Source organism: Streptomyces sp., assembly GCF_035645055.1.
In the GTDB taxonomy this organism is placed as follows: domain Bacteria; phylum Actinomycetota; class Actinomycetes; order Streptomycetales; family Streptomycetaceae; genus Streptomyces.
Map to the genome: position 1 here is coordinate 56,139 of NZ_DASQNH010000033.1, position 41,019 is coordinate 97,157.

The 41,019-nt window shown below is 70.6% G+C and carries 42 protein-coding genes (1 of these 42 cut by a window edge); 22 read left to right on the forward strand and 20 right to left on the reverse strand.

Features of this window, described 5'->3' with window-relative positions; genetic code table 11:
* Nucleotides 1-109: the 3' portion of a hypothetical protein gene (locus tag VE614_RS11070; RefSeq protein WP_324935238.1), read on the forward strand. It extends 701 nt beyond the left edge of the window; 109 of the gene's 810 nt are visible here — the last part of the coding sequence; its start codon lies beyond the left edge, outside the window; the stop codon is at nt 107-109.
* Nucleotides 96-1,265: an XRE family transcriptional regulator gene (locus VE614_RS11075; RefSeq protein WP_324935240.1), complete on the forward strand. Its 1,170-nt coding sequence runs from the start codon at nt 96-98 to the stop codon at nt 1,263-1,265. Before VE614_RS11070 ends, VE614_RS11075 begins: the two co-directional genes overlap by 14 nt.
* A gap of 21 nt (nt 1,266-1,286) precedes the next feature.
* On the opposite strand, the gene VE614_RS11080 is transcribed toward VE614_RS11075, so the two are convergent.
* From VE614_RS11080 to VE614_RS11090, 3 genes are read right to left on the reverse strand one after another with little or no spacing between them, the layout of a single operon-like run.
* Complete coding sequence (locus VE614_RS11080) at nt 1,287-2,000, reverse strand: WbqC family protein (RefSeq protein ID WP_324935242.1); 714 nt, start codon at nt 1,998-2,000, stop codon at nt 1,287-1,289.
* 28 nt (nt 2,001-2,028) lie between these two features.
* A complete protein-coding gene (locus VE614_RS11085; RefSeq protein WP_324935244.1) occupies nt 2,029-2,718 on the reverse strand; it encodes a YdcF family protein in 690 nt (229 codons plus the stop codon).
* A complete protein-coding gene (locus VE614_RS11090) occupies nt 2,715-3,758 on the reverse strand; it encodes a hypothetical protein (protein WP_324935245.1) in 1,044 nt (347 codons plus the stop codon). Before VE614_RS11090 ends, VE614_RS11085 begins: the two co-directional genes overlap by 4 nt.
* Before the next feature lie 119 nt (nt 3,759-3,877).
* Here VE614_RS11090 and VE614_RS11095 point away from each other — a divergent pair, with 119 nt between their 5' ends.
* The 6 genes from VE614_RS11095 (at nt 3,878) to VE614_RS11120 (ending at nt 7,472) form a co-directional block, all read left to right on the forward strand.
* Nucleotides 3,878-4,294: a hypothetical protein gene (locus VE614_RS11095; protein WP_324935247.1), complete on the forward strand. Its 417-nt coding sequence runs from the start codon at nt 3,878-3,880 to the stop codon at nt 4,292-4,294.
* Nucleotides 4,294-4,707 (forward strand): hypothetical protein, encoded by a 414-nt coding sequence (locus VE614_RS11100; protein WP_324935249.1) that lies wholly within the window; start codon nt 4,294-4,296, stop codon nt 4,705-4,707. The genes VE614_RS11095 and VE614_RS11100 overlap by 1 nt, the downstream gene beginning before the upstream one ends.
* Nucleotides 4,704-4,940 (forward strand): hypothetical protein, encoded by a 237-nt coding sequence (locus tag VE614_RS11105; RefSeq protein ID WP_324935251.1) that lies wholly within the window; start codon nt 4,704-4,706, stop codon nt 4,938-4,940. Before VE614_RS11100 ends, VE614_RS11105 begins: the two co-directional genes overlap by 4 nt.
* A gap of 231 nt (nt 4,941-5,171) precedes the next feature.
* Nucleotides 5,172-6,332: a radical SAM protein gene (locus VE614_RS11110; protein ID WP_324935253.1), complete on the forward strand. Its 1,161-nt coding sequence runs from the start codon at nt 5,172-5,174 to the stop codon at nt 6,330-6,332.
* On the forward strand, nt 6,329-6,541 hold the full coding sequence (locus VE614_RS11115; protein WP_324935255.1) for a hypothetical protein: 213 nt from the start codon (nt 6,329-6,331) through the stop codon (nt 6,539-6,541). The genes VE614_RS11110 and VE614_RS11115 overlap by 4 nt, the downstream gene beginning before the upstream one ends.
* Nucleotides 6,542-6,662: 121 nt before the next feature.
* Nucleotides 6,663-7,472, forward strand: a complete 810-nt coding sequence (locus tag VE614_RS11120; RefSeq protein ID WP_324935322.1) for an aminoglycoside phosphotransferase — start codon at nt 6,663-6,665, stop codon at nt 7,470-7,472.
* Nucleotides 7,473-7,591: 119 nt separating this feature from the next.
* Here the strand turns inward: VE614_RS11120 and VE614_RS11125 are convergent, their stop codons facing one another.
* The 5 genes from VE614_RS11125 to VE614_RS11145 form a co-directional block, all read right to left on the reverse strand.
* On the reverse strand, nt 7,592-8,551 hold the full coding sequence (locus VE614_RS11125) for a hypothetical protein (RefSeq protein ID WP_324935257.1): 960 nt from the start codon (nt 8,549-8,551) through the stop codon (nt 7,592-7,594).
* Between the two features lies 1 nt (nt 8,552).
* Nucleotides 8,553-13,055, reverse strand: coding sequence for an AAA domain-containing protein (locus VE614_RS11130; RefSeq protein ID WP_324935259.1), 4,503 nt, complete (start codon nt 13,053-13,055; stop codon nt 8,553-8,555).
* 206 nt (nt 13,056-13,261) lie between these two features.
* A complete protein-coding gene (locus VE614_RS11135) occupies nt 13,262-14,080 on the reverse strand; it encodes a nuclease-related domain-containing protein (protein ID WP_324935261.1) in 819 nt (272 codons plus the stop codon).
* Between the two features lie 440 nt (nt 14,081-14,520).
* Nucleotides 14,521-15,168, reverse strand: coding sequence for an NAD(P)-dependent oxidoreductase (locus VE614_RS11140; RefSeq protein WP_324935324.1), 648 nt, complete (start codon nt 15,166-15,168; stop codon nt 14,521-14,523).
* A 134-nt stretch (nt 15,169-15,302) separates the two neighbouring features.
* Nucleotides 15,303-16,208, reverse strand: coding sequence for an EamA family transporter (locus tag VE614_RS11145; protein ID WP_324935263.1), 906 nt, complete (start codon nt 16,206-16,208; stop codon nt 15,303-15,305).
* Between the two features lie 79 nt (nt 16,209-16,287).
* Between VE614_RS11145 and VE614_RS11150 the strand changes: the two genes are divergently transcribed.
* Genes VE614_RS11150 through VE614_RS11160 form a run of 3 tightly spaced genes read left to right on the forward strand, consistent with a single transcriptional unit; the run spans nt 16,288 to nt 18,175 of the window.
* Nucleotides 16,288-17,217 (forward strand): LysR family transcriptional regulator, encoded by a 930-nt coding sequence (locus tag VE614_RS11150; RefSeq protein WP_324935326.1) that lies wholly within the window; start codon nt 16,288-16,290, stop codon nt 17,215-17,217.
* 36 nt (nt 17,218-17,253) lie between these two features.
* On the forward strand, nt 17,254-17,631 hold the full coding sequence (locus tag VE614_RS11155; RefSeq protein WP_324935265.1) for a metalloregulator ArsR/SmtB family transcription factor: 378 nt from the start codon (nt 17,254-17,256) through the stop codon (nt 17,629-17,631).
* Nucleotides 17,632-17,677: 46 nt separating this feature from the next.
* Nucleotides 17,678-18,175 carry a GNAT family N-acetyltransferase gene (locus tag VE614_RS11160; protein WP_324935267.1) on the forward strand — a complete coding sequence of 166 codons (498 nt, stop codon included), beginning with the start codon at nt 17,678-17,680 and terminating at the stop codon, nt 18,173-18,175.
* A 10-nt stretch (nt 18,176-18,185) separates the two neighbouring features.
* Here VE614_RS11160 and VE614_RS11165 read toward each other — a convergent pair whose 3' ends face one another.
* The 5 genes from VE614_RS11165 to VE614_RS11185 all read right to left on the reverse strand — a co-directional run bounded on the left by VE614_RS11165 (nt 18,186) and on the right by VE614_RS11185 (nt 23,149).
* A complete protein-coding gene (locus tag VE614_RS11165; RefSeq protein ID WP_324935270.1) occupies nt 18,186-19,613 on the reverse strand; it encodes a HAMP domain-containing sensor histidine kinase in 1,428 nt (475 codons plus the stop codon).
* Nucleotides 19,614-20,339 carry a response regulator transcription factor gene (locus tag VE614_RS11170; protein WP_324935272.1) on the reverse strand — a complete coding sequence of 242 codons (726 nt, stop codon included), beginning with the start codon at nt 20,337-20,339 and terminating at the stop codon, nt 19,614-19,616.
* Between the two features lie 74 nt (nt 20,340-20,413).
* Nucleotides 20,414-21,004, reverse strand: coding sequence for an FMN reductase (locus VE614_RS11175; protein ID WP_324935275.1), 591 nt, complete (start codon nt 21,002-21,004; stop codon nt 20,414-20,416).
* A complete protein-coding gene (locus VE614_RS11180; RefSeq protein ID WP_324935277.1) occupies nt 21,001-22,089 on the reverse strand; it encodes an LLM class flavin-dependent oxidoreductase in 1,089 nt (362 codons plus the stop codon). The genes VE614_RS11175 and VE614_RS11180 overlap by 4 nt, the downstream gene beginning before the upstream one ends.
* A 172-nt stretch (nt 22,090-22,261) precedes the next feature.
* Entirely contained in the window at nt 22,262-23,149 is an 888-nt protein-coding gene (locus tag VE614_RS11185) for an NADP-dependent oxidoreductase (protein ID WP_324935280.1), read from the reverse strand.
* A gap of 126 nt (nt 23,150-23,275) precedes the next feature.
* Here VE614_RS11185 and VE614_RS11190 point away from each other — a divergent pair, with 126 nt between their 5' ends.
* Together VE614_RS11190 and VE614_RS11195 are read left to right on the forward strand one after the other, a co-directional pair.
* Nucleotides 23,276-23,683 carry a helix-turn-helix domain-containing protein gene (locus VE614_RS11190; RefSeq protein ID WP_324935282.1) on the forward strand — a complete coding sequence of 136 codons (408 nt, stop codon included), beginning with the start codon at nt 23,276-23,278 and terminating at the stop codon, nt 23,681-23,683.
* Nucleotides 23,684-23,924: 241 nt separating this feature from the next.
* On the forward strand, nt 23,925-24,260 hold the full coding sequence (locus VE614_RS11195) for a YnfA family protein (RefSeq protein ID WP_324935284.1): 336 nt from the start codon (nt 23,925-23,927) through the stop codon (nt 24,258-24,260).
* Nucleotides 24,261-24,288: 28 nt separating this feature from the next.
* Here VE614_RS11195 and VE614_RS11200 read toward each other — a convergent pair whose 3' ends face one another.
* Nucleotides 24,289-24,717 (reverse strand): nuclear transport factor 2 family protein, encoded by a 429-nt coding sequence (locus VE614_RS11200; RefSeq protein ID WP_324935286.1) that lies wholly within the window; start codon nt 24,715-24,717, stop codon nt 24,289-24,291.
* A 144-nt stretch (nt 24,718-24,861) separates the two neighbouring features.
* Between VE614_RS11200 and VE614_RS11205 the strand changes: the two genes are divergently transcribed.
* On the forward strand, nt 24,862-25,632 hold the full coding sequence (locus VE614_RS11205; RefSeq protein ID WP_324935288.1) for an SDR family oxidoreductase: 771 nt from the start codon (nt 24,862-24,864) through the stop codon (nt 25,630-25,632).
* Nucleotides 25,633-25,662: 30 nt separating this feature from the next.
* A complete protein-coding gene (locus VE614_RS11210; protein ID WP_324935290.1) occupies nt 25,663-26,967 on the forward strand; it encodes a GNAT family N-acetyltransferase in 1,305 nt (434 codons plus the stop codon).
* Here the strand turns inward: VE614_RS11210 and VE614_RS11215 are convergent.
* Nucleotides 26,964-28,157 (reverse strand): RtcB family protein, encoded by a 1,194-nt coding sequence (locus VE614_RS11215; protein WP_324935292.1) that lies wholly within the window; start codon nt 28,155-28,157, stop codon nt 26,964-26,966. The genes VE614_RS11210 and VE614_RS11215 overlap by 4 nt on opposite strands.
* Before the next feature lie 171 nt (nt 28,158-28,328).
* On the opposite strand from VE614_RS11215, the gene VE614_RS11220 reads away from it, so the two are divergent.
* The 3 genes from VE614_RS11220 to VE614_RS11230 all read left to right on the forward strand — a co-directional run bounded on the left by VE614_RS11220 (nt 28,329) and on the right by VE614_RS11230 (nt 31,642).
* Complete coding sequence (locus VE614_RS11220; protein ID WP_324935294.1) at nt 28,329-29,288, forward strand: DUF3558 domain-containing protein; 960 nt, start codon at nt 28,329-28,331, stop codon at nt 29,286-29,288.
* Between the two features lie 106 nt (nt 29,289-29,394).
* Nucleotides 29,395-30,294 carry a DUF3558 family protein gene (locus tag VE614_RS11225; protein WP_324935296.1) on the forward strand — a complete coding sequence of 300 codons (900 nt, stop codon included), beginning with the start codon at nt 29,395-29,397 and terminating at the stop codon, nt 30,292-30,294.
* Between the two features lie 106 nt (nt 30,295-30,400).
* A complete protein-coding gene (locus VE614_RS11230) occupies nt 30,401-31,642 on the forward strand; it encodes a DUF2637 domain-containing protein (RefSeq protein WP_324935298.1) in 1,242 nt (413 codons plus the stop codon).
* A gap of 68 nt (nt 31,643-31,710) precedes the next feature.
* Here VE614_RS11230 and lysS read toward each other — a convergent pair whose 3' ends face one another.
* Nucleotides 31,711-33,456, reverse strand: a complete 1,746-nt coding sequence (gene lysS, locus VE614_RS11235; RefSeq protein WP_324935300.1) for a lysine--tRNA ligase — start codon at nt 33,454-33,456, stop codon at nt 31,711-31,713.
* 227 nt (nt 33,457-33,683) lie between these two features.
* Here lysS and argS point away from each other — a divergent pair, with 227 nt between their 5' ends.
* Both argS and VE614_RS11245 read left to right on the forward strand, forming a co-directional pair.
* Nucleotides 33,684-35,447, forward strand: coding sequence for an arginine--tRNA ligase (gene argS, locus VE614_RS11240; protein ID WP_324935302.1), 1,764 nt, complete (start codon nt 33,684-33,686; stop codon nt 35,445-35,447).
* Nucleotides 35,448-35,497: 50 nt separating this feature from the next.
* Nucleotides 35,498-36,310, forward strand: a complete 813-nt coding sequence (locus VE614_RS11245) for a DUF4253 domain-containing protein (protein ID WP_324935304.1) — start codon at nt 35,498-35,500, stop codon at nt 36,308-36,310.
* Between the two features lie 84 nt (nt 36,311-36,394).
* Here VE614_RS11245 and VE614_RS11250 read toward each other — a convergent pair whose 3' ends face one another.
* Together VE614_RS11250 and VE614_RS11255 are read right to left on the reverse strand one after the other, a co-directional pair.
* Nucleotides 36,395-36,532 (reverse strand): hypothetical protein, encoded by a 138-nt coding sequence (locus VE614_RS11250; protein WP_324935306.1) that lies wholly within the window; start codon nt 36,530-36,532, stop codon nt 36,395-36,397.
* A gap of 204 nt (nt 36,533-36,736) precedes the next feature.
* Complete coding sequence (locus VE614_RS11255) at nt 36,737-38,107, reverse strand: helix-turn-helix domain-containing protein (protein ID WP_324935308.1); 1,371 nt, start codon at nt 38,105-38,107, stop codon at nt 36,737-36,739.
* A gap of 214 nt (nt 38,108-38,321) precedes the next feature.
* Here VE614_RS11255 and VE614_RS11260 point away from each other — a divergent pair, with 214 nt between their 5' ends.
* Nucleotides 38,322-39,035, forward strand: a complete 714-nt coding sequence (locus VE614_RS11260) for a DUF4232 domain-containing protein (protein WP_324935310.1) — start codon at nt 38,322-38,324, stop codon at nt 39,033-39,035.
* On the opposite strand, the gene hemB is transcribed toward VE614_RS11260, so the two are convergent.
* Both hemB and VE614_RS11270 read right to left on the reverse strand, forming a co-directional pair.
* Nucleotides 39,032-40,033, reverse strand: a complete 1,002-nt coding sequence (hemB, locus tag VE614_RS11265) for a porphobilinogen synthase (RefSeq protein WP_324935312.1) — start codon at nt 40,031-40,033, stop codon at nt 39,032-39,034. The genes VE614_RS11260 and hemB overlap by 4 nt on opposite strands.
* Before the next feature lie 217 nt (nt 40,034-40,250).
* Nucleotides 40,251-40,697, reverse strand: a complete 447-nt coding sequence (locus VE614_RS11270) for an ATP-binding protein (protein ID WP_324935314.1) — start codon at nt 40,695-40,697, stop codon at nt 40,251-40,253.
* A 146-nt stretch (nt 40,698-40,843) separates the two neighbouring features.
* On the opposite strand from VE614_RS11270, the gene VE614_RS11275 reads away from it, so the two are divergent.
* Nucleotides 40,844-41,019: helix-turn-helix transcriptional regulator (locus VE614_RS11275; RefSeq protein WP_324935329.1), on the forward strand; the 176-nt coding region annotated here is incomplete at its 3' end.

The window sequence follows — 41,019 nt, forward strand, 5'->3', positions numbered from 1 at the left end:
CCTTACGCTGTCGTCGCGTGCGAACGTGGACCAGCAGCCTGACGTTCCGCCACTGACCGAAGCAGAGCCGGCCTACGACCAGACCAGCGAAGACGATGCGAACCATTAAGCAAGACCTCATCCCGGGCTTGGAGGTGCGCGGCACCACGCCCCGCGCCATCTCCGACGGCTTCGATCCCGCTCGGCTGACACAGGCACGTCGGCTGGCCGAGATGACGAAGAAGGACGTCGCCCATGCCCTTGGGGTGACCCCCGCAGCCGTGGGCCAGTACGAGACCGGCGTATCGCGCCCTCGTCCCGACCTGATCCCCCGCCTCGCCGAAGTCCTCGGCGTCCCTGCCACTTTCTTTCTGGTCGGGCGTCCGGCCAACCGGCTTGACTCCTCCATGGCCCACTTCCGCAGCTTGCGCAGCACCCCGAAGTCCCAAAGAGAACGGGCGCTGGCCTTCGCCGAACAGGTATGGGAACTCACCTACGCCCTCGAACGGCGAATCCAGCTCCCTCTCGTCAATCTGCCCGGCTTCGCCGGCGGTGAAGTCCACCCCGGAGCAGAACTGCCCACGGACCCTGCCGCAGCAGCACGCGAGCTGCGGCGGCTCTGGGACATGGGAGACGGCCCCGTCACCCACCTGGTCCGACGCATGGAATCCCACGGCATCGTGGTCGTGATGCCTCCCGCATCCGACCCCTCGGCCGCCACCGTCGACGCATTCTCCACGCGTGCAGCGAGGCCGCTTGTGGTCCTCACCGCCAACCGCGCTGACGACGTCTACCGCCACCGTTTCACGGCCGCCCATGAACTGGGGCACCTCGTACTCCACGGGGACGCCACCGGTGACAGCCGTCAGGAGAAGGAGGCCGACGCCTTCGCCGCCGAGTTCCTCACTCCGCAGGACAGCATCCTGCCCCTCTTGCCTAAGCGAATGGACCTCGCCCGCCTGGCCGAACTCAGGCAGGTTTGGGGCGTCTCCATCCACTCACTCGTCTACCGGTGTCGTGAACTCGGGCTCATCTCCGATGCCACGACAAGCCGTACTTACCAACGCCTCCGAGCGCTGGACGGCCAGCCTGGCTTCATTCCGGAGTCGGTTGCGAACTACTCCGGCGAGCAGCCGTCACTGCTGCGCCAAGCCTTCGAGCTTGCCTGCAAGGAAGCTGATCTGTCAGTGGCTGCGCTGGCGCACGAGCTGGCCTGGACGACCAAGCGCGTCCGAGAACTGCTCGACGTCCAGGAACAGCGCCCCGTTCTACGTCTCGTACAGTAGCGGCTCAGTCACGCCCAGGCTTCAGGGAAGCGCGGCTCCTAGTCGGGCAGCCAGTCGGTTCGCCAGCGCCCCGGGCCCGATCTTGCTCAGGGCCCAGAGGCTGCTGGTCCATCGGCTCCACTGCCAGAGCGGGTCATCGGCATCCACAGGGGTGTGGAAAGGCAGCACGGGGATGCCGTGGGCATCGAAGGGACCCACATTGAGGTAACGCAAGCCACCGGGGCCGCACAGATAGTGGGTGCTGCCGGTGGCGGCGGCGAGGTCGGCAAGGCGCTCGGACCGGTTTTGGCGGGTCGGGATCTCGCTGCTGTCCAGCACTTCCCCCGACCAGCCAAGAGCCGTGAGCAGGGCAATCGTCGATGTTTTCGCGACGCCTGCCACGCATTCTGAGGTGTCGAGTGTGTCCAGGACCGCCTCCAGGACTTCACGCACGGCACCCCAGTGGCGGCTACGGCCGTAATACTGGCGCACGAGCAGTTCGACCGTCCGGCGCGAGCGGCAGGGATCAACAAGCCGCGCCTGGCCGATCAGCGTCGGGCGTCCATGTGGAAGGTGCGTCGGGAGCGTGAGCCACTGCTGCCGACCAGGATCGTCCAAGGCGGCCAATCGGGCGCGGTGCTGGAAATCGCGCCGGGCGAACTGCACGTCGGTCAGGACGATCCACCGGTCGGCGGCGAAGAGCTTCGCCAACGTGGACAGCCGTGGGAACAGGTTCGGCTGGTGGATCGCGCACACCCCGCCCGACGAGCTGACATGGGGTGGCTCAGGTGCTGATGAGGCGGCTGTCGAAGCCGGCGCCCAGGAGGCGCTCGTACGCGTCATATACATCCCCCGGTACGTGCTGCTCGACGGCGAAGCCGAGCTTCGGGTACTCGATCACCCGTTGCAGGTCGCCGACAAGCATGTCGACGACGAGCCTCTCGTCGCCGATGGACTTGATGTAGTCGTCCAGTTCCAGCGGCTCTGAGGCACAGACGACCTCTGCCTCGGGCCACAGCTTGCGGCAGGTCGCGTACGAACGGCGCTCCATGTACGGCTTGGAGATCAGCAGCAGCGACTCGACCGCGATGCCGGCCTCGGCCAGCAGCTCACGGGAGAAGGTGATGTTCTGGCCGGTGTTGGCCGCCTTCGACTCGACCAGGATCGCTTCGTCCGGAACGCCCAGGCTCAGGGCATGCTCGCGATAGTGGACGGCCTCGCCGCGCGGGAAGCGGGCGCGGGTGGTGGGGCTGTTGCCGCCGCTGAAGACCACGACCGGGAAGAGGCCCGCACGGTAGAGGTCGGCGGCTGTGGCGGCCACGCCCAGGTCGTGGCTGCCCAGGCCGATCGCCGCCGAGCAGGGCCGCTGCTCGTGGCCCATCTGGTGGTAGTTCCAGATCAGCGTCGCGTCGTGGAATTGCTCGTCGGTGATCTGGCGCTGCTCGTGCTGCGGCACTTGCACTCCCTGACTCATCCCTGCTGGCCTCTTCGGATGCCCTCGATGCTGCGCAGCTGGTGGCTCAGCCCGTACTGCTGGGCCACCTGCGCCGCCTGATCGAGGACGGACAGCCCATCATTCCGGGTCGCCGCGTCCGACAGAAGGATGTGCCCGTAGGCGGTGTCCAGCCGCACCCGCTGCATCGGGGAGTCGACCGTGCCGTTGGTGCGCGCGATTTCGATGTAGTGCAGGGCCTGCTTGAGGTCGCCTGCGCCGCGATGGGCCAGGGCCAGCTTCTGGTGGGCGACCGACCAGTCCTCCGGCTCGCCCAGGTCCTCGAAGGCACGAGTGGCAGCCGTCATCACATTGGTGGCGTACTCGTTGTTGCCCTCCTTGCTCAGGGCCGTGCCCACCCAGAGCCGAGCCCTGGCTCGGTCGCGGAGGCTCAAGCGCTCGTCCCCGGCGAGGAGGTCGTACTGACGGGCGGAGGCTTCCAGCTCGCCAGACATCTCCTGGACAACAGCGAGAGAGAGCTCGATCTGGGCCACTCGGCGCGGGATGGCGAGCTCGGTGAACATGCCGCGAGCAGTCAGGTAGGAGTGCCGGGCGGCGAGCGGGCCGAGGATCGCACCCTGGTCCCGTTGCAGGTCGCCGAGAAGCACGAGGGAACGGCCGTAGAGATAGAGGCCCTTGTCATCCAGGTCATGCGGCTCGTGTCGAGTCAGCCAGCGGTTCAACAGCGAGGTGGCAAAGGAGAAGTTCTGGCGGCTGACACAGACCACAGCCCGCTCGATGTCCTCGGTCCAGGTCTCGTAGTCCGCCGGCCGCGCGCTCTTCCTGTGGGGGGAGAGCAGTGCCTCGAACCTGGCCTGAGCAGCGGAGTTCGCGCGGGCCAGTGCCGTGTCGAGGATGGCCTGGGTATCCGGGCGGGGCTGGGTTGCGATACCGAGGCTCTCCCACTTGGCGACCGTGCGCAGCGCGACACCGAGGTGCTCGGCGAAGGCGCGCGTGCTCATACGCAGCGCGGCGCGCAGGGCGCTCGCTTCCCGGCCTGTCCATTGCTGCACGCTGACCACGGATGACCCCCCTCCGTCACGTACGGAAGCACTGTCGGTGACGACGTGGGGCGGGAAGTGCAACGGAAGTACAACAGCAGGTCATTTCGAGGCCGTTCACGACGGCCGACGCTGTGGGCATGGACGACGACCTCATCACCGAACGCCGCTCCGTCGCCTGCCCCCAGGTCTTCGGCTACCTGCGTCATGTCACCGGCGGCCCGGCCCGCCACTCGGCGCTCGTCGACTGCCTCACCGAGTACTGCCGACTGCATGAGCTGACTCTGTGCGGCGTGTTCACCGACCGCGAGGCGACCGTGGCCGTCCGCTCTCCCGCCTTCGTCGGCCTCCTGGACGCACTCGAATTGCCCGATACGTACGGCGCCGTAGTCCCTGCCCTCAGCCACCTCGGCCCAAAGCGCGTCGTATCCGAGCGACAGCGTCAGATAACAGCAACAAACACCCGTCTGATCATGATTCGCCCCATCAGGCCGACGACGGAACGTGCGCCTCGGTTCGGTGTGAGCCCCGGCCTCCAGCGCCAAGGGGATACGTGATGTCCGTCCGTGAAGCGCTGCGTAGCGCACCCATGGTCAACGACGTGCCCGGACTCCGCCTGCTCCGAGTCGGCGACGGCTGGGACCTCGTACGTGCCCCCGCAGCGGTCGGCTTCCTGGCCCTGGCCCACCTGCGGGCCACGGGCACGGCAATCGGCCCGGTGCTGTACGACGGGCCCAACGAACGCCTCTACTACGCCATCGACACCGGTACCGCCGGGAGTTGGAGCGACTTACCAGTCCGGCATCTCACCACCAACTCATGGCTCGTCGCGCCAGGAATGGAACGGATCGACGACTGGTTCGGCGGCTGGTGCGAGCTGCCCGACGACGACACCCTTACCGACGCCCACGCCCTCCGTGCCGCACTCCAGCACCCATACGTCGCCACCGCCCTGGAGACGGTTCGATGACCAGCCGCGCGATCGTCTGCCACAAGGAGTGGACCCTCCAGCCCGACCGGGAACCCGACGCCGAGCCCACCACGTACGCGATGCAGTGCGCGGTCTGTGGCGAGACCTCACTGCCCGGTACCGACTTCGCCGAACCGCAGAGCTGGGTGTTCACGCACGGTGGCCGCAATCCCTCGCACCATACGTACCGGGAGATCATCACCCGCCCATGGAGGGCCTGGTGGAAGCTGTGAACCGCCGTGTCGCTGCCCAGGTTGCCCGGGCCGCCCGTTACGCCGGACCACTGCTGATCGTGCTCGTGTCCGCCTCGTGCGGCTTCGTGATCGACGTGGCCGCCTCAGCCGCACGGATCACGCCCTGACCCGCGATTCGCGAAGGGATCCACCGGCCGAGTTGGCGGCCCACCTGATCGCCGCCCACCACCAGGCCCGACTAACCCCTCATATCCAACCCGTGGAGGTTCCATGATCGAGACGAACGCCGGCGCCCAGAGGCTGACGATCAAATCAGCTCCGCGGCTCGTGGCCAGCCCGTTTCTCGCCCAGTACCTCCTCGTCCAGCCCGGCCGGGCGGCCGGCGTGCGCATCCCGGAGGTCCGCTACGAGGAGCTGCGGGCCGCAGGTGCGGATGGCCGATCCGTCCCGGACTGGCTGGCCGACGCGGCGCGGGAAGCGTGGGGGACCAAACTGCCCGCGTCGCCGGTAGGCGACATCGTCCTCGTCCGCGAGCGGTCCCAATACGGGTACAGCAAGGCGTCATGGGAGATCAACCTCGGCTGTGACTACGACTGCGAGTTCTGCTACCTCGGGGAGAAGCGGTTCAAGGGCCTGGACTGGGCCGGTAAGCAGGCACTGCTGCAGACACTGAGGGACGCCGGTGTCTTGTGGTTGCAGATCACCGGCGGTGAGGCGCTGATCGACCGCGAGTTCGGCGCGGCGTACGAGTACGCCCACCAGCTCGGGATGATGGTCCAGGTCTCGTCCAACGGCTCCTCGCTGCGGAAGCAGCCGATCCGGGACCTGTTCGCCCGCCACCCGCCGTACCGACTGACCCTGAGCGTCTACGGAGCCACCGCCGAGACGTACGACAAGGTGACGCGGAACCGCGGGGCGTTCGGCCGGTTCCTGATGGGCCTGGATGCCGCCCGCGAGGACAGGTTGCCGGTCCGCCTGAACGTGATCGTCTCGGACGGCAACGCGCACGAGACAGACGCGATGGTGTGCCTCGCGAAGTCGTACGGCTTCCCGCACCAGGTCTTCACGAACATGTCGCCCACGATCGATGGCGAGGCGAACCCCCTGGCGACGCAGGCACTGGACCATCTCAAGGCCCGCAGCGTCTTCACCGGCTGCAACGCCGGCCACACGTTCTTCCACGTCAACCCGCACGGCATCGCGTCGATCTGCAAGGTCGGCCGCGAGCCGAGCGTGAACCTCATCACCGAGGGCGTCGAAGCCCTCCCCCGACTCGGCGCGGTCGCCGAGTCCCTACAGCTCCGCACCGGTGGATGCTCCGGCTGCACGAAGGTCGGCACGTGCCGCACGTGCCGACCGCTGGCCAGGCTCTACCAGGAGGCGGGGGACCGACGAGAGCTCTACTGCCAACATGGAGGTTACGGATCATGACTCCGCCCACCGCACTCCTGACCCCGCCTCGTGAACCGGTCATGCTCACCATCGGCCGACGTCCGGCGGACAACCCGACCAGCGCCCTGCCGGTGCCGCTGACCGCCGCGTCGATCAAGGACGACGAGTTCCAGATCATCGCCGACCTGGACGAGGCTGCCGAGGGCGCCGAGTGCAGCTGCTCGGCTGGGGACGACCAGCCGTACTAGATCCACCACGGGCGGCACCCGTGCCGCCCGCTCGTTCCACCCCCTCAGTGCCGCCCCGGCCGTACCCTGGCCGGGGCGGCATTCCCCGTACCCGAGCACCCTTGAGGAACCGCGCGTGTCCATGTCCCGCATCCCGTTCGAGCAGCTTCCCGCCGACGTCCGCCGAGCCGTCGCCGACAAGAGCGGCGCCGTTCACCGGGCGGTGACCGTGCAAGGCGGCATGAACTCCGGCATCGCCTCCGTCCTGGAGACGAACGGCGGCCGGGTCTTCGTGAAGGGCATCCCGGCCGACCATCCCCAGGTCGCTGCCCAGCGCCGCGAGGCGGCCGTCGCGCCGTACCTGCCGGCATCCTGTCCCCGCTTGTACTGGCACCTGGAGTTCGGTGGCTGGAGCTTGCTCGGCTACGAGGTGATCGACGGCCGCCACGCCGACTACACGCCAGGATCGCCCGACCTGCCACTCGTGGAAACCGCGCTTGTCGAACTGCAGGGCGTTACAGCACCCGCCGGCATTGGGATCAAGGACGCCGTCGACCGGTGGGCGGACTACGCACCACCAGGTACGCTGCACTACTTCGAGGGCAACACTCTCCTGCACACCGACTTCGCCCCGGACAACGTCCTGATCACCGGTGCCCGCGCACGACTCATCGACTGGGCCTGGCCGACGCGAGGGGCGGCCTGGATCGACCCCGGCGCACTTATCCTCCAGCTCATGGACGCCGGGCATTCCGTGGAGGAGGCCCTCGCCTTCGCAAGTCGGTTCCCGTCCTGGCGGGACGCAAAGGCCGAGGCACTCACGGCGTTCAGCTCGGCCACGGCGGCACTGTGGCGGGAGATCGCTGAAGTAGACCCGACGCCCTGGAAGTTGGGGATGGCGGAGCAGGCGGCGACGCTCGCGTCATCCGGGGCAGGAAGCTGTAGACGCTAGGTGCTCGTAACGGGGCGGTTCAGGCGGACGCGCCAAGCTACGACGTGGGTATCGCGCACGCGGCATCAGGAAGTGTTACTCCGCGCTTCTCCGCCCACGTTGGATCGGGCACCCGCGGTTCAAGTGCCTGCCGTTGTTCCCCCACCTTGACGGCGGCGAGCGACAGAGGCCGGCGTCGGGCGTTGTGCGGAGGCATTGGGATTGCGACCACGACCTCGCTCTGCGGGCGCACGCGGAGTGGGCGGAACAGGAGGCGCTGCCGCCGTCGCCGCGAGATCGTTCAGGGTGGCATTCACCACCGGCCAGCACATGTCGAGCGTGTCACGGTTCGGGCTGTGTCCGGTCTGTTTCTCCGCCAGGGGATGGACGAGATTCCTGCACTGCCGGATAAGCTCCGAGGCCAGTTTGGCATCGTGCTCGATCCATTTGTTTTCGTATGCGAAGTCCAGGAAGTCTTTCAGTCCCATGTTCCGCATCGGCTTCGGCATGCGTACGCCTGCGACGCGCGTCTGCGCGGCATGTGCGAGCACCCCCTCCAGGAGGCTGCCCAGCATGATGACCGCCGACGTGTAGGCGCCGTGCTCGTAGCAGATGCGTGCCTCGTCCAGCCGGAGTTGCACAGTGGCGGCGAGTTCCGGGTCGCTCACCACCTCGGTCACGGAGACCTTCAGCTCGACACGCCGCAGCTGCCGCACCTCATCCTCGAAGCCGGCTTCACAGCGGACGAAGACCGGCTGGCCTCCTTCCTCTCCGATCCGGCGACCGTCAAGCACGAGTATCTCGTTGAGCCGCTTCAGCGTGGCGCGGTACTCCTGCTGCTGGTTGTAGTACTCAAGGCGGTTCGCCAGACGCAGGATTGCACGCCCGGCATCGTCCGTGCCGTCCTCCTGCCGCTCCTTAAGGAGTTCCCGAGCCCACTTGTGTCTCGGTGTGCCGTCGTACTCCGGAACGTCGTCCCAGCCCGCACGCTGGAAGAACGCGGCTATTTCGTACCCCTTCCGGTAAAGCAGCGGCGCCTCGTCCCCGCAGATCAGGTGGGCAATCTCCGTCAGCGTGCTGTCGTCGAAGATCTCGTTCACATCAAGCCCCTTCGAGAGAGACGGACGCATCCTCATCGAGCATGGCGTCGAGTTCATCGGTGGTGAGGTCGGCGTCGTCCATCTCGATTGGAACCCAAGTGCTCCCCGAGTCGCCCTGGGCACCCTCGGTGACTCCGGGCCGGATCCCCAAAGCGTCAAGGCGCTTCCACAACGGAGTCAGCGAATCGTCCGGAGACAGGGCGAACTCACTGCTGCGTATGCGCCAGAACTGCCAGCCAGCCCGGCGCAGTTCCCGCTCCCGCTCGTAGTCGTCACGGATCTGGTCAGGGGTGGAGTGATACGGGCTGCCGTCGCACTCCACGGCGAGGCGGGCAGTCTCTCCAACGACGACGAGGTCGATGCGTTTGCCGCTGACTTTCCACTGGGGGACGACGTGGTAGCCGCGTTCCTTGATCCTGCGGAAGACCCGCTGCTCGAAGAGCGACTCGAACGGCTCGCACTGCTCGTCCGGAGAAACGGCGGAAAGGCTGGGAGATGTGCCCTGAAGTTCCGGCGGCGCCTGCATATAGGTAAGCAGGGAGTGACGCAGGTCCCTGCTGCGCAGCTGATCCGGTGTGACGGAAGTGAACAGCCACATCTGGTCGCGGGCCCGGCTGGCGGCCACGTTAAAACGCCTTCCGTCACCCTGGCCGGTCAGGGCCCGGGTGTTGTCGGCGTCGACAACCAATGAGAGCAGGATGACATCTCTTTCGTCTCCCTGGAACTGTTCGGCCGTGCCGACACGTATGTTGTGTCGCTCCTGGATCGAGGAGTCGATCCGCGTGTCGATGAGATTCTCCAAGAGCCTTGTCTGGTGTCCGGAACGGAGCACAATGACTCCGAAACTCCTTTTCGCGTACGCTTCGTCCTCCGCGAGTTCCTGCAACTTGGCGACGATGCGTTCGGCCTCGGGCCTGTTGACCAGGGTCTCTCGCCGTCCCTCACAGTGACCTTCATGCACATGAACGACTTCGAGGGGCCGCAGCCGGTCCGCTCCGTACTGCCGCAGCGGCACGAGTTCGTTGTCGGGGTAGAACTGGGCGGAGGACCACTTGATGATCTCCGGCATGCACCGGAAGTGCTCGGTCAGCCGGATCGTCTCGCTGAAGCGCGCGGACAGCAGGTCGTAGAGGTTGGACTTAGGGCTGAGTCCGTCCCGCTGCCAGTCGGTGAGATGGGGCAGGAGCGAGTCGAGGAGTTCGTTGAGCCGTTCGTGCTTGCCGCCTGTGTAGAACGGGACACACTGCTTGTCGTCACCCACGACGATGATCCTCGGAGCGAGCCACAGCAGCATCAGACCGTCCAGACCGACCTGGCTCGCCTCGTCCACGATGACGACGTCGAAGGCGTCCGGCTCGGGATCGATCATTTCGGCCACCTGTTTGATCGGCATGACCCATGCAGGGACCGCGGCACGCGCGTCACGCATCGCGGAACGTGCGGCCTTCAGGTGCCGCTTGCCGAGTGCCGTCATTCCCTTGCCTGCGTTCGCCGTGGCGGACGCGTAGGCACTCAGCGCCTGTTTCTGTCCAGCCGTCATCCGGTCCAGGCAGTGGTACAGCGCTCGGTCAGCCGCCAGTTGGGTCACCGTTTTCCGCAATTGCGTGTCAACCGCTTCCAATTCACCTTCCAGCTTGGCTTCCCTGCCAGGTTTCAGCATCGTGCCCTGGAAGGTGCGTGCTTGCCGCCATGCCCAGGCACCATCCAGGTTTACAAGGCGGGTCTCCCACACCGCCTCGGTCGGGGACTCGGCGAAGCGCCGGGCCAGTTCGGGGTGGTCCTCGGACAGTCGGTCCAGCAGTTTGCGAGCCTCGCGGCGGTCGGCCTCACGGTGGAACGCCTCGGTCAGCGAGTCGATCGCGGACGCGTACGCCCGTGGATCACGGGCGGTGACAGCACGGTGCACCTCTGCCAGCTCGGCCACTCCGCGGGCATCGGGGCGCGGCAGCTGCTCGGAGATGGACCGCAGTCTCTCCTCCGCCTCACGGGCACGAAGCAGCCGTTCCGCACCGATCGCCGACGTATGGACGTCGTCCCACTGTTGCGTCGTCCGCACCGTGGTCTTGATCCGGGCCTTGAGCAGGACTTCGTGCAGCGTACGCACGGATTGGGTGAACCCGTCCACCGCGCGGAGCGTCGGCACCCTGTCCAGCAGCTCTGACAGAGCCACCTGCGTGGAGCCCTCGGCCTCGGGCGCGTCGACGCTCTTCCAGCGCTCATTCAGCTGCCGAACGCACTGGCGTGCCGCCAGATGAGCCACCATCGCGGCGATCTCGTCCGGTGTGCTGGGCAGCCGCCCATCCACCCGGCAGTCCCGCAGAAGGACTTGGGCCTCCTTCTGGACCGGCCTCGGGGCGAATTTGCGCAGCTTGCCGCCTGCACGCAAGTACTGTTCGAGGTCCTTCCCGGCGGCGATGAGACGTGATTCCTCGGCAAGCGCCAAGTCGGGTACGTCGAGCACGACGAAGGGCATGTGCTGAAGCACGCTTTGCACGCCCTCGGCACGGGCGGACGCCTGTCGCACTCCCTCCCACAGCTGCTGCCGCCGGCCGGCCATTCCGTCTTGCAAGGCGCGCGTGGTCCACTCCTCGGGCGGCCAGGCGGCAGGGTCACCCGGCAGTCCCTCGCTCTGCAGCGCGTGTTCCGCCGCGTCCAGCAGACCGACCAGTTTTGCAATCAACTCGCCCCCACGGTCTGCGAGTTCGAGGGCAAGTGTGTCGGACGCCGACGCAGCACAGGCACGTACAGCGGCGTCCAGGGCGTTGACCGCTTCTTCGAACAACACGGGTGGGACGAAGTCCGCGGGGTCCGGGCAGCGGGCGGCATGCTCGTCCAGTACTCCGGCCCCGTGCCGGGACACCAGGCCCAGCAGGCGCTGGGCCTCATCCTGGCTCAGCGAAGGTTCGCGCGGTGCCGAGGCGGGCAGGGCGGGCATCCAGTCGTACTTCGGTGCACCGGCAGCGACAGCCTCCACGATCTCCGCAAGCCGCCCCTTGTATCCGGGTGCCACGTCGAGGTGTTCGTACCACTCCGCCTCACGTATGGCGCGCAGTTCGTCACGGAGCCGCGCGCGGGTGTCCAACAGTTCCGAGCGCAGCGCCTCATGGCTCTTGATCCTTACGTCGAGACGCTCGGTCGACTGGGTGGCACTGAGCTGGGAGAGCGCGCGCACGGACTGTTCCAGGTCGTTGCTGCCGTCCTGGCGCCGGTCGCCCTGGAGGACGCACAGGTTGCGCAGCTCGGGCGGCAGTTGTTGCCGCAGGACCTTCAGAGCCTGGCCCTTCTCACTCGTCACGAGCACCCGCTTGCCGTCCGCCAGCAAGGCGCACACCAGGTTGGCGATGGTGTGCGTCTTTCCCGTGCCCGGCGGTCCTTGAACGACGACGCCGGTATCGGTCTGTAGGCGCCTCAGTACCTCCCGCTGGGCTTCGTTCGACAGCAGTGGAAACAGCGGGTCGGGGCCAAGTGCGGGCGGCACGTCACGGCTCCCTGCCGCCGTACCCCACACCCTGCGGTCCTCCGCTTCCAGCTGGTACAGCAACTGAGCCAGGCCCAGCGGAGCGATGGCACCGGGCTGGGCGAGGCGGTTCGCGATGCCGTCGTAGAAATTCACGAGGGCACCCTGGCCCCGCTGGCGGAGAATGATCGCCGGCGCGAACCCGAGCGTGGGCACCGGCAGCGCCGGGTCAGCGGGCGGGCGGGCCCAGCCACGGTGGAACGCCACCGCGCGATCGGTGCCGAACGCCCTCTCTGACCAGTCGCCGAGCACGTCCTGGCAGTCACGGGACAGCGGATGGAACCCTTCCGTATCGACACGGTCCCGCAGCGGGCTCAGCAGACGGGTGCTGTAGCCCGCGTCCGCGTCGAGGAATTCGCTGTCCTCCATCCGCGCCGGGTCGCCGGGGGCGAGGGCGACGGTGATGGACATGTTCGTGGGATTCACGGTGAGTATCAGCGGCGCCGTCAGAATGTGCCGGGCGATGCGCGCCGACGGACGTGCGGCTCCGACGGTCAGCAATCCGGCGCCCAGTACCGCCTCGTATTCCTCGCCGTCCTGCTGAATCCTGGTCGCCATTCGGTACAGCTGCTGATGGAGCTCCCTGTAAGGGCGGTCGACGCGCTCTTTCTCCGACCACTTGCGCCACGCGTCGAGCCATCGCGTGTAGGCGCGCAGCACGTCGGGCGCTTCCTCGCGACGGATCTCGGAAACTTCGAACAGGTCTCCGTTCTCGTCCTCCTGCCAACCCTGCCCCGGTCCCGACTCGGCCAGCGGAGGCGCTTCGGGCGACGCGGTGGCGGCTGCTTCGGGATCGATCCATCCCACCAGCACCTCGGGCAGGACAGGAGCTGGGCGAGGCGGGCGGTGTGCCACCTTGAGCAGCGTCCGGTCGCGATCCGGGTTCCGCCGGAGCCTGTCGTCCGGAAGGTCGGAAAGCCAGAGGACCTCCGGGTATTTCTGCCATTCCCGCACCGGCTTGTACGACCCTCGAACGAATTCGCGCATGTATTCGATGAGTTGGCGTGTGCGGTGCACCGCCTCCGGATTGTTCGCACGGAGTGCAGAGTGAAGAGACACCTATCCCCCCAGATCATGGCTCGACGGAAAGCCTTCCAGAATGCGGGGGAAAAGCGCCGCCATCAACAGGGACCGGCGAGTAATGACGTGAACAAGCCACATTCCGCGAAAGTTGGCTGAAACCCGGCCAACCGTTAAGAGCGAACCCATGTGCGGCGATCACGTGCCGCCGTGTACACCAACTCGACCTTGTCCGGTCCCCAGCCAGTCTTGAGGCGCTTGAACGCCGCGATGTCGCGCTCCTGAAGGACACGCACGTCCCGGAGTGACGGCACGATCCGTAGCTCTGCCACCGCAACGAAGGCGAGCACCGGCTGCGCCTCGACGGGGAAGCCACATGCATGCGTCAGCGCGACCGACGCCCGACGCGCCTCTGCTCGGCTTTTCCGCACGTAGGGGTACGACTGGCCGCCTATTCGAACCGAGTCGTCGCCCACCCACACACGTGCCCCGCGATGGCACTTCGTGTTGACACAAAAGACTCCGCCCGGCCCGATCAGGACGTGGTCGATGTCGACATCGCCTGCCAGGGGTATGGAATGCAGTACTCGCCAGCCTCGCGGCACCAGCCTCTCCAGCTCCACTCCCACACGACGCTCGCCGGCCAGTCCGGTACGCCAGCTGTCCACCTCCAGGCGCCTACCGGACAACCTGGCCAACGCCCACCGCCAGAAGCCGGGCGCCAGTTCGTCCACCTTCGTCTGCAGCGCGTGCCCTGGGCGGTTCCCCGCAAGGTCGTCTTTAGAACGCAGTGCCTTGTGCGCTACAGGCAAAGATGAAGCTGCAAGGTAGGGAGCGAGGGCGTCGAGCACCGCGTCCCGCTGCTCCTCGGCCAGAAGCTCCAGATACCCCGTGCGGCGGTCGAACCATGCGACCTTCTTGCCATCCGACTGATTCACGTAGAGACGGTCATGGCCGTAACGCTTCCATACGGAGACCTGTAAGCCGCTCACACGCCCCCCGTTTCGCATCCCATCAAAGGCCAATGACCATGGGACCAGGATCGGAAACAGCGAGCAAGACGGCCTCATGTATGCGCCGAGCTGGCGGGCGCTTCCCAGGTTCTGCATCCAGGGCAGGGCACATCCAGGGCACATGAGCCCGGGAAACGGCGTTGACCCGTGAGAACTACTGGGACGAGTTTCCGCAGGTCAACGCACACTTCACCGAGAAACCCCAGGTCAGCGCCCCACCGCCCCCACTCGCTGCACGAGTGGCAGGACTTCAGCCACCGGCTCCATGAGGCGGGGCACCAGCCGTATTGCCTGGTGTGGCCCTGAGCTGAAACTCCTCGCGGGTCGGGCTGTCAGGGTCGGTGCGAAGGAGATTCGGGCCTCGACGTCGGCCTCGGCCGTTCTCAGGAGGGGCCGGGCGTCCGAGTCGGCCGTGCGGCTCAGCGTGCCACGACCGTGATGTGCCGCTCCGCGCCGGGGACTTCGAGTTCGTCGAGGACGGCCACGGACAGGTCCTCCGCGCTGATCCGGGAGCGGCCGTCGGTCGTGAGCAGGGTGTCGGTGCCGCGGCGGTAGCGGGCGGTGCGCTCGCCCGGTTCCAGCTCGGCCGGTGGGCTCAGGTAGACCCAGTCGGCGTCGGGGTGGGCCTGGCAGGTGCGCAACTGGGCGACTCCGGCGGCGGCGACGGCGCGCACGGGGGCGGGGACGTAGGCGGGGTTGTCGGCGATCAGCAGGTGCGGGTCGCCGGGGCTGCGCAGTGCGCCTGCGCCGCCGACGACCAGGACGCGTATGCCGAGCTTCGCGGCGCTGTCCAGCACTGTGCGGGTGGTGCCGAGCAGGAACCCCTCGTCGACCGGGAAGGTCCGTACGGTCAGCACGACGGCGTCCGCGGCGGTCTGCGCGGCTGAGCCCGCCAGTGCGTCGTGCACGGCGTGCGGGTCGTTCGCGTCGAGGGCGATCGGCGTCACGTGCGGGTGGGCGCCCGTGGGTCTCCGGGACAGGGCCAGGACCCGGTGCCCGCGTGCGGCGGCCTCCGCGACCACCCGGCTGCCGACCATCCCGGTCGCGCCCAGCACGGCGATCGTCATGCCCGTCGTCCTCCTGGCCACCTCGGTCACCTTGGCCACCTCGGTCGCATCAGCCATCTTCGTCCCCGTCTGCATCTCGGTCTCCCTCTCCGCCTCCGTCTCCATCTCGTTCTTCCTCTCGTTCTTCGGGATCGTCATCGCGTCCGTCCTTCTCGGATGAGCACGTTCGGGGGGTTGAGCTGGGCGGCGAGCAGCGCGGCCAGGGCGAGGACGAAGCCGGCGGTCTGCGGCGGGCTCAGCGACTCGCCGAGCGCGATGCCGACCAGGGCCGCGACCAGCGGGGACAGCAGCACCAGTGGGGCGGACGCGCCGACCGGGAGCTTCGCTATCCCGCGGAACCACAGGGTGTAGGCGATCAGCCCGCCCATGCCGCCGAGCCACAGATAGCCGCCGGCCGCTCCCGCGTCGATGCGCTGCGGTACGCCCTCGACCGCGAGGGCGAGCGGGAGCAACAGCAGCCCGCCGGCGGTCAGTTGCCAGCCGGCCAGGGTGAGGGGACCGGCGCCCGCGGGCCGGCCCCAGCGCTTGGTGAGCACCACCCCGCCCGCCATGCCGGCCGTGCCGCCGAGTCCGGCGAGCACCCCGACGGCGTCGAGGCGGGCTCCCGGGCCGAGCACGACGAGGCCGACACCGAGCACACCGAGCACGCCCCAGGTCCAGCGCCAGGCCGTCGGCCGGTCGTGGAGTACGGCGATGGCCAGCCCGGCGACCAGCAGCGGCTGGGTGGCGCCGAGGGTGGCGGCGACCCCGCCGGGGAGACGTTCGGCGGCCAGGAACAGCAGCGGGAACAGGGCGCCGATGTTGAGCACGCCGAGGACCGCGGCCTTCCACCACCAGTCGCCGCGCGGCAGCACCCGGGTGAGCGCCAGCCCGAGCAGCCCGGCGGGCAGGGCGCGCATCAGCCCGGCGAACAGCGGATGGCCGGGCGGGAGCAGCTCGGTGGTGACGGCGTAGGTGGTGCCCCAGGCCGCGGGGGCGAGCGCGGTCACGGCGACGGTGGTCGCCTGCCGGGTGGCGGGGGCGGGCGGGAAGGAAGGCATGGGGGAAGTCTTCGCCCACGCCGTCCATGCGTCCAACACATGATTGCGATGGCACCTATGAAGGGTGACGATGAGCGTTGTGGACCTGCAACAGCTGCGCTACGTCGTCGCCCTCGCCGAGACCCGCAACTTCACCCGCGCCGCCGAGCGCTGCTTCGTGGTGCAGTCGTCGCTCAGCCACCGGATCGCCGGGCTGGAACGCGAGCTGGGGGTCAAGCTGTTCGCCCGGTCCAGCCGCCGCGTCGAGCTGACCAGCGCCGGGGCGGCGTTCCTGGTCGGCGCGCGGGAGTGTCTGGCCGCCGCCGAGCGGGCGGTCGCCGATGCCGCCGCCGCGACCGGCGTGGTCCGCGGCCGGCTCGCCGTCGGCGTGATCGTGACCGCCGCCACCGTGGACGTACCGGAGGTGCTCCGGCGGTACCGGGCCCGGCACCCGGACGTCCACGTCGTCCTGCGGTCCGGGCGCAGCGACGACCTGGTGGCGCAGGTCCGGCAGGGCGAGCTGGACCTGGCGTTCCTCGGGCTGCCGGAGGGCGAGCGGCCGTCCGGTGTGGAGGCCGTCGCCCTCGATCACGACGAGCATGTGCTGGTGGTGCCGGCCGGGCACCGGGTCGCGGGCGCCCCCCGGGTGACGCTGGCGGAGATCGCCGAGGAGCCGTTCGTGGACTTCGCGGCCGGGACGCCCGCCCGGGCCCAGTCCGACCAGGCATTCGCCGCGGCGGGTCTGGTCCGGGACGTCGCGTACGAGGCCGGGGTCGTCGAGCTGATCACCCGGCTGATCGCGCGCGGGCTGGGCATCGCGCTGCTGCCGTCGGCGTACATCCGCCCGATGGCCGCCGACGACCCCCGGCTGGCGCTGGTTCCGGTGGCCGACGGCCCGCGTCGCGTCGAGTATCTGGCGTGGAGCCGATTCAATCCGAGCCCGGCCACCCGGGCGATGCTCGACGTCCTCGGTGTCCGCGACGCGCCCGGCGCCGGGCCCGCCGCTTCGCACAGCCGGCCGCCAATATAGACATCAGCCTAATCAGAAGCGTGCCACCATGGACGCATGTCGAAGACGAACGCGCTGCCGCTGATCGAGCCCCCGGCCACCGCCGCCACGGCGCCGTGCTGCCCGCCGCTCACCGAGCGCCCGTTCACCGCGGAGGAGGCGGAGACGGCCGCGCGGATGTTCAAGGCCCTCGGCGACCCGGTGCGGCTGCGGCTGTTCTCCGCCGTCGCCTCGCACGAGGGCGGCGAGGCCTGCGTGTGCGACATCTCCGACGTCGGCGTCTCCCAGCCGACCGTCTCCCACCACCTGAAGAAGCTCAAGGAGGCCGGCCTGCTCACCTCGGAGCGGCGCGGCACCTGGGTCTACTACCGGGTCGAACCGTCCGTGCTGGCCGCGATGGGCAGGCTGCTCACCATCGCGCCGGCCGCCGCCTGACGGATCACACCGCACGCCCGGCTCACCCACCAGGACGGATCCCGCGATGCCCAGCCCCACCCTCGCGCCCATGACCGACGCGCACGCCGACGACGTCCTGGCGATCTACCAGGCCGGCATCGACGAGGGGAACGCCACCTTCGAGACCGCCGCGCCCACCTGGCCGGCGTTCGACGAGGCCAAGCTGCCCGAGCACCGCTTCGTCGCGCTCGACGAGCACGGCACGGTGCTCGGCTGGGTCGCCGCGAGCCGGGTCTCGGACCGCTGCGCGTACGCCGGGATCGTGGAGCACTCGGTCTACGTCCATCCCGGCGCCCGGGGCCGCGGCGCGGCGTCCGCGCTGCTCAAGGCCTTGATCGAGTCGACCGAGGCGGCGGGGATCTGGACGATCCAGTCGGGCGTCTTCCCGGAGAACACGGCCAGCCTCGCCCTGCACGAACGCGCCGGTTTCCGCGTCATCGGCACCCGCGAACGCATCGGCCGCCACCACGGCCGCTGGCGCGACGTCGTCCTGCTGGAGCGCCGCAGCCCGCTGATCGACTGACCGGGGCGGCTCAGTCGCGGCCGGACTCGGTCCCGCCCTCACCGCAGCCGTCCCCGACCGTGAACCCGATCACCGCCCCACCCCCCTCCCGGGACCGCGCGAACGGCGTTCCCCCGTGGGCCAGTGACACCTCCCGCACGATGGACAGGCCGAGCCCGGAGCCGGGCAGGGAGCGGGCGTCGGCGGCGCGGTAGAAGCGGTCGAAGATGCGGTCGAGGTCGGTGTCGGCGATGCCGGGGCCGCGGTCGAGGACCAGGACGCGGACCGGGCCTGGGCAGCCCCGGTCCGGTCCGGACAGCACCAGCTCGATGGGGGCCGTGCCCGCCCGGTCGAACTTCACCGCGTTGTCCACCAGGTTGGACATGGCCCGGGTGAGCATCCCGGGCCGCACCCGCGCCGTCGTGTCGCCGCTCACCCGCAGGGTGATCTCCCGGCCGAAGCGGCGGCGGGCCAGGCCCACCACGTCCTCGGCGAGGTCGGCGAGGTCCACCCGCTGCGGCGGCTCGGTGTCGGACTGGCCGGCCGCGAGGTCGACCAGTTCGTTGACGAGGTCGGTGAGTTCGCGGGCCTCCTGGCCGAGGTCGGCGACGAGTTCGGCCCGGCTGGCGGGCGGGAGTTCGTCGATCCGGCGGAGCAGGGAGATGTTGGTGCGCAGGGAGGTCAGGGGCGTACGGAGTTCATGGCCGGCGTCCTGGACCAGGCGGCGCTGGTCCTCCTCTGACTGGGCGAGCCGGCCGAGCATCCGGTCGAAGGCGCGGCCGAGGCGCCCCACCTCGTCGTGGCCGGTGACGGGCACCTCGATGCCGAGCCGGCGGGTGCGGGCGACGGCCTCGGCGGCGTCGGTGAGGATCACCAGGCGCCGGGTGATCCGCCGGGCCAGCCACCAGCCGAACAGCCCGGCGCCGACCACCACGGCCGCCATGAGCAGCAGGGTGCGCTGCTGGAGCGCCCGCAGCAGGTCCTCGGTGTCGCTGAACTCCTGGGCCACCTGTACGGCGCCCCGGCCGCCGCCGAGCGCGACGGTGGCGACGCGGTAGACGTCGTCGCCGACGTCGACGTCCTTGTGCACGACGAGCTGCCCGGCGGTCCGCGCGGCGGCGATCTCCCGGTCGGAGCCGGTCACCGGGAGTCCCGGGTTGCCCTTGTCGACGATGCCGCCGTCGGGGCCCAGCACCTGCACATCGGTGCGGGCGGGGCGTACCAGGTCGTGCCCCGGCGCGGAGGAGGAGAAGTCGGCCGGGCTCATCCGGTACTGCCGTACCTCGCCCCGCAGGTCCCGCACGACCTCGTCGAACACGGACACCTGGTCGACCCGGACCAGCCGGGCGGCGGCGTTGTAGGAGAGGAACCCGACGAGGAGGGTCACCGCGGCCGTGACCGTCGCGAAGGACACCGCGAACGTGGTGCGCAGGGACACCAGCCGCGGCCGCCACCCCACTCAGTCCTCCCGCAGCACGTAACCGACGCCGCGCACCGTGTGGATCAGCTGCGGGGCGCCGGGCTGGTCGAGCTTGCGGCGCAGGTAGCCGACGTAGACGGCGAGGTTCTTGGAGCCCGGCCCGAAGTCGTAGCCCCAGATACGGTCGTAGATCGTGGAGTGGTCGAGGACGATGCCCGCGTTGCGGACCAGCAGTTCCAGCAGCTCGAACTCGGTGCGGGTGAGCTCCAGTTCGCGCTCGCCGCGCCAGGCCCGGCGGGCCCGGGGGTCCATGCGCAGTCCGGCGGCCTCGATCAGCCGCCCCTCGGGCGCGGGGACCGGCACCGGCGGGGGCGGCGGCTCGGGGGTGTCGTCGCGGGGGGCGGTGCGGCGCAGCAGCGCGCGCAGCCGGGCGAAGACCTCCTCGACGTCGAAGGGCTTGACCACGTAGTCGTCGGCGCCGGCGTCCAGGCCCGCGATCCGGTCGGCGGTCTCCACCAGCGCCGTCAGCATGAGGATGGGGGTGTTGTCGCCCTCGGCGCGCAGCACCCGGCACACCTGGAGTCCGTCGATCCCCGGCATCATCACGTCCAGGACCAGCACGTCCGGCGGGGTGCGGTGCGCCTGGGCCAGGGCCTCGACGCCGTCGGCGACCGCGGTGACCCGGTAGCCCTCCAGGGTCAGGGCGCGTTCCAGGGCGTGCCGGATCGCGCGGTCGTCTTCGGCGAGCAGAACAGTCGGGGCCACGCGTCCCAGTGTGGCAAAGCCGTACGGCCCCACGACCGGACGGCCGGCCCGCGGCCCCGCTTCTTACTGGCCTCTCACCCGGCCCGGCGCAGCGCCGCCAGCTGCTCCTCGAAGGGCACGACGGCCGGGCCGGACGGGGCCGGGCGGGCCGCCGGCAGCCCCCGCATCAGCCCCGCCAGCTCCCCGGCGGCCCGCCCGATCCGCCCGTCCAGGCCCTCGGCACCCCAGTCCTCGGAGGCGGCGTAGACCCCGGTGGGGGCGACCACGGCCCGGAGGTGGGCGAAGAGCGGGCGCAGGGCGTGGTCCAGGACGAGCGAGTGCCGGGCGGTGCCGCCGGTCGCGGCGATCAGCACCGGCTTCCCGGTCAGCGCGTCCTTGTCGAGCACGTCGAAGAACGACTTGAACAGCCCGCTGTAGGAGGCGGAGAAGACGGGCGTGACGACGATCAGTCCGTCGGCCCCGGTCACCGCGTCGAGCGCGGCGGCCAGCCGGCGGCCGGGGAAGCCGTTGGTGAAGTGGTGGGCGATCTCGACGGCGAGGTCGCGCAGCTCCACGACCTCCACCTCCGCGGCGGTCCGCTCGGCGGTGGCCGCGGCCAGCCGGTCGGCCAGCAGCCGGGTGGAGGACGGGACGCTCAGCCCGGCCGAGACGACGACGAGCTTCATGCGACGGTCTCCTTGCGGGCATCGGCGAGCAGGGACTCGTGGGTCGGCGCCTCGGGCACGCCGGCCGGCCGCCGGGCCGCGAACTCCTCGCGCAGCACGGGCACGACCTCCTCGCCGAGCAGGTCGATCTGCTCCAGCACGGTCTTCAGCGGCAGCCCGGCGTGGTCCAGCAGGAAAAGCTGGCGCTGGTAGTCGCCGGCGTACTCGCGGAAGGTCAGGGTCTTCTCGATGACCTGCTCGGGCGTGCCGACGGTCAGCGGGGTCTGGTCGGTGAAGTCCTCCAGGGAGGGCCCGTGGCCGTAGACGGGCGCGTTGTCGAAGTACGGGCGGAACTCGCGCACCGCGTCCTGCGAGTTCTTCCGCATGAACACCTGGCCGCCCAGGCCGACGATCGCCTGCTCGGGCGTGCCGTGCCCGTAATGGGCGTACCGGGTCCGGTACAGCTCGACCATCCGCTTGGTGTGGTCGGCGGGCCAGAAGATGTTGTTGTGGAAGAAGCCGTCGCCGTAGTACGCGGCCTGCTCGGCGATCTCCGGGGAGCGGATCGAGCCGTGCCAGACGAAGGGCGGTACGCCGTCCAGTGGGCGGGGGGTGGAGGTGAAGCCCTGGAGGGGTGTGCGGAACTTGCCCTCCCAGTTCACGACGTCCTCGCGCCACAGGCGGTGCAGCAGGGCGTAGTTCTCGATGGCGAGGTTGATGCCCTCGCGGATGTCCTGCCCGAACCAGGGGTAGACCGGCCCGGTGTTGCCGCGCCCCATCATCAGGTCCACCCGGCCGTCGGCCAGGTGCTGGAGCATCGCGAAGTCCTCGGCGATCTTCACCGGGTCGTTGGTGGTGATCAGCGTGGTGGCCGTGGACAGGATCAGCCGCTCGGTGCGGGCCGCGATGTAGCCGAGCATGGTGGTCGGGGACGACGGCACGAACGGCGGGTTGTGGTGCTCGCCGGTCGCGAAGACGTCGAGCCCGACCTCCTCGGCCTTCAGCGCGATGGCGACCATGGCCTTGATCCGCTCGCGCTCGGTCGGCGTACGTCCCGTGGTCGGGTCCGGTGTGACATCACCGACGCTGAAGATCCCGAACTGCATGGCCGCTCACCCTCCAAGTGGTTGACCATTCAACTATACGTCCGAACGGCACCGGCGAGCCACCTATTCCCCACACCCGCCCGCACCCCGGGGAACGGGCACGGGCCCCACCATGCGGCTCCGCCGCGCGGGCGCGACCAGCCACCGAAGACACGGCCACCGAGGACACCTTCTAGAGCACGAACACCAGACGCCCCCGCACCCCGCCCTCAGCCAACCGCGCGTGCGCCTTCACCGCATCCTCCAGCGAGAACGTCTCCGCCACCCGCAGCGTCAGCACCCCCTCCTCCACCCACCGCACCAGCTCCGCCAGCCGGGCCCCGTCCGCGCTCACCTCGACGGCGGCCGTCCGCACGCCCCGCACCGACCCGGGCTGCGCCCCCGGAATGACCCCGGCGTACCCGCCGCCGTCCCGCACCCAGCCCAGGGCCCGCTCCCCCAGCACCGCCGCGTCCAGCACCGCGTCGAAGCCCCTCGGCGCCGCCTCGCCGACGACGAGCTCCGCGCCCAGCGACCGCACCAGCTCCTCGTCGTCCTCCCGGGCAAGCCCCGTCACGGCCACCCCCCGGTGCGCGGCGATCCGCGCGGCGTACCCGCCGACCGCCCCGGCCGCGCCCGTCACCAGCAGCGACTGACCGGCCTCCAGCCCCAGCAGGTCCAGCGCCTGCGCGGCGGTCAGCGCGTTCAGCGGCAGCGTCGCGGCGTGCACCGCGTCCACTCCGGCCGGCGCCGGGGCCACCGCGTCCGCGTCGACGACGACGTACTCGGCGTGCGTGCCCAGCGGCTTCACCGCGCCGTAGTGCAGCGCGACCACCTCGTCCCCCACCGTCCAGGCACTGGCCGAACCGACCGCGTCGATCGTCCCGGCGACGTCCCAGCCGAGCCCGATCCGCTCGCCCGCACCCCCGAAGACGCCCGCCCGCACCCCGGCGTCCACCGGGTTCAGCGTGGCCGCCGCCACCTTGATCCGCACCTGCCGCGCACCCGGCTCCGGCACCTCGGTCTCCACGACCTCGACCGCCTCGGGACCGCCGAACCGCTCCACCACCACAGCACGCACGATGAACAACTCCCTTGGTTCACATGGCCGCCGGGGCGTCTCCCCGGCTGCCCGCAACCCTAGGAAGAGTTACTATCCAACAGTAAGTAGTTACCTGGAAGTGCGTTCATACCCCAGAGGTGAGCGATGGCGACCATGACCGCGGCCCAGCGGCGCGAGCGGGCCCGGGCCGAGTACGACGCGTTCCTCAAGGCCTGCCCGACCAACCAGCTCCTGGACCGGATCAGCGACAAGTGGGTCAGCCTCGTCGTCGCCGCCCTCGCCGCCGGCCCCATGCGCTACAGCGACCTCAGCCGCAAGATCGCCGGCGTCAGCCCCAAGATGCTCACCCAGACGCTGCGCTCCCTGGAACGCGACGGCATCCTCAGCCGCACCGTCACCCCGTCCGTCCCGGTCCGCGTCGACTACGAGCTGACCCCGCTCGGCCGCAGCCTCAGCCTCCTCCTCACCGCTGTGAAGGACTGGGCGGAGACCCACTTCGACGAGGTCCACCGGGCCCGGCAGCGCTACGACGGCGACGACGCCGACCAGTAGGGGCAAAAAAAGGGGCCGGAGACGGCCGCAAGCAGTCAGAAGCAGTACGTGTCCCCGGTGTCCGGGACCAGCACCGGCCGCCGGTCGTCGTCCCGGTCCCGGTCGGCCGTGCCGCCGCTCCGCACCGCGCCGGACCCCGCGCCTCGGGAACCGCACAGCGCATGTACGCCACGCGGCAGCGGCGGCCGGCGCCGTCCCTCGGGCGACACCGCCCGCCCGGCGCTGTGCCAGGCTGTCCGGCATGTTCGTCCTGCGCTCCGCCGCCCTGTTCGTCGTCGCCGCCCTCTTCGAGATCGGCGGCGCCTGGCTGGTCTGGCAGGGCCTGCGCGAGCACCGCGGCTGGCTGTGGGTGACCGGCGGGGTGCTCGCCCTCGGCGCGTACGGCTTCGTCGCCACCTTCCAGCCGGACGCCCACTTCGGCCGCATCCTCGCCGCCTACGGGGGGATCTTCGTCGCCGGATCGATCCTGTGGGGCGTGGTCGCCGACGGCTACCGGCCCGACCGCTGGGACATCACCGGCGCGCTGGTCTGCCTCGCCGGCATGGCGGTGATCATGTGGGCGCCGCGCGGCGACTGAACCGCGCGGCACGGACCTCCGGCCCGCCTCAGGCCTCCTCGGGCAGCAGCCCCAGCTGGCCGAGGAAGGACATCTGGTCGTAGTAGACGCGGTAGCTGACGATCCGCCCGTCCCGGACGGTGGCGAAATCGACGCCGCGGATCGTGAAGTCCTTGTTCGTCGGGGGCAGGGACTCACCGGACGGCAGCCGCACCGGCCCGGTGTTCCGGCCGCTGAAGAACCCCTCGTCGATCGCCGTGTCCCCGGCCTCGTACGCGTTCACCGACTCGAACGCGGCCTCCGGCACCGCCTCCGTCATCTGCCGCCACCACTCGACGACGTTGTCCCGCCCTTCGACGTCCCCGTCCGGCGTCACCGCGACCACGTCGTCCGCGAACAGCTCGGCGAGGGCCTTCAGATCCGGGGTCCCGGTGACCGATGCGGTCAGCCGGTCCATGACCTCGCGTGCCTCTCCCATGATCGGCCTCCGATCCGGAGGATCACCCATCGGGGTTCACCCATCGAGGATCACCCATCCCATTCTCCCACCGGGACCCCCGCCTATCCTGGCGGGAAGCACCGCCCGCACCACCTCCGCCAACCCCGTTCCGAGGAGCAGCCGATGACCCCGCCCGCCGCCTCCCGCATCGCCGTCGTCACCGGTGCGAGCAGCGGAATCGGTGCCGCCACCGCCCGGCAGCTAGCCGCCGCCGGATACCGCGTCGTCCTGACCGCCCGCCGCAAGGACCGCATCGAGGCGCTGGCCGAGGAGATCACCGCGGCCGGCCACTCCGCGACCGCCTACCAGCTGGACGTCACCGACCGCGCGGCCGTGGACGAGTTCGCCACCGCCTTCAGCACGGTCGGCGTCCTGGTCAACAACGCGGGCGGCGCCCTCGGCCTCGACCCGGTGGAGAGCGGCGACCCCGCCGACTGGCGGCAGATGTACGAGACCAACGTCCTCGGCACCCTCAACGTCACCCAGGCCCTGCTGCCCAAGCTGGAGGCGAGCGGCGACGGCACGGTCGTCGTCGTCTCCTCCACCGCCGGGCACGGCACCTACGAGGGCGGCGCGGGCTATGTCGCCGCCAAGCACGGCGCCCACGTCCTCGCCGAGACGCTCCGCCTGGAGATCGTCGGCCGCCCGGTGCGGGTCATCGAGGTCGCGCCCGGACTGGTCAGGACCGAGGAGTTCGCGCTGACCCGGTTCGGCGGCGACAGCGAACGCGCGGAGAAGGTGTACCAGGGCGTGCCGGACCCGCTGACCGCCGACGACGTCGCCGACACCATCACCTGGGCGGTGACCCGCCCCAGCCACGTCAACATCGACCTGCTGGTGGTGCGCCCGCGCGCCCAGGCCTCCAACACCAAGCTGCACCGGGAAACACAGTGATCCACTTCGCGGGAACGTAGGCTCGCGGACGTGGACAGACACATACCGTTCGCCGGTCTGCACAACTTCCGTGACCTGGGCGGCTATACGACGACGGACGGCCGGCGCGTCAGCCCCGGCCGTCTCTACCGCTCGGACTCCCTCGGCAAGCTGGCCCCCGGCACGCCCGACTGGGACCGGTTCCTCTCCCTGGGCATCGGCACGGTCATCGACCTGCGCCACCCGTGGGAGATCGACGCCCGCGGCCGGATCCCCGAGCACCCGTCCGTCACGTACCACAACCTGAGCATCGAGCACCGCCCCTACGACCAGGCCGCGCTGGGCCCGGACATCGACCCGGGCCCGTACCTCGCCGAACGCTTCATGGAAGTCGCCGAGGACGGCACCAAGGAGATCCGCCGGGCCCTGGAACTGGTCGCCGACGCGGCCCGCTCCGCCACCCCCCTGGTCTTCCACTGCGCCTCGGGCAAGGACCGCACCGGCGAACTGGCGGCCCTGATCCTCACCCTCGTCGGCGTCGACGAGGCCACCGTCATCGAGGACTTCAGCCTCACCGAACTCGCGGCCTCCGCCCTCCTCGCGGAGTGGACGGCCCGCAACGACGGCCGCACCCCGGACTGGCCCGGCTTCGGCCGCGCCCCGGAAGCGGTGATGCGCCTGTTCCTGACGGCTCTGAAGGCCCGCTACGGCTCCGTCGAGGGCTATGTCGAGCAAGCCCTCTCGATGAACGCGCGCGACCTCGCGGCGACCCTGCGCGCCCACCTGCTCGAAGCACCCCCGGCCGCATGGCCGCCCCTCACCCTGCGCCCCGCGACCGACGCGGACGCCCCCGCCCTGGTCCGCCTGCGCGACACGGCCGCCCTGTGGCAGCTGGCCCGGGGCATCGACCAGTGGAAGCCGGGCGAGAAGGACGAGGCCCACTTCCGCACCCGCGTCCGCGAGGGCGAGGTCTGGCTGGCCCACGCCGGCGACCGGCTGACCGGCGCCTACGAGCTGTGGTGGACGGACCCGGCGGCCTGGGGCCCGCGCCCGCCGGACGCGGGCTACATCCACCGCCTGATGACGGTCCCCCACACGACCCCACCCGGCACCGGCCGCGCCCTCCTCGACCACGCCGAGTCCCGCATCAGGGCCATGGGCCGCCCGTACGGCCGCCTGGACTGCCTCTCCGCCAACCCCCGCCTGCGCGCCTACTACGAGTCGGCGGGCTACACGGTGGTGGGCGAGCAGCCCGCCAAGCGGGACGGCACGGGCAGCCCCTACGCGGTGACCCTCATGGAGAAGCGGCTCGGCCGGCCCGGTGCGGCCCCGACCAGCCCCGTGGGGCTCGGCTAGCCCTTCACGCAGACGACCTGCTTGAGCTTCGCGACGACCTGGACGAGGTCCCGCTGCTGGTCGATGACCTGCTCGATCGGCTTGTAGGCGCCCGGGATCTCGTCCACCACACCGGAGTCCTTGCGGCACTCCACGCCCCGCGTCTGCTCCTCCAGGTCCTTGGTGCTGAACCGGCGCTTGGCCGCGTTGCGGCTCATGCGCCGGCCCGCGCCGTGGGACGCGGAGTTGAAGGACTTCTCGTTGCCGAGGCCCTTCACGATGTACGAGCCCGTGCCCATCGACCCCGGGATGATCCCGTAGTCCCCGGACCCGGCCCGGATCGCGCCCTTGCGGGTGACGAGCAGGTCCATGCCGTCGTACCGCTCCTCCGCCACGTAGTTGTGGTGGCAGCTGATCTCCTGCTCGAAGACCGGCTTGGCCTTCTTGAACTCCTTGCGGATCACGTCCTTCAGGAGCGCCATCATGATCGAGCGGTTGTACTTGGCGTACTCCTGCGCCCAGAACAGGTCGTTGCGGTAGGCGGCCATCTGCGGGGTGTCCGCGATGAAGACCGCCAGATCGCGGTCGACCAGGCCCTGGTTGTGCGGGAGCTTCTGGGCGATGCCGATGTGGTGCTCGGCGAGTTCCTTGCCGATGTTGCGGGAGCCGGAGTGCAGCATGAGCCAGAGCGAACCGGTCGAATCCAGGCAGACCTCTACAAAGTGATTGCCCGACCCGAGCGTGCCCATCTGCTTCCCGGCACGTTCATGACGGAACTTGACCGCCTCCGCCACCCCGTCGAACCGCCCCCAGAAGTCGTCCCACCCCGCCGTTCCGAACCCGTGCAGCCGCCCCGGATCGACGGGGTCGTCATGCATGCCCCGCCCCACCGGAATCGCCTGCTCGATCTTCGACCGCAGGCGCGACAGGTCACCGGGCAGGTCGTTGGCGGTCAGTGACGTCTTCACCGCCGACATCCCGCACCCGATGTCGACCCCGACCGCCGCCGGGCACACCGCGCCCCGCATGGCGATGACGGACCCGACGGTCGCGCCCTTGCCGTAGTGGACGTCCGGCATGACCGCCAGGCCCTTGATCCACGGCAGGGTCGCCACGTTCCGCAGCTGCTGGAGGGCGCCCTCCTCGACCGTCGCGGGGTCGGTCCACATCCGGATCGGCACCTTCGCGCCCGGCATCTCCACGTACGACATAAAGCTCATCCCCCGTAAGTCACAACAGAATTCCCGAAGCGCAAAAACCGGCGCCAAGGTCGACGAAAAGGGCATCGGACCGGCGTCCACGGCTGCGCGTGCGATACACATTGTGTCCAGGGCGGTCACCCGCCCAGCAACCGATTTACCACCGTCGAGAGGGGCCTGACCGTGCAGCGGAAGGCGTTCGTACCCGGCACCGCCGCGCTCCTCGCGGCCCTGCTGGCGGGCTGCACCGGCGGTTCCGACGACGGCGGCAGCACCGACGGCGCCAACCCGGACGGCGGCGGCACCGTCTCCCAGGCCGCCGAGCCCGGCCGCTACCGCACCCTCCCGGAAGCCTGCGGCTCGGTCGCCCAGGACACCCTCGACGCACTGCTGCCGGGCATCCTCCAGCTCACCGACGAGGAGCAGCGCGAGAAGGCCTACGAGGGCGAGGCGATGCCCACCTTCGACAACGACCGCAAGGTCGGCTGCCGGTGGAAGGTGTCGTCCGCGACCGCCACCAACTATCTGTTCGTCGACCTGGAGCGGGTGGTGTCGTACGACACCACGGTCAGTGACGCGGTCCAGGCGCAGCAGCTCTTCGCCGTCAAGCGGGCAGCGGCCGACCTGCCGCAGCCGGCGGCCTCCACGTCCGAGGCCGCGGACACCCCCTCGGACGACCCGTCGGACGGCCCCTCGGGCAACGCCTCGGACGACCCGTCGGACGGCCCCTCGGGCGACGCCTCGAACGACCCGTCGGGCGAGCCGGCCGGCGGCTCCCCCTCCGGCAGCCCCTCCCGCGGTTCCTCGGGCGGCAACCCGTCCCGGGCCGCTTCGGGCACGCCGGACGCCTCCCCTTCCTCCTCGGCCTCCGCCTCCGGCTCCTCCAGCGCCACCCCCGGCGACCTCCAGCCGCGCGTTCTCGACGGTCTCGGGGAGGAGGCGTTCCTGGACGACGAGCTGGTCAGCGGCGGCTCGACGGCCAAGCAGCGCAGGGTGACTGTGGCGTTCCGCACGTCGAACGTCATCGTGACCATCGAGTACGAGGAGCAGCCGGCCACCGTCGGCATGGTCCCGGACAGCGAGGAAATGCAGGACAGGGCCCGGAAACTGGCGTCCCAACTGGCCGACTCGCTGGCCGGTTAGCGGCCTGCCGCGCCCGCCGGCACATCCGCGGAACGGGGGCCGCGCGGTGACCGTACGGCGTACCGTGGCCCCTCGGACCCGATCCGACCGCAGGAACACGAGCGTCATGAGTGAAGGAACCATGCAGCGACGAGCACAGCGAGCCGACCAGCGTGAGATGCGTGATGAGCGAGCCGGGCGAGCCGGGCGGCACGGCCGCGTCCTGGTCGCCATGGCGGCCGTCCCCGTGATCCTGCTCGCGGCCGGCTGCTCCTCGGACTCCGGCTCCGGCAGTGAGGCGAAGGCGTCGGCGAGCACCAGCGCGTCCGCGAGCCCGTCGCCGACGGTGCAGGCGGCGGCGTACGGGACGCTGCCGGAGCCGTGTGAGGTGCTGTCGAAGAAGACGCTGGGCGAACTGGTCCCGAAGGGTACGGATTCCGGCAAGGAAGGCAGCTCGGACGACACCGCGTCGCGGAGCAGCTGCTCCTGGGACAGCCTCGACAACAACGGGGTCAAGGGTTCCCAGTTCCGCTGGCTGAACGTCTCCCTGCTGCGCTTCGAGTCCGATGTGACGCGCGGCTCGGGCGAGGAGCTGGCCCAGGAGTACTACGAGAAGCAGGTCACCGACGTCCGCTCGGTCGAGGGCGCGAAGAACGCCAAGGCGCAGCCGCTGACCGGTACCGGCGACCAGGCGACCACGGTGGCCTACGACCTGAAGAAGAAGGAAGGAACCTTCAAGCAGCAGACGGTCGTCGCGCGCGTCGAGAACGTGGTCGTCACCCTCGACTACAACGGCGCGGGCCTGGCCGGCGACAGGACGCCGGACGCCGGCGAGCTGATGAAGGACGCCGAGAAGGCCGCCAAGGAGGTCGTCGCCGCGGTGACCGAGGCGAACGAGAAGGACTCGTCGGCGAAGGTTCCGGGCTCGGGTTCCACCGGATCCACCGCGTCCTCCGCCCCCTCCGGCTCCGCCAAGTCCCCCTCCACGTCGGACACTTCGTCGAAGAAGCCGGCGACGAAGAGCTGACGCGCGGGGTCACGAAAAGGCTGCCCCGACCGGACCGGCCACTCGTTCCCCGCACAGGTGTGCCACTCTGTTGCGCGCAACAACAGCCAGTGGGAGGGGAGTACGGGTGGCCGCGCCCATACAGCTGACACGGACGCACCGGATTCTCATCGGCGTCGTCGTGGCCGGTGCCGTGATCATCGCGGGCATCGGTTTCGCCGGTTCCTACGCCGCCGTGCGCGAACTCGCCCTGAAGAAGGGCTTCGGGGACTTCAGCTATGTCTTCCCGATCGGCATCGACGCGGGCATCTGCGTCCTGCTCGCCCTGGATCTGCTCCTCACCTGGATCCGCATCCCCTTCCCGCTGCTGCGCCAGACCGCCTGGCTGCTGACCGCGGCGACCATCGCCTTCAACGGCGCCGCCGCCTGGCCGGACCCGCTGGGTGTGGGCATGCACGCGGTGATCCCGGTGCTGTTCGTCGTCGCGGTCGAGGCCGCGCGGCACGCGATCGGCCGGATCGCCGACATCACGGCCGACAAGCACATGGAGGGCGTCCGCCTCACCCGCTGGCTGCTCTCGCCCGTCCCCACCTTCCTGCTGTGGCGCCGGATGAAGCTGTGGGAGCTGCGCTCCTACGACCAGGTCATCAAGCTGGAGCAGGAACGTCTCGTCTACCAGGCCCGGCTGCGCTCCCGGTTCGGCCGCGCCTGGCGCCGCAAGGCCCCGGTGGAGTCCCTGATGCCGCTGCGCCTGGCCCGCTACGGCGTCCCCCTCGCGGAGACCGCCCCGGCGGGCCTGGCCGCGGCGGGCATCGAACCGGCCCTGCTCCCGCCGGCCCCTCGGCAGCCCCAGCTCGCCGCCGCGACACCGGTCTCCGACGCCCCGCAGCGGACGGCTCCCGCCCGCGAACCGGAGCCGGGGGCCGAGCCCGACCAGAACCCCTGGCTCCAGGCCCGCGACCCGCACACGGTCCAGTACAACGGCGGCTACGACCCCAACTACGACCCGGACGCCGCCTACGCCGACTGGTACGCGGAACAGCAGCACGCCGAGCAGTACGAGGACCAGTACCAGGAGGAGCCGGAGCCCCTCCCCTCCCCGGAGGACACCGGCAGCTTCCCCATCCCGGTGGGCCCGAACCGCACCCGGGAGCTGGGTGAGGGCGGCGGCCCGCCGGAGCCCGACGAGGAGGCGTTCTACCAGGTGTTCCGCCAGTCGATAGACGGCAGCTTCCCCACGCCCGGCGTCCTCGGCGACAACATCGAGGCGACCTACGGCACGAAGCTGTCCCCGGGTGCCCTGAAGGCGCTCTCGGACCGCTTCCAGCAGCGCTTCAACGCGGAGCTGGAAGAGGACCACATCGCGTAAGACCCGCGGACGACGAGAGAGGGGGCACCCGGCGAACACCGGGCGCCCCCTCTCTCGTACGGGACGGCTTACTCGCCGAGCAGGCGCCGCACCCGCTCCTGCCCCACCGCCAGCAGCAGCGTGGGCAGCCGCGGACCGGTGTCCCGGCCCACGAGCAGGTGGTAGAGCAGCACGAAGAAGGACCGCTGGGCGGTCTTGATCTCCGGCGGCAGCTCCTTCGGCGTGGCATCGGCGGAGAACCCGGCCTGGACCTTCGGCACGCCGTAGACCAGGTGGGTGAGCCCGTCCAGCGACCAGTGGTCGGCGAGCCCGTCGAGCAGCAGCCGCAGCGAGCCCTGCGCCTGCTCGTCGAGGGACTTCAGCAGGTCGAGGTCGGGCTCGTCGCGCACGATGGTGCGCTGGTCGGCGGGGACGTGGGTGTTGATCCACGCTTCGGCCTTGTCGTACCGGGGCCGCGCCTCGTCGAGCGAGCCGAGCGGCTGCTCCGGGTCCAGCTCGCTGAGGATGCGCAGCGCCTGGTCCTCGTGGCCGGCGGTGATGTCGGCGACGGACGCGAGGGTCCGGTACGGCATCGGGCGCGGCGTCCTCGGCAGCTCACCGGCGGCGGTGCGCACCGCACGCGAGTGCGCGGCGACGTCGGCGGGCAGCGCGGTGCCGTCGGCGACCTTGGCGTCGAGCTTGTCCCACTCGTCGTAGAGCCGCTGGATCTCCTGGTCGAAGGCGATCTTGAAGGACTGGTTCGGCTTGCGGCGGGCGTACAGCCAGCGCAGCAGCTGCGGCTCCATGATCTTCAGCGCGTCGGCCGGGGTGGGCACGCCGCCCTTGGACGACGACATCTTCGCCATGCCGGAGATGCCGACGAAGGCGTACATCGGGCCGATCGGCTGCTTGCCGCCGAAGATCCCGACGATCTGCCCGCCGACCTGGAAGGACGACCCCGGGGAGGAGTGGTCGACACCGCTCGGCTCGAAGATCACGCCCTCGTACGCCCAGCGCATCGGCCAGTCGACCTTCCAGACCAGCTTGCCGCGGTTGAACTCGCTGAGCCGGACGGTCTCGGAGAAGCCGCACGCGGTGCAGGCGTACGTCAGCTCGGTGGTGGCGTCGTCGTAGGAGGTGACGGTGGTGAGGTCCTTCTCGCAGTTGCCGCAGTACGGCTTGTACGGGAAGTACCCGGCGGAGCCGGAGCTGCCGTCGTCCTCGGACGCGGCGCCCGAGCCCTCGGCGGCCTCCAGCTCGGCCTCGTCGACCGGCTTCTGCCCCTGCTTCTTGCCCGCGGCCCTGGGCTTGGTCCGGTACTGCGCGAGGACCGCGTCGATGTCGGCGCGGTGCTTCATGGCGTGCAGGATCTGCTCCCGGTACACGCCCGAGGTGTACTGCTGGGTCTGGCTGATCCCGTCGAACTCGACGCCCAGCTCGCCCAGCGCCTCGATCATGGACGCCTTGAAGTGCTCGGCCCAGTTCGGGTACGGCGAGCCCTTGGGCGCCGGCACCGAGGTCAGCGGCTTGCCGATGTGCTCGGCCCAGGACTCGTCGATACCGGCGACCCCGGCGGGCACCTTGCGGTAACGGTCGTAGTCGTCCCAGGAGATCAGGTGCCGGACCTGGTAACCGCGCCGCCGGATCTCGTCGGCGACCAGGTGCGGGGTCATGACCTCGCGCAGGTTCCCCAGGTGGATGGGACCCGACGGGGACAGCCCGGACGCGACGACGACCGGTTTGCCCGGGGCCCGACGCTCCGACTCCTCGATGACCTCATCCGCGAAACGGGAGACCCAGTCGGTGGTCTCGGTGCTCTGAGCCACGATCGGCACGTCCTCTTTTACTGAAGGCTTGATGGTGAACCCATTCTCCCAGCTCCGGCGGCAACGACGAAAACGCCTTTTCGCGACCGCTCGAAAGGCGGCGCAGCCGCCTGCCTGAGGGGCGCGGGGAACTGCGCGGCCGGCCCCCACCGGCCCGCAGCCGCGAAATCCGCTGGACCCCCCATGGGATACTGACCGTGTCTATCCGGCCCACGAGGAGAACGGCACCCTTACCTATGGCCTCGGTCACGTCCCTCAGCGACTCCGTCCAGCAGCACCTCGCCGACGCCCTCGCCTCCGCCCTGCCGGAAGCCGACGGAGTCGACCCGCTGCTGCGACGAAGCGACCGGGCCGACTTCCAGGCCAACGGCATCCTCGCGCTGGCCAAGAAGGCGAAGGCGAACCCGCGGGAGCTGGCGACGCGGGTCGTCGCCCAGGTGACCACCGGTGATGTGATCAAGGATGTCGAGGTCTCCGGCCCCGGCTTCCTCAACATCACGATCGCGGACAAGGCGATCACGGAGAACCTGGCCGCGCGGTACGCGGACGAGACGGGCCGCCTCGGCGTGCCGACCACCGCGAACCCGGGCACCACGGTCGTCGACTACGCCCAGCCGAACGTGGCGAAGGAGATGCACGTCGGCCACCTGCGGTCCGCGGTGATCGGCGACTCGGTCGTCCAGCTGCTGGAGTTCACCGGCGAGAACGTGGTGCGCCGCCACCACATCGGCGACTGGGGCACCCAGTTCGGCATGCTCATCCAGTACCTGGACGAGCACCCGCACGAGCTGGACCACGAGGCCGGCGAGGTCTCCGGCGAGGAGGCGATGTCCAACCTGGACCGCCTCTACAAGGCCGCGCGCAAGAAGTTCGACTCCGACGAGGAGTTCAAGACCCGCGCCCGCCGCCGGGTGGTCGACCTCCAGGCCGGCGACCCGCACACCCTCGCCATGTGGCAGAAGTTCGTCGACGAGTCGAAGATCTACTTCTTCTCCGTCTTCGAGAAGCTGGACATGGAGATCCGCGACCCCGACATCGTCGGCGAGTCCGGCTACAACGACATGCTCGCCGAGACCTGCCGCCTCCTGGAGGAGTCGGGGGTGGCGGTCCGCTCGGAGGGCGCCCTGTGCGTCTTCTTCGACGACATCAAGGGCCCCGACGGCAACCCGGTCCCGCTGATCGTGCAGAAGTCGGACGGCGGCTACGGCTACGCGGCCACCGACCTGTCCGCGATCCGCGACCGCGTCTTCAGCCTCAAGGCGAACTCGCTGGTCTACGTCGTGGACGCGCGCCAGTCCCTGCACTTCAAGATGGTCTTCGAGACCGCCCGCCGGGCCGGCTGGCTGAACGACGACGTGAAGGCGTTCCAGCTGGCCTTCGGCACGGTCCTCGGCAAGGACGGCAAGCCGTTCAAGACCCGTGAGGGCGAGACGGTCCGGCTGGTCGACCTCCTCGACGAGGCGATCGACCGCGCCTCCGCCGTCGTACGGGAGAAGGCGCAGGACCTCTCCGAGGAGGAGATCGCCGAGCGGGGCGCCCAGGTGGGCATCGGCGCGGTGAAGTACGCGGACCTGTCGACGTCGGCGAACCGGGACTACAAGTTCGACCTGGACCAGATGGTCTCGCTCAACGGCGACACCTCCGTCTACCTCCAGTACGCGTACGCCCGGATCCGGTCCATCCTCCGCAAGGCCGGCGAGGTCCGCCCCGCCGCCCGCCCGGAGCTGGAGCTGCACCCGGCGGAGCGCGCGCTGGGCCTGCACCTGGACACGTTCGCGGAGATCGTGGACGAGGCGGCGACGGAGTACGCCCCGCACAAGATGACGGCGTACCTCTACCAGCTCGCCTCCCTCTACACCTCCTTCTACGACAAGTGCCCGGTGCTGAAGGCGGAGTCGCCGGAGCAGGTCGAGAACCGCCTGTTCCTGTGCGACGTCACGGCCCGCACCCTGCACCGGGGCATGGCCCTGCTGGGCATCCGCACGCCGGAGCGCCTGTAACGTCCCGCGGGTCGGGGGCATTGTCAGTGCCGGGACCTACAGTCCCCGGCATGGCGATGCTCCCCAACCCGCTTCCCCGGCTGCTGACCGACCCCAGCGGCCGTTCCCTCGGGCTTCAGCTCCCGCCCGGCCGGCTGCTCGACACGACGGACGACGGGCCGTGGCCCGAACCGCTGCTGTGGCATGCCGAGAAGCCCGCCGCGCCCGGCCACTGGGCCGCGCTCGGCGGCCCGGCGGCCCGTGCGGGGCTGCTGCCGGTCCTCGTCGACCTCGGGGACCGCGAGGGCGGCCCGGAGAGCTGGCAGCTGACGCCCGCCGCGATGTCCTACCCCGGCGACCACGACGCTGAGGACGTCCTCGCGGAGTACTGGGAGGACGAGGACCCCGACGGCGAACTCCTCGGTCTCCTCCACCCGTTCGGCCCGGACTGGCCGGGCCTCGCTGTGGGCGGCGCCCTCACCGTCGCCCCGGACGTCGCCGCCGCCCGGCTCGCCGACACCCTGTCCGACGGCTCGGGCGACTGGCCCCGGACGCCGCATCTGGCCCTCGTCCCGGCCCGCCGCTCCGCCGACATCCCCGCCGCGATCGGCTGGACGGGACCGCTGAACCACGACAACGACGTGGCCCGGCCGTGCGCGGTGCTGCGTTCCTGGGAGGACCGCTTCGGCATACGCGTCGTCGCGCTCGGCTTCGACACGCTCACCGTGTCCGTGGCCGCCCCTCCCGTCACCGAGACCGACGCGCAGGCCCTGGCCGCGGAGCACTTCGCCTTCTGCCCGGACAACCTCTCCCACAGTCGCGGCGCGGGCGCCTACGCCAAGGATCTCGTGGGCGCCCGCAGCTGGACCTTCTGGTGGGACTGAAGCCCGGACCGCGCCCCCGCAAGGCTCTGTCTCTTTCGCCGGCTGCTGGCGGAAGGCACCAGCAGCCGCAGACGGGCTTGCCCGTCACTGCTGCCGGGTCCCCTCGCGGGCGCGTGCCACAGCGGTGAAGACGAGCAGTGCGGCCAGTACGGCCGCACCTGTGGACAGCGCGTCGGCGGTGATCCGCTCCGGCCGCGGTCGAAGGCTGCCCAGGAGGACCAACAGCGCTGCGGCTCCAGCGAGGGCAGCCAGGACACCCGCCGTCCAGTGCCGGTGCCGCGCCCAGAAACCATTGCCCCAGCAGCACCACGGGGGCGGCTGCCGGAAGAGTCGGGTCGTCCAGCAGGGCCGCGACGCCGTGACCCAGGGCGCAAAGCGCCCAACAGCCCACCAGTACCGATACGGACCCTGCCGGACGCGGGACGCCTACTCGCCGCCGTCGTCCACCGTCGCCGGGCCCCACCCGGAATCGCCCAGCGGGAAGTCGTACGCGGGACGGCCGTTGTTGCCGCTGGTGCGGAACGGCTGGTCACCGTCCCCGAGACGCAGCGTGCCGCCCCGCGAGCCGCTCGTCCAGGCCAGCTCCAGATACCAGCGCACGTCGTACGCCGAGGCGTCGGCCATGATCTGGAAGACCTCCACGTCCGACTCGCTCACCGTGAACGGGAAGTCCCGGCCGCCGGCCGCCGCCTCGACCGTCGGGCGGGCCGCGTCCAGCGCGATGCTGAACGGCCGCTTCGGGACGTCGCCGCCGCAGCCGACCCCCATGGTGTAGTCGTTCCAGGGCAGCGGCGCGTCCCGGCCCACCACCCGCACCTGCAGGCTCTCCACGACCACCGTCTCGTCACCGGTGCCCTGCACGGTGAGCGTCACGAGCTGCTCCCGCGCCGACACCGCCTTCTCCGCCGCCACCCAGGCGGGCGCGTCCTGTTCCGTCGGCGGCGGTGGCACCGACTCCGGCGGGCTGTCGATCAGGTAGTGCTGGGAGCAGGGGGTCTCCCATGTGTAAGGGCGGGTGGTGACGGCGAGCGGGACGCCGGTCGCGCGTTCGCCGTCCTTCGGACGAGGCGTGGCACGGGCGCTCGCGGAGGGCGAGGAGGCGCCGGTCCCGGCGGGGAGGACGGAGCCACCCTTCTCCTTCTTCTCCCGCTTCTCCTTCGGTGACCCCGACGCGGACGGCGGGACGGACGTCGCCGGCATCGAGGACGCCCGCTGCCCGCCGTCCGGCGAGGCCGCACCGACGGGGCCGCGCCGCGCAGCGTCCGCCTCCCCGGGGCCCCCGGAGGGCAGGTTCACCACGAGCGCCACCACCCCGAGGACGGCGGCTGCGGCACCGGCGACGAGAGCGGCACGCCGCCGCCGGGGGGACCGCACCGAGGGCTCGGACACCACCTCGGGCTTCGGCTCGGGCAGCGGCTCCGCCGACCCCTCGGGCACCACCTCGGTCCTCGGCTCGGTCACCGGTTCCCCCGGTACGTCGGGCTGCCCGCCGCCGGCCGGTCCCTCGCGACGCCGCGCGGGCGGCACCTCGCTCGCGGCCGGTCTGCGCCCGCGCCCCGCGTCCGCCACCACCCACCGCCGGTGCAGCTCGACCAGTTCCTCCGGCGACGCCTTGCACAGCCGCGCCAGCCGCTCCACGGGCGCGTAGTCGGCCGGTACGGCGTCCCCGTTGCAGTACCGGTGCAGAGTCGACGTACTCATGTGGAGCCGCTTGGCGAGCACCCCGTAACTGAGTCCCGAGCGTTCCTTCAACTCCCGCAGCAGCGCCGCGAAGTCCCCCGCGAAGTCCTCCGACACCGTTCCTCCGCCCCCCACTCGTCGCGTCCCGGTGTTCCAGGGCGAGGCCGTTCCCCCAGGTCAGGCCGTTGCGGGCGTTCCAGCGTCCCTGCTTGCCCGCCGGCTCTGGCAGCCGGGACGGAACACCCCGCAGGCTTCAACCATCCAAGCACGCCGCTCCCGCCGACCGGTCGAGCGGCCGGGCTCAACCCACCTGAAAGAGAAGGAATCAGCCATGCGCACCTTCCGTCGCACCCGCCTGCTGGCCGCCACGGGCGCCGCCCTCACCGCCCTCGCCCTCACCGCGTGCGAGGACGGCACGGGCACCAGGGTGGAGGGCACGTCCGCACCGGCCGCGACGCCGACGGCCCCGGCGTCCGCGACGCCCTCGACGGAGCGGAGCCCGTCGGGGACCCCGGAGTCGACGGCCGCCGCCGAGCCGGAGAGGACGCCCGAGGAGAAGCCTGCGTCCGACACTCCCACGAGGGCGCCCAGCGCCGCCGCCGGCGCCGACGACGGCCCGGTGCGCACCATCTGCAACGGCTCCAACACCAAGGTCACCGCGCAGCCGGTGCCGCGCCCGCTGAACCACATGCTGCTCACGGTCACCAACACCGGCTCCAAGCCGTGCAACCTGATGTACTACCCGGTGCTCCGCTTCGACGAGATGCAGTGGGTGCCGCAGGCCCGCCCGGAGACCAAGCCGCAGGCGGTGCCGACGCTCGCCCCCGGCGAGTCCGGCTACGCGGGCGTCCTGCTGGCCGCGGCGGACGGCAGCGGCGACGGCGGCACGACCGCCCGCAAGCTGACCGTGGCCTTCCAGGGCGGTACGCCGAACAGCGACGGCGGCGCCTCCGCGACCCCGCCGCTGCCCGCCGGGGGCGTCTACTACGACAGCTCCCTGACGGTGACGTACTGGCAGTCCTCGATGGAGAACGCGCTGAGCTAGGAGTTCCGGGCGAGCTTCCGGGCCGCCTCGGTGGCCCAGTAGGTGAGGATGGTGCGCGCGCCGGCCCGCTTGATGCCGGTCAGCGTCTCCAGGATGGCCCGGTCCCGGTCGATCCAGCCCTTCTCGGCGGCGGCCTCGACCATCGAGTACTCGCCGGAGATCTGGTAGGCGGCGACCGGCACGTCCACGGCGTCCGCGACCCGGGCGAGGATGTCGAGGTAGGGCCCGGCGGGCTTCACCATCACCATGTCGGCTCCCTCCTCCAGGTCGAGGGCCAGCTCGCGCAGCGACTCGCGCACATTGGCCGGGTCCTGCTGGTAGGTCTTGCGGTCGCCCTGGAGCGAGGAGGCCACGGCCTCCCGGAAGGGCCCGTAGAAGGCGGAGGCGTACTTCGCGGTGTACGCGAGGATGGCGACGTCCTCCCGCCCGATCTGGTCGAGCGCGTCGCGGACGACCCCGATCTGGCCGTCCATCATCCCGCTCGGCCCGACCACGTGGGCGCCGGCGTCGGCCTGCACCTGGGCCATCTCGGCGTACCGCTCCAGCGTGGCGTCGTTGTCGACGCGGCCGTGCTCGTCGAGCACCCCGCAGTGCCCGTGGTCGGTGGTCTCGTCGAGGCACAGGTCGGACATGACGAGCAGGTCGTCCCCGACCTCGGCGCGCACGTCCCGGATGGCGACCTGGAGGATCCCGTCCGGATCGGTCCCGGGCGTCCCCTGGGCGTCCTTCTTCGACTCCTCCGGCACACCGAAGAGCATGATCCCGGAGATCCCGGCCTCCACCGCCTCCAGCGCGGCCTTCCGGAGACTGTCCCGCGTGTGCTGGACCACGCCCGGCATGGCGGCGATCGGCACCGGCTCGCTCACGCCCTCCCGCACGAACGCGGGAAGGATGAAGTCGGCCGGATGCAGCCGGGTCTCGGCGACCATGCGCCGCATGACGGGGCTCGTACGCAGCCGACGCGGACGCGTCCCGGGAAAGGATCCGTACTTCGTCATACGCCTACGCTACGCCCGCCCCACCGCCCCCTTTACCGACGCCCCGTCGGCGTCGGCACGCAGGCGGCGTCCCCCGGAGCCATGCTGGAAGCGCGATTCGCACACCACCACGAGACCCCGAAGGACCCCGACGGCCGCCCTCACCACCCGCGGCCCTCATCCGCACCCCACCGGTCCACGTCTTCCCAGGCGCCGGTGCGGCCACGTCGGCAGCAGGTCACCCGCGGGCACCGAGATCCAGCTCGGCCCACACGGTCTTGCACGGCACCGGCCCCGCCAGCACTCCCCAGCGGTCGGCCAGTTCCTCGACCAGCAGCAGGCCGTAGCCCGACTCGGCGGGATCCGGTGAGGCGTCCCGGCGCCTGGGCACGCTCTCGCCCTTGGCGTCGGTCACCTCGATACGCAGCGCCCCGCACGCGGTGACCGTGAGGGCGAGACGGAAACTGCGCCCGGGGACCTTGCCGTGCACGGCGGCGTTCGCGGCGAGTTCGGCCACGATGAGCCGGGCCGGGTCCAACGGCAGCCCCCAGGATTGCAGGTGCTCGGCGGCGAGCAGCCGGGCGAGACGGGCACCCCGGCGGGTGGCGGAGAGCGGCACGGAGAACCGGCGGAGAGGGGTCCGCAGCGCGGCGATTTCCTGATTCACGTCACTCAGCGTGTCCATGCGTACGTACGCTGTGAAGACGGGCGGCCCGTGCGACGAGTGGCTGTCCGGTGTCTGTCCGGTTCCGTCCGGACTGCCCGGGGTGACCGGGCGCGGACGGCCGGAGTTGGTCCGGGGAAGGGTGCGCGCGGCGGGAGGCGGCGGACATGAGCGGGTGGGAAGCGGGGCTGGACGACGAAGAGGCCGGGGCCGTGATGCGCACGGTCGTACGGCAGCTGAAGCTGTGGCGCGAGGCGGCCGGCCTCACCCAGGCGGAGTTCGGCGCGGCCATCGGATACGGGGAGGAACTGGTCTCCTCGGTGGAGCGGGGGCGGCGGATTCC

What these genes read in the sequence shown, in the direction of transcription:
- VE614_RS11075 (WP_324935240.1), top strand. Translation starts at nt 96, where the DNA reads ATGCGAACCATTAAGCAAGACCTCATCCCGGGCTTGGAGGTGCGCGGC.
- VE614_RS11085 (WP_324935244.1), bottom strand. Translation starts at nt 2,718, where the DNA reads ATGAGTCAGGGAGTGCAAGTGCCGCAGCACGAGCAGCGCCAGATCACC.
- VE614_RS11095 (WP_324935247.1), top strand. Translation starts at nt 3,878, where the DNA reads ATGGACGACGACCTCATCACCGAACGCCGCTCCGTCGCCTGCCCCCAG.
- VE614_RS11100 (WP_324935249.1), top strand. Translation starts at nt 4,294, where the DNA reads ATGTCCGTCCGTGAAGCGCTGCGTAGCGCACCCATGGTCAACGACGTG.
- VE614_RS11105 (WP_324935251.1), top strand. Translation starts at nt 4,704, where the DNA reads ATGACCAGCCGCGCGATCGTCTGCCACAAGGAGTGGACCCTCCAGCCC.
- VE614_RS11110 (WP_324935253.1), top strand. Translation starts at nt 5,172, where the DNA reads ATGATCGAGACGAACGCCGGCGCCCAGAGGCTGACGATCAAATCAGCT.
- VE614_RS11115 (WP_324935255.1), top strand. Translation starts at nt 6,329, where the DNA reads ATGACTCCGCCCACCGCACTCCTGACCCCGCCTCGTGAACCGGTCATG.
- VE614_RS11120 (WP_324935322.1), top strand. Translation starts at nt 6,663, where the DNA reads ATGTCCCGCATCCCGTTCGAGCAGCTTCCCGCCGACGTCCGCCGAGCC.
- VE614_RS11130 (WP_324935259.1), bottom strand. Translation starts at nt 13,055, where the DNA reads ATGCGCGAATTCGTTCGAGGGTCGTACAAGCCGGTGCGGGAATGGCAG.
- VE614_RS11140 (WP_324935324.1), bottom strand. Translation starts at nt 15,168, where the DNA reads ATGACGATCGCCGTGCTGGGCGCGACCGGGATGGTCGGCAGCCGGGTG.
- VE614_RS11145 (WP_324935263.1), bottom strand. Translation starts at nt 16,208, where the DNA reads ATGCCTTCCTTCCCGCCCGCCCCCGCCACCCGGCAGGCGACCACCGTC.
- VE614_RS11155 (WP_324935265.1), top strand. Translation starts at nt 17,254, where the DNA reads ATGTCGAAGACGAACGCGCTGCCGCTGATCGAGCCCCCGGCCACCGCC.
- VE614_RS11160 (WP_324935267.1), top strand. Translation starts at nt 17,678, where the DNA reads ATGCCCAGCCCCACCCTCGCGCCCATGACCGACGCGCACGCCGACGAC.
- VE614_RS11175 (WP_324935275.1), bottom strand. Translation starts at nt 21,004, where the DNA reads ATGAAGCTCGTCGTCGTCTCGGCCGGGCTGAGCGTCCCGTCCTCCACC.
- VE614_RS11180 (WP_324935277.1), bottom strand. Translation starts at nt 22,089, where the DNA reads ATGCAGTTCGGGATCTTCAGCGTCGGTGATGTCACACCGGACCCGACC.
- VE614_RS11190 (WP_324935282.1), top strand. Translation starts at nt 23,276, where the DNA reads ATGGCGACCATGACCGCGGCCCAGCGGCGCGAGCGGGCCCGGGCCGAG.
- VE614_RS11195 (WP_324935284.1), top strand. Translation starts at nt 23,925, where the DNA reads ATGTTCGTCCTGCGCTCCGCCGCCCTGTTCGTCGTCGCCGCCCTCTTC.
- VE614_RS11200 (WP_324935286.1), bottom strand. Translation starts at nt 24,717, where the DNA reads ATGGGAGAGGCACGCGAGGTCATGGACCGGCTGACCGCATCGGTCACC.
- VE614_RS11205 (WP_324935288.1), top strand. Translation starts at nt 24,862, where the DNA reads ATGACCCCGCCCGCCGCCTCCCGCATCGCCGTCGTCACCGGTGCGAGC.
- VE614_RS11215 (WP_324935292.1), bottom strand. Translation starts at nt 28,157, where the DNA reads ATGTCGTACGTGGAGATGCCGGGCGCGAAGGTGCCGATCCGGATGTGG.
- VE614_RS11225 (WP_324935296.1), top strand. Translation starts at nt 29,395, where the DNA reads ATGAGTGAAGGAACCATGCAGCGACGAGCACAGCGAGCCGACCAGCGT.
- argS (WP_324935302.1), top strand. Translation starts at nt 33,684, where the DNA reads ATGGCCTCGGTCACGTCCCTCAGCGACTCCGTCCAGCAGCACCTCGCC.
- VE614_RS11245 (WP_324935304.1), top strand. Translation starts at nt 35,498, where the DNA reads ATGGCGATGCTCCCCAACCCGCTTCCCCGGCTGCTGACCGACCCCAGC.
- VE614_RS11260 (WP_324935310.1), top strand. Translation starts at nt 38,322, where the DNA reads ATGCGCACCTTCCGTCGCACCCGCCTGCTGGCCGCCACGGGCGCCGCC.
- hemB (WP_324935312.1), bottom strand. Translation starts at nt 40,033, where the DNA reads ATGACGAAGTACGGATCCTTTCCCGGGACGCGTCCGCGTCGGCTGCGT.
- VE614_RS11270 (WP_324935314.1), bottom strand. Translation starts at nt 40,697, where the DNA reads ATGGACACGCTGAGTGACGTGAATCAGGAAATCGCCGCGCTGCGGACC.